Below are 50,943 nucleotides of genomic sequence, written 5' to 3' on the forward strand. Positions count from 1 at the left end.
GTCGGTGAAACTAATAATATTGACTATAAGGAACAGTGGCCAGAAAAAGCCAAGTTGGCCAAGCATGTTCTAGCACTGGCAAACTCAGGAGGCGGAATACTCATTATAGGAGTTAAAGATGGTGATGTGATGGAGTCGGTTGGAATCGATAAGGTCAAGGATAAGACTGATGTGGGAAGGCAGCTAAAGCCATATATACCTGATGTTTTAAGATATGAAGTTATGGATTTCAATTTCAGCTCTTCTGAGAATAGCGAGTTGAAAGGGAAGGTGTTTCAAGTTCTTTTTGTTGAGTCAACCCCGGCGCATCTTCCTTACTTGGCCATAAAAGCTGGTGATGATTTAAAAAATAATGCTGTCTACATCAGACGGGATTGTAGCAGTTCGGAAGCGGGGTATGCGGACCTGCAAAGGCTCTTTGACTCTAGAATCAGTACTCAAGAAGCTGTGAAGCGATTACTCGATTTGAATGAGCATTGCGATCAACTCCGTCTTCTGTTTGACCAGGTTCCATATCGATCCACTGATGTTCACTCCTGGACTAATATACTTGGATCGTTTGTCGATCCGCTCGGTATTCGTAAAGCTAGAGATTTAAGCAGTCTCATTTCAGGTGCGCCAAAGCCTGAAACATACCAATCTTTTATCAAGGCATGTATTGAGAAAAAAAAGAAGCGAATTGAACAAGAGTTGGATATTTGATTTGTCTTTAGATTATTGAAGAATAAGCATAAGTGATTTCCAGTTAGGCGCCGCCCTCCGTGATCGGTGGTGGCAATTTGGTTTTGGTTGGGGTATTACGGATGACCGGCATGGAGCCGGATCAAGGAGAGCCAACATGAATGTCGATCAATCAATAGGCCCGGCCCGCAAGCTTCAGCTCGCCAAGAACGCGGCGGCTGATGCGGCTGATGATTTCTTTGAGAACAATTGGCCGCTTGATACTGACGAAAAGTACGCTCAGTACGAAGCGCTTGAATCCGTAGCGGCTTCTGCCCTGGCCGAATTCAAAGAGTTCATCCGACCTAAAGGGCCGAAGGCTGAGTGAAAACTCGGCGCAATAGGTGAGGGTGGATCAGGCAGCCGCTGTCGATTCAGGCGAGTAGTCCATCCACGAAAGCTTGGTCGCCGACTTCCGCTTTGCATCGTTCTGCGGCAACTTAATCTTCGCCCTGATGATCACGTCGCGGCACCGCCCCAGTTTACGAATGCGCTCCGCGTACTCGGCGGCGTACTGGGGCGCATCAAACATGCTGCTGAGTTGGGCGACCCGCTTGCCGTCCATGATCTTGATCACGCGCTCTTCGACAGCCTGGAGCCATTGGCTCATTGAAAGCTCGATCCGCTTACCTTTCTCGATCTTGAAGTCCCGAACCTTGCGCTTCGCCTCTTCGCGGGCGAAGTGCTCATTCATTCCAAATACGGCAAATGTGCTCATGGAATCACTCCAGGCGGTCGAGCGCTTTCTTCAGCAACTCGGTTACTGAAAGTTGTTTTTCCTCCGGGCTCATTGCGCGCCGGATGAACTCGCAGGATTCCGCCATATAGGTGCGAAGTAGATTCGCCTCGTCCTCGGCATCATCCGCCTGACTTTCGAGCATTCGAATATCCTCGCGAAGGTCTTCCAGACCTGCGTTCGGGTCTATGTCTCCAGCGGCGATCCGGCGTGCCAGCTCGTCGGCAGCACCCGGCTCTAGGGATGCGTAATGGAAAAGCTCATCTTCCTTTAATGCGTTCGCAGGGATTCCCATTAGGTATCTCCAGGCAGACGCCTGCCTCGTCGGCTGGCGTGATTCGTTGAAGTGGGGTATTTGTGTGCGTTGTATCTGAAAATAATCGAGGGGAGTCGGTTTATGCCTGCTAGGGACTTTGATGAAAAGGGATTTCTATCTGACTATGTTTACGAACATAAGGAAGAGGTCAGAAAAAAATACGCCGGCGAATTTGCAGATTGTGAATGCATATCTACTCAAGCCCAGAAGCTACTCTTGAACGTAGACGTAAGTGATAACGATGCGCCTATGCTTTGCTCGTTCTTGTTTTTTGAAAGAACGATTCGAACAGCTCAAGCTGCAGTACGCTTATGCGAGATTGGAATGGTTCAAGAGGCTCAGATACTCGTTAGAACCGCTTATGAAACAGCTTTTCACGCATCTGCGCTTATCGCCGATCCAGCCATTTTCAAAAAGCTCGACGCTCATAATAATAGTGAAGACGTCAAACAGGCGAGGGCTATGCTCGCAGATGTTCCGTCAGATCAGCTGTCTGAAATAAATAAACAGTATCTGAAGGAAATTGTTGATACGCGAGCGGGCGAAAATTTTTCAGTATATAGCTCAGCCAAAGCTGCAGGGATGTTGAATTTATACAGTGTGGTTTATCGAGGGCTTTCATCACTAGCTGGGCACGCTACATTTCGCTCTCTTGATAGGTCATTCATCGAAGATGACAGCGGATATGCGTTGTATATGGGGCCGACTGAAAGTCAGTTAATTTTTACTTTAAGTTTGATTGCGCAATGTTTAACTATTTCGATAAAAGGTCTTGATGAAATTAAGAGCAAGGCTCAATGATTTCATCCCCCGGATCTCGCGCTAGTTCTGCCATGCTCTGATCATAAAAGGCTCTCGACACCTTTTCATCGATAACAAAAGGTGTCGTGACACACTTGAGCATCTGTGCCGCAGTTTCGAAGTCCGCGGCGATCACGTTCCGCAACAGGTTCTGATACACCTCCTGCTGGTTGTTGAAGCCATGCTCCTTCATCAGGCGCTTGAGATCCGGCATGAACACGCCAGCAATTTCAACAGTAAACCGTCCGATTCCCTTCTTCGTATCGTCGGCGGCCTTCTTCTCGCGCTTCTTGCGTTGCTTTATGGCTTCCGCCGTTGGCTCCTGCTGTTCCTCGGCCGTGGCCTGCCTCTTCAATTCCGTGGGCCGGTAGATCCAGCCATGTCTGTCGTCGGCGCTTGCGCACCCGGTTGCTGATGAGTCTCATGCTGCCCTCTGCTGATTCCAGACACCCACGGCGTCGAACACCCGGGCGGCCTGCTCTTCAGTCAGCGATATTTCGGTGGGAATGGCGATCCAGCCCGAAGCGACCCGATGATTCGGATTACTCTCTGCAACCAAGTCTTTGTAGGTTTCCTCGATCACGTCTTCGAGGTGCGCGGCCAGATAGTTGCCTTGGGGAGCAACCTCTACTGATTTAGTGTAGCGGTGCCCTCGTTGATCGCGACACTGGACGCTGAGATAGATCGTCCAGCGGTGGGCAAAGTCGCAGACCGCGTCGGCGAGGCGTTGGCCGGGCGGGATGTTCTTGCAGCTCTTCCAGTTGATCATGCCCTGGCGGCCGCTGGGATCGATGTTCACCACCGCGACATGGTTGGTGCTGAGTAGTGCCCGGCAGGACCGCTCGATCCGGGCGCGCATATTGTTGGGCTTACGCTTGCTCATAACGAGTCCGCCATTTTACGAAGCGCCTGGCGCTCTGCCCAATTCAAGCCCTTGGGTTTGCGCTTGAGGACCGTTTCAGGGTCTATTTTCTGAGAGCGGGGCGGCGGTAGTGGATTGCGCGGCGGGCTTTTCAGTTGGGCGATGTGCCCACCGGCTGCCAGGTACTGGGCGACCCGGTCGTTGATTGATTCGGCGCTCTGCCGCTGCTGTTCGATGAGGTTGAGGTGGTTGCTAATCATGCTGACTCCCTCGTTGTGTTCACATCCTTCCGGATTTTCTTTGCGGCGACCAAGCCAGACTTGAGATTGTCGAATCCGTGCATGATCAGCCTCCTAACCGATAGGCTTGCGCTCGAGCTTTGTCCGCGACCTCATCAACCATGCGATTCAGTTCCAGGTTGAACTGGACCAGCTCTTTGTGAAGGTTGGCGATGTAGTCTTCGTCGCGGTAAATCGTCTCGATGTAGAGCTGACACTCCTCATCTTGACGAGAATCGAACGACAGAAAGTCCCACCATTTCCGCCCCGTAACGAACATGCAGCCTTGGACCTGCGGCATGTGTTCCTCGGGCATGCCTTCGAGCCAAGTCTTGACGTGTATCGCCTCATTGAAGGGGCACTTTGACTCGGTTCCACCGTCATCGTTGATCAGGCCGTCTGGCGAGCAGCCGAGCCAGTCGTACTTCGGGTGGACAATGAACTCTGACGGTATGACGATGTTGCCGGTCAACATCTCGTAGGCGTCCTGAGCCTTCTGTTCTTCGGTGTGGCCCCACTTCATGGAAGCGCTGCTGACGTTGTGCTTGGACTTCTTTGCCAATCGCTCGAAGCACAGTTCGCGCATGTATGAGGTACGCGCGCCCATAGGCTCGCGCTTTCCATTTTTGTCAGGCTTCCCCCAAGCAATCACATCTTTAAACCGGCTGGCTGTCACTCGGCCAGATCGGTCTGCATGCCACTTTTCAGTGCCCTGAAGTTCCGCTCTCATTACGCCGCTTCCTCGGCCTGAGACAGGTCGTCGTTGGTGCCAGTCATATCGGTAAAGTCGCCATCAACGGTTGCCGCCATGTTCTTGAGTGCTTCGTGGCACTCCAGGCCGATCGCTGCGCGCTGCTTAGGCTTGAGACCTGCCCAGGCTGTTGCATAGGCTTCGATGTCCTGCCGCTTTGCGACGACCAAAAGGTCTGCGAATACTCCGTCGATTTCCGGCGACGGGGATTTCGGGCCGAATGACACACCAGCAGCGGCAGCGGTGTTTGAAGCCTGCTTCGCAGGGGTGATATCGATTTCGCCACCGTACGAGTCTTCGAATTCATCGGGTGTATAGACGCCAAGGATGACGTCAGGGCAGAAGAGTCGCGCCCATTTTTTAGTCACCAAGTAGGCAATCTGCTGCTTGGGATCTTCTGCCCAAAGCGTCGAGTTCCGCGTGCGGACCTGGGTGAGCAGAAGTTCCAGAATGCGTGGCTCGTCTTCGCCCTTGAAGGTCGCCCAGACCCTGATCCCGAGACCTCTCTCATCGTCAAAGCTCCAGGCCGGAACGCGGTACTTCTTGAACTCGCCAGTGTCCTCGTCCTTCTTCGTCTTGCTGGTGACTTCGCGCATCTTGCCGATGACGTTTTCCCAAGTTCCGAACCACTCGAAGTTCAAGCGGCCTTTGACTGGCGCCTTGGCGGTGATCACTGCGTTGACGAGCTGCGCCTCATAGCTCAATGCACCGCCGTTGACGATGAACGTCTTCTGCGCAACCGCGAATGGGTTCATCTGCCACTGCATTGCTTGTAGCACCACCGCCATGCAGTCAGCTTGATTGCCCTTCAGATGCTTGGGGACTGTTGTCACGCCCTTCGACATCATCAGCGCGAGGTCGCTCATCGACTTCATGGTGCCTGGATCGAGAATGAGCGCTGCCGCGTTATGCGATGGATCGTGGTACGTGGCGAGGCCGGTTGGTGTTTGGGTGTCTGAATCGGTCATTGCGCTCTCCGTGGTCGACAAGGAGTGGGTCGACCTTTAGATGGAAAGGGTGGTTAGAAGCGGATGGCACGAAGCCAAGCGCGAGCAGTGTCGAGGTCCACGTCGAAGCCCAGGGCTACAACCTCGACAATGTCGTCAACCGATGGCGCGGTCGTAGTCACATCGTCGGATTCAGCGGCGATCGCATGTGCGCTGACATGTGCGACCTCGACCTTCTCTGTAACCACGGGCACAGCTACTGAAGTGGTTGGAGCGGGTGCGGAAGCCTGGGCGCGCAGGCGGGCCAGTTCCTCCTGGTCACGCCGATACTGGGCGTCGCGCTCACGCTGTTGGCGCTGCTGTGCCTCCATGTCGCGACGCTGCTGGTCCAGCTCGTCCTGCTGTTGCTTCAAGCGCTTGCGGTCCTCCTCGGCGCGCTGCTTGCGCAACTCCTCTGCTTCCGCGTCGGCGATGCGCTGCTTTTCGCGCAGCTCGTCGAGTTCTTTCTGCTGAGCCAGCAGTTTGGCGGCGGCCTCTTCTCGTTCAACGGCAGACTTGTGTAGCGTTTCAAGCTGATCAATGGCGTTGTCGCGAGCGATGGTGCCTTCAGCTTCGAACTCGGCATATTCTTCGGGTAGGATCACCGATTCCTTCACGCCTTGCAGAATGTTTGCGACATCAGCAGCGCTACGGCTTGCATACGCGGCCGCGACAGAGCTGAAGCGGGTAATCTTTGCCCGGATCGCTTCGACACGTTCAGCCTCGACGCGCTCGCGCTCGGCCTTGGCGTCAGCTACGCGCTTTTCTTCGGCCTTGATTGCTTCGTCGATAGGCGTTTCAATCGCCAGCACACGATCCTTCAGTGCCTCGCCAAACTCCTTTACTTGGTTGACGCGAGCTTGGGCATCTTTGACTTTCTGCTGATAGGGTACGAGTGCCGTCTTGGTGGTGTTTGCCAGGGCATAGCGCACGTCGCGGATATCGACGCGAACTTCCTTCGCATTCGCCAAGCCTTCGCTGGTCGAGCAATCAACGACCAGCTTCGCGTAAGTGGTCTCCAGACGAACGATCTGTTCTTCGTGCGGCCGATATTCGGCAATGTCGGTGACGGCAACCGCAGGGACGACAGTTATTTGTGCGTCGTCGGTTTCGCTCATTTCGAGCGATTCTTGTGCGAGTGCTTGTTTAGTATTTGCGGACATGACAATTCCTTGCCGCGCGGTGCGCAGCGTTTGAAGGTGTGGGTTATTGGGTGAGCTGGCCGGAATAGGCGCTTGCCAGCATCCAGGCAGTGAAGAGCAGCAGGGCAATGGCTGAGCCGCGCCAGGTGTGGAGGCGCTTGGCACGTTGGTATGAGGTCACGGCCGAACCCTCACCGCGATACGTCCGCCCTTCATGGTCGCAGCCAGGCGCTGCGGCAAGCTGGCTACCAACTCTTCGCGCTTGCGGCCGATCACCTCATTGAAAGGCAGGCCGAAGCCGAGCAGGGCGATCTTGCGCTCGATGTCGTCAAGCTGTTCATCGATCAGGCTTTTCACGATAGGCGTACTCATGCTGCAACTCCTTGCCCGAACTGGGCGTTATACGTTGCGTAAATCTGGTCAATGTGCGCCCTGTAGTGCCGGTGCTCGTCCTCGCTGATGGCGTGGAGCATGAAGGCCAGGGTGATCGATGAGGTGGCAGCGGCGCTGGCGTTCGGCTTGCCGAGGTCCGTGATCAAGTTGCCGATCTCGGTTTCGATCCAGCCGACGGCCATGTCGTGCCTTCTTTCCTGGCTGCTCATGGCTTCACCCCGTTCAGGCCGAAGAAGTCGCCAATCTGCTCGACGGCGGCCTTGATGCGGATGGCCGAGGCCTTGCGTTCTTCAGCTTGCAGTCGCCTTCTTTCGTCCAGGCGCTGCGAGCGCTCCAGCTCGGCCGCCTCGTAGTCGTGGAACTGGTCGAGCTGCGCCTTCTTGGGCCGCCCGTAATCGTCATAGCGCCGGTCCCACTCTCGGGCCTGCGAACTGTCTGCGTAGCTGGTTGCCATGGTCGCCTCCAAGAGTGGCGGGGTGTTGATCCAACAAAACTCGGCTGCACTCATCCATTCCGCTGATTGCCGTTGGGCGCGGAGGGGAGTGCATGCGGGTGGCGTCGGAGCGGGTGTGCTGGGGGAATTACTGCGACTACACTCGCTTTGCGTGCTTCATAAATTCGGAGACTTCAATGGATTTGATCTTTCGTTTCGCTATTTGCGTCTCGTTACTGACTTTTGGAACGTGCGCACTGGCGGCAGAGAAGGACGGAGAAAGTGCTTTGACATTGATCGTCACTGCCAAATTCGCCGGAGGTTGCGGAATCATCTCGCAGATGGCTACCTTCCAACAGTCAACGAAAATGACTGGAGGGGAGGCGTTTCTTGAGCGATTTCTCAGCACTGAATCCGCTAGACTTGGCATGACGCCGAAGCAGTACCTTGAGCAATGTCGCCACTCAAATGAGATTTACCAGTCCTATTACGACGAGCTTGAAAAAACGCCAGCGCCGTAACGCAACATTCTTCAATTCAGCTAGCCCAGGCCCGCTACTGGCGACGGCCTGGGTGTGCAGCATCAAGTTGTCTTCTGCGCGAGGGTGGCCTACCGGAATCCCGGCCGATGCGCGGTGACATCGACGACCTACTGTCCGCTGCCTGCCAGGTGTTGGACGCAGCCTTCAGGCTTGCCGCGCCACGCGGGTGAATCGCTTACTGGTACATGGCTGCCAATCCTCCGTGTTGGGTGAGCTGAACAATGCAGGTGGCCGGTATAAGCCGGAGATTCGTCCGCACTGGCTGTAGGGATGTGAGGTTCATCAGCCGTGAGTAATCGATAGGTCGCTGATGATGCAGATCGAGGCGTCTTCAGGGTCGGTCGTTTCGGAGTAATCGATCTGGTTGTAAACGCCACCGTGGAAGGCGAGCGTTTTCGTGTCCCAGGTACTGTCGAGACGCATGATTGCGGAAGTGGATTTGACGCCGTTGCAACTCGCCGACACCGAAACGGCGCCGTTTGCATTCGCGTGAATATTGATATTGAACAGTGCACCCAGCGGCACGTTTTCCAGCACCGTCAAGTTAACTGGGTCGTCTTGCAGGTAGCTCGACCGGAACCCCATGGTGATTTTGCCCTTGTTCCAAAACACCTTCACCGGAGGGCGTTCGGAACCCTGTACATGAATCTGGCCAATCACCACTTTCTGCAGCGAGTTGACTTTCGTTAGTCGCATTTCTTGCCGGCTCCAGTGATCTGCGGCGCTGGAGAACAGCCAATAACCGGGTTCCTTCCACTCGCAGCGCGTGCGTTTTGTGCTCTTGCTTGAGGCGCCAAGGGTTGGCGCGGTCATCTGAAGCGAACCGTCGGGAAGCATCGATACGACGTCAGGGCATTCGATCAGTGCGCGCCACCCGATCAGTTCCAGGGCGATCGGGTTGGTCTCGGAAATAGGAAGCGGGGTGGCGATGGTGTAGTTGCTGATGTCTACAGTCATGGGTCGATCCCTTAGTTCATTTGATGTCACCTTGCTCTGTTGAGCCTTTCGTTTGATGCAGGCCTACATCCCGCTGCCCACTCAGTGAATGGGTAGAGGTGATGCATTCAGCCTTCACAAGACCATTGATGGTGGTTTGCATGCTCTTCGCTGCAGAACGGCAGGTTCTGCTGACGAACGTATTTCTTGTTGCGCACTTGGTCGTATGCCTGATCGATGATGTTGCGGTAGATCACGAGTTCGGTTGGCTTTCCGCAGCGAGTGCATTTGATTGGTGCGGCTGGCGTTTCATTCATGGCTGTAGCTCCGGTTGTTTTCCCAATGCACCCGGGTAACCAGGTGCATCAGTGAAATGTTCCGTTCGTACTGGCTCTGCTTATCGGGTCATTCACACGGTTCGAGCCTTTCGCTCTAGTCAGCCGTCGAGGTGGTCCTCGCGTTGGTAGCCTTTCGGGGCTATCTGATCTCCGGTCGCCGTAGAGGCAGTGCCGTCTTTGTTCGTATTGCGCTGATTGTTAAAGAGCGGTCAGGCCCTTTGAGGCCCTTCGCAGTGGCTTTGTGTCGCTGCGATGGGTGAAATATGAACTATTGGTTCACATATGGTCAAGTACCAAAAGTACATATTTTTTGAGAAAGTACAGATCTATAGGATTTAGCGTGATTGCCTGCCGGGGGATTTACCGCGAACCAATGGTTCGCTATCCTTCGTAATAACTGGATGTATATACAGTAATGGGGGATGTTGTGAGCATGGCGCAGAGCAAAGCGAAACCAGCAGCACGAATTGAAATGTCCGGTGTAGAGCGCTTGGGTCTGCGGGTGTCGTCAATGATCAATCACCCGGTCGCACAGATTCAGCGCTGGGTAACGATTCACCGCTTGGATACGGACGGGGAGAGGGAATGGGAGGAGGTGATGGGGCTGCTATCCGAGACGGATGGCATAGACATGACGTTCAACGACGACGAGTCGGTGACGCTGAGATGGGAAGCAAGTACGGATGAAGACCGTGTGATGGAGGTCGACAGCATGGAAGAGGTGGAGGAGGTGGCTCCTTTCTAACGGACAACAAAAAGCCCGCGCTAGGCGGGCCCTGGTTGGAGATTGGCTGTTTTTAAGTGCTGGGCTCTATCAGGTGCAGCTCTCCTGGCAGGTCGCATATAGATCTCAGGCTTTGCTGGGCACTGATGGCGTCTGATTCAGATTGAAAGGGGCCAGCGATTACGAGTTTTGGACTGCCTTTTGTTACAGGCAGGCCAAGACGCTTTACGGAGTTGGTGGTTTCCGCGTACTCCCAAGGTTCGCATTCAATTTGAACAGTCCAGCCGTGAGTCAACGGTGTATGAGCGGCATGGGACGGTTGCACATCAGCGCCGCAATGCTTGCACTTGATGGCGGCGTTTTTGATTGTCTCTGCACACATAGGGCAGAGGCGGGAGTTGCTCTCGATTGCCAATGGAATTGCCGCTGACTTTCCAGTGAGTAGGATCATCAGTAGACCAGCCAGCGCTATGATACCGCCGAGGATTGTATGGATCTGTCGATCAGCCATGAGCCCCAGGTTGTTCACTCTGCTTCCAGAGCCGGTCGATACCGAGACGTCCATGTTGAGCGCGAACACTGCCCAGCAAACCCCAACGAATAAAATGAGCCTTCCCAAACCTTTCATTGGATCCCTCCCGAAATGGATCCGAACTTTATCACTCATAGCGCACAGCCACCATCGGTGAGGTCGGCTCAGTCCTCGGGATCGATCTCTTCTTCAGGCTCACACCTGGCAATCAACTCGGCGATGGTTTCAGTGATGAAATCCGCATTTCCGGTGAGCACGGCCAAGTGGTCCTCAATACGGTTGGACACTTCCGTAGAGCCGCGCTGATCGATCCAAATACCGATTTCTTCAACGGCACAACCCAGGGCCATGATGTTCTGGTTAAGGCGGTGGAGCAGGGTGGGGGTAAGGTCGTTTGACATGGCCGGTCCTCCAGTTAAAAAGGAAGCATAGCGAGCAGGGAAGGGCCCAACAGGGCTATCGATCATTCAACAACGAGGCGACCCCACGCGTGATGAATTCTAAGTTTTCATCCAGCTTGGTCAGTGAGTTGCGGATTCTGGTCCCGTCTTCCGCAGGACCATGCAGCTGTTCAATCCAAATGGACAGATCTTCCACAGCCGCCGCTATGGCGAGTTGGTTCTCGTTCAGCTTGTAGATCAGGGAGGGGATGAGGTCGTTGGTCGGCATGGCTTGATCCTCCATTGTGTGAGGAAAAGCGTAGCAGGCAGCAAAAAGCCCGCTCAGTGGCGGGCTCTCTGTAGATGGGCCAAATCCCTTTGGCTGACTGCATTATGCTTGGCAGGTGTGACGAAGGCGTGACACGGGTAGATACGAAAAGCCCGGCGCTGGGTCGGGCTTTATTTATTTGGATCAGGCTAGTGAAAACTCAATAGATCCCGACCTACCAGAGATGACATCAGATTAAAGTATTCGGCATGCTCTGCTTTAGATTCTAGATTGAATATTTTATCACTATACTCTTCGGCCAGGTTCAAGTGAGGGAAGACTTCTTTCTCTTTGCTCGCGCTAGCTGAATAGACAAAATATCTCCCCGAATCTTCGCCAAGGAACTTCCTACCCTCCATGAAAGTCATTACTTTCATCGTGGTCTCCTTGAATTTTGCATTCGGGTCGTTAACATTGAAGTCAATTGCTTCGGTTATATGGAATTTTCCGTTTTTCAAAAGGAAGTCAGCAGTAAAGCCTGTTTTGTCGCTTAACGGGTAGTTGTATATGACTTTATGCCTGCTTAGGTCATCGGAGTCTTTCCCAAGCATATCCATGCCGCTAAATATATTCTTAACGTATGTGTGGATTCTGGAATTTCTAACCGATCTCTCTTTCGAGGCGAAAGGCTTAACAAGCTCGTTAAAGAGATTGTTAACTCTCTGTTCGTATTGGTTGATATCATCCAGAACAAATAACGCTGTCTCGCTTAAATATGTGCTAGAAGAGTCAAATGTTTTCAGGAATTGAATTGCTTGTTCAGAGTCTTTTGCCCACGCAACAATCGACTCCAGCCCTTTTTTGAGCGAGTCTAGATCCGTTACGCTTGAGCAACCATCAAGCACGCGAACTTTTGCCGACGCATGCAATACTCTGACGTCCACCTTTGCGTCGGTGAAAATAACAAGGCCGACGTTAACGACTTCGCCTCGCTTAGCGTCTGGCATATACTTAACTATCGAGTATTTAAAGGTAATCATCTATTACCTCCATTACAAAAATTTATGAAGCATTTCTATGCGATCAAGCCTTTCCTGCGAGTCCCACCAAGCAATGTACTCGTTCTTGTCGGCATTGGACATCCAGCGGGCAGGAAAAGCGGCAAAAATTGCGCGTATTTCATCGGTTTCAATGTTTCTGATGGCTTCCAGGCATGCGACAGCCTCAGAGCGGTCATAATTTTTTGACACGTTGATCATGGTGAACACGCTTTGAGTGTTTGAAAGCTTTGCAGTGGCCTGAACTCCTTTGTGTCCAGTCTCGAAGCACGCACGACTGAAATCAAAAGCCAGAGCTATTACCGAATCCCCAAAGCTTGATCGCCACAAATAGTTGCGCCAGCTTCGATCAACGTTGTTGACGAATAGGTCAAATGCATATAGTCGACTGAAAAATTTTTTCAGATTTACTACTTTTACTTCGCCGCTCAATATCTGGCTAATAAACAACTGGAAATCCAGTTTTGACTTTTTATCAATGACGCCACCCTGCCATAAAGAGCCAAATGCCAGCTCGCCTGAAGGCATCTTAATTACAGCGTGTCCAGGCGTAGGTATGAGGACCTTGCTGGCGAGTTCATGACAAAAAAGCTCGGAGGCGGGAACCTTTACCTCTCCCTCAACCGACATTTTCACACCGTAATGCTGGCCATCTCTCGCCTCTACGATATGCCGAAGATGGGCTGTATCTCCCGTTGAAGGAAATGTATTAATTACTTCAAGAGGCATGAGCGAGCGCTGGAAAGCCGATTCTATTGGCATTTTCGCCCCCCCATCCGCCGGAAGGCTGCTTGCATCGACGCCTATTTCACTGCTCTTATCCATGAGTGCCTCTGTTAACCTAGAAGTCATTATTTAATATTAGAAAATTATAGCTGTGCTGCTAATCCCCGCCGCCTCACCTACTCAACCTTACCCCGCACAATCGTTCCCGCCTTCACCTCATCAGAGTAAGCAGTCAGTCGATCAGCTTGCTCATGGAGCTTTTCGATCGTCTCCATTGCCTCCAGAAGCTCTGTATCCCCGCGCTGTTTTGCCAGCCTGAACATTTCCAGGGCAGCTTCTTCGAGGCTGAAGGCCGCGGCTTTCAGGTCTCGGCGCAGTTCTTGGTTGGGTTTGTTGAGGGCCATGTATTCACACCAGGTGAGCGTTCCACACCAGCAGCACCCGAGCCTGGATGTAGGTCTCATCCGCTCTGATCGTTTGCGGTGGGTGCATCGTATTATCAGAAATCATTTTAATCTGATCATCGCCAACCCATTGGAGCCGCTTGATGTAGAGGTGACCTTCCCAAGAGAACATGTAAATCCCGTCCCCAACGAATTCCCGAATACTGATGTCTACGAGCAGCGGGTCTCGATGCTTGATCGTGGGCGCCATCGACTGACCCCAGCCGGTCACCATCTTGAGATGGAAGTGCTCCTTGAACTCGACGCCCATCTCGCGCAGATGTTGAGGGCTTACCCTCACGTCCTGGAGCAACTCCGGGTAGTCGTGCGGTATTTGCCCGCCACCCATGGCAGCGCGGACGTCGTAATGCGCGATCCACACCTCGTCACCAACTACGCCGGGGCGGTAGTAGTCCACCTCTAAAGCGCCGCCGCCATCGTCAAATTCTGCCGCAGCCAGCAACCGTGTACGCGCGTCCTCAGAAAGCCCTTTACCTTGCTTGGTGAGCATCTCACGCACGATATCGGCGGCTGACTTCACCTCGGAACCAGTCGGATCGTCGACTATCGGCATGCGCGAGAGCGCCGGATCAATTCCCGATCCGTACTGAAGCCACTCAATCTTCACACCGAGCGCATCCGCGATTGCTTGCATCTTCGCAGGACCCGGCATCGATTCGCCGTTCAGCCATTTGCTCGAAGCCTTCGGGGTGACCTTGGCGATTTCAGCTAGGCGAGCGCCTGCGCCCCACTGGTCAATACCGTGAGCAGCCAAGGATTTCTTTAAACGAGCCACGAAGGCCGTGCGGATTTCTTCTATCTGAACCATAGGTTCAATATCGCATGCGCTTGCATGTACTTTCAGTTCCGACATAATATGTACCGTAAGTTCATATTTGGCTTGGAGGCCTTATGCGGCCACTCAAAAAATCGATCGATGACGCCGGTGGCGTTCCAGCAGTGGCTTTGGCCTGCGGAAAGACACCTCGTGCCATCTACAAATGGCTCGTCGCCGATGCGCTGCCGCGCACCGAGTACACCGGGGAAACCCAGTACGCCAAGAAGATTGCAGAGCTTGCCAGCACCAACGGTAAGCCGTTTGAGCCTGCTTGGCTGCTTGCCGAGGCTCATCCAAAAAAGTCAGCTGCTTAACCAATTTCAACAGCCAGGAGCACCCGTATGTACATGGACCCCAATCAAAAGCGCGCCATTCCGGTGAAGGTTCGATTCGAACCAGTTCTTGATCGGATTCTGCGTCGAGCCGCAACGAAAACCCGCATGCAGCATGCGACTTATCTCTACGAAATCATCGAGTGGGCCGTTGCGAACGGCGTGATTGAGGAACTCATGCAGGACAAACAAGAAGATATCGCGGGCTGAAGCCCCTTTGGAGGGCCACATGACCGTAGAGCTAGAAAGGCTGCCTCCGCAGACGCGGAAGAGGGTGGAAGCGCTGATGCATACCAACGGCTGGTGTTTTAACCAAGCCATCAACGAAATGACAGAACTCGCCATTGCTGGCGGAGCGCTTTCGGAAGTAGGGCGCAAGAAGGCCAAGGTCCTTCAACTAGTGACCCCAATGAGGGCCTCTTGCAGGGACTCTTCGGGGTAACCCAGAGGGCCTCTACCAAATCACAGACACAAAAAAGCCGGGATTGCAGCCCGGCTAATTCATTACCACTTGATGAGGCCAATTATGCAGAGCCAACCCAATTCAAGCAATACCCCTTCCAATGTCGCGACACGTTTTGATAATTCGAAAAGCGTGTCGTGTACTTCTGCGCTTTCTCACTTGGTCAGGAATACCTGACATGCAATACACCGTCACGATCAACCAGGTGAAGGCGCTAGAGTGGGGGCTGAACTCTCAGCAGGCCCTGCTGTTCGCTTTCGTCTATGAGAGTCCGAGCTGGGCCAATCCAATCAAGACGGACACCGGGATCTACTTCGCGCTTAGCAAGAGCAAGATAGTTGAAGAATTGCCGCTGCTCACTGACAAACCGGACACAGCTTACCGTCTGTTGAAAGCCCTGCGCGATGCCGACCTTATTGAGCTTTCAAGTACTTCCAGCATCACCCTGATCCGCCTGACCGAGAAGGCAAAAGAGTGGAACCGAAAATTGGATGGGTCGGAAAAATATCCGACCTCTGATGCACTCGATGGTCGGAAAAAAATCCGATCTACCTCGGATAAATCTCCGAGCAAGGTCGGAAAAAAATCCGAGCCAGGGTCGGAAAATTTTCCGACAAATCAGGGTACCAATAATCAGGGTACCAATCAGGGAACCAGTAATCAGGATTTGCAGGACGGCTCGGACAAGCCGAACCTGTCCGGCGGATTGGTTCTGGTCATTGGTCGCACCGAATCGCCACGGGTTGAGATTCCCGCCGACATGCCCGGTCCCAAAGATCAGACCTGCAAGACGTTCAAGGTCTGGGCGAATTACGCCATGGCCTACCGCAAGCGTTACAACACCTGGCCGGTGTGGAACGCCAAGGTCGGTGGCCAGCTCGGTCAACTGGTCGACCGCCTCGGCACCGATGTCGCCCACCACGTCGCCGCCCACTTCCTGAAGACCAGTGATGCCGCCGTGCTGCGCAAGTGCCATAGCCTCAACGAACTGCTGGCAAATGCTGAGAGCTACCACACCCAGTGGGTGACCGGTCAGCGCATCAATGGGGCCACGGCCCGCCAGATGGAGCGTACCGAGGCGAACGTCTCCGCTGCGGAACAGGCCGCGCAAATGGTCTTGTCCAAGCGCCAGGCAGGAGAACGCAATGAATACCTCTGAAATGAACGACGCCCAGGTAGCAGGGTTGGCGGCGGCCATCATTGCCACGGCGGAAGCCATGGGCCAGGAAATGAGCCCCGGTACCGCGGCAATCATGGCTGAGGATCTCTGCGTCTATCCCGTATCGGACATCCGCGCTGCCTTGAAAGCCTGCCGCTTCGAAGTAAAAGGCAAGCTGACCATGGCGGACATCCTGCAGCGTGTTCAGGCTGCCGATGGTCGCCCGGGCAAGGATGAAGCTTGGGCAATCGCGATGACCACAAACGATGAATTCGAGACCGTGGTGCTGACCGACGAAATCCAGCTGGCTTTCGCCGCAGCAAAACCGGTTCTCGATGCCGGCGACAAGGTCGGTGCTCGCATGGCATTCATCAGCACTTATGAGCGGTTCGTAGGCCAGGCCCGAGAGGATGCGAGACAGGTCAACTGGCACGTCTCTGTCGGGTTCGACGCCAACCGTCGTATCCAAGCCGTCACCAAGGCGGTGCAAATGCAACGTATCCCGCGGGAACACGGGCAGAAGTACTTGGCCGATCTGAGCGTTGAGCCGGTCACCGAGGACGGTCGCGCCCTGGCTGGCTTGCTCACCAGCGCAGTCACCCGGCCGGCCCCGGCGATTCGCGAAAAGCTCCAGCTGGTGAAGACGTCGATGCTGGAAATGCGGAAGGTCAGTGCCGAGAGGAAAACTGAAATGAGGATTGAAGCGGCGAACGAGTTGGCGGATCGCCGGGCACTGCTGATTCAGCAGGCTCAGGAGCTGGAAGCGAAGAGGGCGACGCAATGACTGACAAGATCAGCGTCAACAGCCAGGCCAAGCTCACCGAGGCCATCACGAAGCTGAACACCATGTTCCGGGACAAGAAGTTTGTGGTGGTGTCTTTGCGCCCGGGCAAGGATCGCACACTCGATCAGAACGCCTTGTGGTTTGCCATGTACAAGCGCATCGCAGAGATGACCCCGATCGGCGATGCAGTCGACGCCCGGCGTTACTGCAAGCTGCACTTCGGCGTCCAGATCCTGCTGAACGAGGATGCCGGGTTTCAGGCGGAGTGGTACCGGGTTATGCGCCATCTGCCGTACGAGATGAAGCTGTCGATGATGGGCGGCTGCAAGCTGTTCGGCCCTGATGGGTTTCCGGTGACCAGCCTGTTCAATCGCGCCCAAGGCATCCAATACACCGACCGAATCGCTGCCTGCTTCTCCGGGCTCGGCGTGGTTTTCACTGACCTGCTGAGCAAGGAGGCTGCATGAGGACTGCGATCAAGGACGTGAAGCAGAAGACGTGCAAAGCCTGTGGCGAGAAGTTTGCCCCGATGTTCAATACCACACAGGTGGTGTGCAGCCAGAAGTGCGCCTTGGCTCACGCTCCCGCCAATAGCGAGAAAGCCCGCAAGGCCATCGACCAGCGCGAGCGCCGCGAGATCAGAGTCCGCAAAGAGAAGCTGAAGAGCAGGGCGGAGCACATACGCGAAGCCCAGGCGGCGGTGAACGAGTACGTGCGCCTGCGTGACGCGCACCTGCCATGCATCAGCTGCGACTCGATGCCGAGCGATCACGACCTGATCACGGGTAGCCGCTGGGACGCCGGTCACTATCGGTCGGTCGGTGCCTGTCCTGAGCTTCGGTTCGAACCTATGAACATCCACCGGCAGTGCGTGAAGTGCAATCGCAATCTGTCCGGTAATGCGGTCGAGTACCGCATCCGCCTGGTGAAGCGCATCGGCGCCGACAAGGTGGATTGGCTGGAAGGGCCTCATTCGGCTCGCAAGTACACCATCGACGACCTCAAGGCCATCAAGGCCGAATACCGGGCAAAGACAAGAGAGCTCAAAAAGGAAGCAGCATGAAACTGATCAGCGCAAGGCAGGTATGGACAGAGTCGCAGCACGAATCGAACGCATCGATCAGTGCCGTAGCAATCGACAAGGCAGAGTCGGCCCCGGTGAAATCAGGTTCTCGCATGCGCCGCCATGAAGCGGTATTTGCGGCCCTGGGCGAGGACAAGGAAGAGCGCATTCAGGTTGTACGCCAGCGGATCAGCATCAGCGAGACGCGCCGCACGCCAGTCGGTCGTTCCACGGCGCGCGCTGCTCACCTGGCGACCATCGGGAAAGTGCTCCGCGCCATCGATACGTTGCCATTCCAGGTGCAGCAGTTCGGCCACTTCCTTTATCACCCGGCGATGACCATGCAGCACGTCATGAACGCAGTGCTGTTGGTGGCAGCGAAAGCGGAGCTGCCCGACCTGACATCGGCCAAGCGCGTGAAGGCCCAGTACCTGATCACCCTAGCGCTGCAGTCGTACAAGGCCCAAGTGAGCGGGGCGGCAGAGTGGGGGCCAGCGCGGGTAGCGTCCGAGATGAAAGAGTTCTTCGGTGTGACGATTGATCCGAAGAACTGGACGCGCGACTGGCTCGACCTGTGGGAATACCTGAAGAAAGTGATCACGGAAGTTGATATCCAGGCTCAGCAACCGGTATGGCAGGTAATTCACGCGGAAAAAGATGAAGAAGCGGCATAAATATATTGACATGACGGGAGTTTGTGCGTACTTTTCCCATAGTGCACAAGTAACGCGAAACGCACACGAATACCTGAACCCGGCCACCGTGCCGGGTTTTTTATTGTGCGCATGCGACATCGCGTGATAGCGTTTTGACTCTACCGAAAATCAGGAGTCATTAATGTCTGTCACCATCTCGCATAAAGTAGGCCTCGAAGTTCCTGAGGAATGGCGCACCCTCCAAATTCTAGAAATTTGGATCGTCGCTATTGATGGGGAGCCTATGGGGGTCTTCTTCAGTGGGGAAGAGGCCAATGCTTATGCACACTGGACGGAGTGGCGCATTTCTGAAGAGTTAAAGCGGAGTTCTGAACCAAGCTCAGGACCTCGATTGGGATAATGCCATCAACAAGGGGAAACTTTATTTCCCTTGGGATGAGAGAAGCCTCGCCATCATGCGGGGCTTTTTTACGCCTCGAATTCACCTGTAGCCAGGGCAGCCCTCGGGAAAGCCTGGACGTCGATAGCCGGATAGTGCGACGTACGGAATCAACACCGGCAGCCCGCGCACCCCGACCTCAGATGCTTTCGGGGTGGCGCGAGTCGGGATCAGTGAGATCGATGCTATTGGGTGTCGACGCTGGGAAGGACTTCGGCGGACAGCGCGGAAAGACGCGTGCACCTATTCGATCAATGCGATGCTTTCTACCGGTTTGCCCGTTACCGGATCCTTCATTGAAGATCGACGGAAGCGACCAGTCGCGACAATCTGGTCAAGGACCGCATCCACTGCCTGCATCGTGCTTGGTTGGCGGGCGTATCGCGTGCGCAGGATGAAGTCCAGTGAGTAGCGCTTGACCTTCGCCAAGCCTTCGCGAGTTTTTCCAATTGGCATTTCAGTCACTCCAGTCTCTTGGAACGCGTCTACTAACCGCTCGATGTACAGGCCGCCCTGGGCACCGCCATACGGAAGATCAATCCAGCCTGGCTCGGAAGGGCTCACGCGAATTGATGTTTTAAGCGCGCCGAGTGCGGCTTCCAACTGTTCCATCTTTGACGTATGTAGGAAGTCTACAAGGCGGTCGCCCTGAGCCTGGTGAACGCCAAGTGCACGGCACAGATCTGCTTTGCGCATGCCTTGCTTCATCATCTCGTTCCATAGAGCAATCTTCGCAACGGTAACAGCTGGCAAAGCAACAACGTGCTCTCCATCCTCCGGTGGGGTCGCTTCTGGAATGGCGCGACGCTCGTCGACATAGAGTGAAAGAGTAGATTCGATCGCGTCCAGGGCTTCGCTGATAGCGTGCTCTCGGTCATCGCCATAGCTGTTCAGTTGCGGCAGGTCTCGGCAGAAGACGGCAACACCTGGTCCATCATCTTCTTCAAAGCGGATTGCATAGTCGTACATGGTCACTCCTCGGAGGTGATGGTCCAGCATTCAGATGTGGTGAAGGGGCTCTCAGAGCCCCAGTTGTTTAATGATCACCTTGCGGGTCGGCTCCGGCATTTCCTTGCTGCCGTGATCCGCGAAGGTGGTCTTGTTGCCGTTTGGGGCGGTGACTTTGAAGTGGCTTCCTTTGCCTGCTTCGAAGGTCACCCCTTGGGCCTTCAACCATCGTCTGAACTCGCTGAACTTCATCACCTCGCCTCGTTGTTTGGATGAGTCCAGTCTACAACACTTTTGTTTTAATACAACATTTATGTGTTATTTGTTTTTGCCCTCTTGAGTCTTTTATCAGCTCGCCCGAAGAGGGCCTCATTCAGGCCTCTGCATTCGCGGGGCCTTTTCGTATCTGGCACCCATGCCCCCGTCTTTGCTCCGAGCGGATGAGGAAGGCGTGGATTGCCGGACCAACTCTCGCTCCCCGCAAGGGAGGAATCCGGATGCCAAACATGCCCGACAAACCAGACACCTGGCTCATCGTCATGGCCTGGCTCAGCCAACACTCCCCAATGCTCTATGCCGCGACACTGTCGTGCTGGATCGCCTTCTTGCGCGTCATCTACGGCGGAGGGGGGCGGCGACAGGCCCTGCTGGAATCCTGCCTGTGTGGCGCGATCACGGCCGGGGCATTCCCGTTGCTCGAATACTTCAACCTCCCATCGAGCCTTGCAGCCGCCGTCGGCGCCATCATTGGCACCCTCGGCGTGAAGAAGGTTGCCGCCTTGGCCGACCGATTCACCGACTTCAAATTGCCCAAGCGTCAGGAGTGACCCATGCAACTGATCGACAACTGGAAACAAGCGCTGAGCATGACCAGCGTTCAGGCGGGTGGCGCTATTGCTGTCTTGGGTATCGCTGAGCAGCTGATGCCGCAACTGCAGGCAGTGCTGCCACCGGTGGCCTATGGCGTGCTGGGCCTCCTGGTGATGGTTGCTCGGGTGATCCTGCAGCCGAAGTTGGCCAAATGAGCAGCGTCACCCGGCTACATCACGCATTGCCATTGAGCCCAGCCATCTACAAGGCCATCACTGATCTGGATAGCGCCATTGTCAAAGCGATCGATGCTGCAAAGGCTGCTGGTCTGCCTCAGGGCCTGGTCGTATCTCTCTTGCACGGGCACGCCCAGGTACAGACCAGCATCATGGTGAGCTGAACTGTTCAATGCTATGGATTGATCTGTCAGTACCAGCTACTTTGAGATTTCACGCAAGGAGTTCGGACATGGCAGATAAATATGTTGGAAAAATAGTTGGGGTTGGCACGGATAACTTGCACTACGTGATTAACATCTATCAGGACGAGACCATTGAGCGCTCGCCAAACGGCATGGTTCGACATGAAGGCCTGAAGCATTTCGAAATGCAATCTGGTGGTGACGTGAAAAAGATTTCTGAGACTGAGTACGAGATTGTGGCTACGGGAGTGAGGGTGACCGTGCATGGTGCTCAAAGCTAAGAAAGTCGGTCTGTCATGTGAGTACTTGAATGAGAGTGCCGCATGGTAGGTCGAAGCAATCTCCCGTTCGCCACCATATGAAAACAAGTGTGGCCAAGGGGGATCGGCTCTGAGGATTCGCCTAAACCTTTGCCTCAAACCACTGCGTTAATCCTTAACCTGCGGGGAGTGAATCAGTTTTCCGGCATAGCTCCGACTCCTTCCTTGAATTAATCCCCGCCAGTATCCGTAGCCACGCCGCCATTTCAAACATCTGAGTACACCCATGACAATCAAGCAACCCGACTGGGAGGCGATCGAGCGATCCCCGCCGGGTAGCGTGTCGTTACAGCCAGTCGAATAGATCTAGCGTTACCATCCCGAATAACACAATCACTCGTGTTGTGACTGAAAAAATCTTATCCCAATACCTGTAGGCGAAGATTGTCGTGCAAGCCAGAGCGAAGGTGATAACAACGTCTTCCATGGTGCAGCTCCATTTTTTAGGAGCTATCTATTATCCAGATCGGTTCCGCCTAGGTTGCAAGTTGATGACGAAAACTTGCAACTTTCAGAGTTTTTTCCAAAAAAAATCTACAGCCAGGTATCGCATGGAAAAGCCGACGCCACCGAAAGAACTGCTGGAGTCAGCGGTAGTCGTCCTGCGCCCAGCTCCAGAGGTGTGGGATTGGATCACTGAGCAGGTCCTTCGCGACACCGGCAGCATTCACAATGAAGACCACGCCCACCTGCTCGACGCTGACATCCGCGTGATGTGGGCATCGGCTGCATTCAGAAAGAAGGGACGCACGGTGGTTGGTCAGGCCGAGCAAGTGGCGTTCCGTGCGGGTGGCTGGCAGAAGGCTCGGATGGAGCAGCAGATGATGGATTGGTTCGGCGATGTGCCGACCTACATCATCACGCTGGCCGCTGACTACTGCGCCCAGTGCTCCGATGCTGACTTCTGCGCCCTGGTTGAGCACGAGCTGTATCACATCGCCCAGGCGAAGGATCAGTACGGCGCTCCCAAGTTCACCCAGGAAGGCTTGCCCAAGCTTGAGATGCGCGGCCACGACGTTGAAGAGTTCGTCGGTGTCGTTCGTCGCTACGGGGCGAGCCGTGAAGTGCAAGAGCTGGTGGACGCTGCGAACAAACCTGCCGAGGTGGGGAAACTGAACATTTCGAGGGCCTGCGGAACCTGTCTGCTCAAGTCGGCCTGAATTTCTGACAGGTTTTGACGGATGACAACCATATGGCAGTACTACGAAGCGAGGTCAAAGCCTTCATCGTTCAGGCTCTAGCCTGTTTTGATACGCCATCTCAGGTGGTCGAGTCGGTCAAGAAAGAATTCGGCATTGAAGTCAGTCGGCAGCAGTGCGAATCACACGACCCGACAAAGTTCGCCGGTCGAGCCCTGGGCGCAAAGTGGGCCGAGCTATTTCACGCTGCCCGCAAGCGATTCCGCGAAGAGACGGAAGACATCCCGATCGCCAATAGGGCGTATCGCCTCCGGGCACTTGGTCGCATGGCTGAGAAAGCCGAGAACATGAAGAACATGTCGCTGACTGCTCAGTTATTGGAGCAGGCAGCGAAGGAAGTCGGCGACATCTACGTCAATCGCAACCGGAAGGACGAGCCTGATGAGGAGCCAGCGATTCCGACCCGCATTCAAGTAGATGTGGTGGATGCGAGGAAGCCGAATGCCGAGCCTTAACGTTCCGCAGTCGCAGTTCCTCCTGTTGCCCCACAAATTTCGTGCATTCGTCGCTGGCTTCGGCTCCGGGAAGACCTGGGTGGGATGCTCGGCACTGAGCAAGCACTTCATGGAATGGCCGGGTGTAAACGCTGGCTACTTCGCGCCGACTTACCCGCAGATCCGGGACATCTTCTATCCAACGATGGAGGAGGTAGCCTACGACTGGGGGCTGAAGACCAAGATCAATCAGGCAAACCATGAGGTTCACATCTACAGCGGCCGGCAGTATCGCGGCACTGTGATCTGCCGTTCGATGGAGAAGCCGCAGACAATCGTCGGCTTCAAAATCGGCCATGCCCTGGTGGATGAGTTGGACGTGCTGACGTCGCTAAAGGCTCAGCAGGCGTGGCGCAAGATCATTGCCCGGATGCGCTACAACCTGCCCGGGTTGAAGAACGGCGTGGATGTGACCACGACGCCGGAAGGCTTCAAATTCGTCTTCCTCCAGTTCGTAAAGCAACTGCGTGACAAGCCGGCGCTGAAGGAAATGTACGGCCTGATTCAGGCCAGCACCTTCGACAACGAGCTGAACCTGCCGGACGATTACATCCCATCGCTGATGGAATCGTATCCCGAGCAACTGATCCGCGCTTACCTCAATGGCCAGTTCGTCAACCTAACCTCCGGCTCGATCTACCACGCGTACGATCGCAAGCTGAACCAGTGCTTCGACACTGTGCAGACGGGCGAGCCTCTGTTCATCGGCATGGATTTCAACGTCGGCAAGATGGCGGCGATCACCCACGTCAAACGGGACCAGGGTCTGCCGCGTGCCGTGGATGAGTTGATGGATGGCTACGACACGCCGGACATGATCCGCCGCATCAAGGAGCGCTACTGGCGCCACAACGGCAACGACTTCGAGAAGACCTGTGAAATCCGGATCTACCCGGACGCATCTGGTGATTCGCGCAAGTCGGTCAATGCCAGCGTCACGGACCTAGCCATGCTTAAGCAGGCGGGCTTCGCGGTCATAGCGCCAGCGGCCAACCCGCCGGTGAAGGATCGAATCAACGCCATGAACGCCATGTTCTGCAATGCGCAGGGCGAGCGGCGTTACTTGGTCAACCCGTTCACATGCCCGACTTACGCCGATGGTCTCGAACAGCAGATCTGGGCGCCCAACGGCGAGCCCGATAAGAGCCAGGGCAACGACCACGCCAACGACGGCGGCGGTTACTTCATCCACCGCGAGTACCCGATCGTGAAGCCGGTCACCTCAATGAAAATGGGAGTCGCCCGATGACGGACGTCACTTTTACCCGTCCCGAGTACGACGCGGCACAGTACCGCTGGCGCTTGGTGCGCGACGTCTGCAAAGGTTCGGAAACCATCAAAGCTGCTGGCGACCGATATCTGCCGCGACCGAACGCATCGGACACCAGCCGGGACAACAAGGACCGCTACGACGCGTACAAGAAGCGCGCCGTTTTCTACAACGCCACGGGTCGAACGAAGCACAGTTTGGTGGGCGCGGTGTTCCGCACCTGGCCAACGCTTACTATCCCTGGCGCACTCGACTACGTGTCGAAGGATATCGACGGGCAGGGCGTGAGCATCTATCAGCAGTCGCAATCGGTCATCGGGCATCTGCTTGAAGTTGGCCGTCACGGGCTGCTGGTGGATTACGCGGCTGTCCAGGCTGGCACCGTGAGTAAGGCGGACGAACAAGCGGGTCGAGCTCGGGCGAACGTCGGCAGCTACCCGGCCGAGGCAATCATCAACTGGAAGACGCGCCAGGTCGGCGGCCAGCACCTGCTGTGCCTCGTCGTGCTGCGCGAGACAGTCGACGTCGACACAGATGATGGCTTTGGTAGCGAGCAGGTTGTCCAATACCGCGTGTTACGTTTGGATGCCGCCGGCGTATACACGCAAGAAGTGTGGGAAGAGGGTTCTAGCCAGACAGCAATGATCATCGCACCCTTCACCCCGCTGAATGGTCTCGGCCAGCCTTGGCGCGTGATTCCGTTCCAGTTTCTGGGCAGCGAGAACAATGACACGACCATCGATGATTCGCCGCTGTACGACATGGCCGAAGTCAATATCGGCCACTACCGCAACAGTGCTGACTACGAAGAGGCGGCATATCTGGTGGGCCAGCCTCAGCCGTGGATGGCTGGGCTCGATGAGCAGTGGCGCGACCATATGGAGAAGAACGGCATCTTCCTCGGCTCCCGTGCGCCCTGGCTACTGCCGGTCAGTGGCACATGCGGCGTATGGCAAGCCCAGCCGAACACGGTAGCCAAAGAGGCCATGGACGCCAAGAAAGAGGACATGGTGTCGCTGGGCGCCCGGCTGATCGAGCGGGGTAGTGCGGTGAAGACAGCGACCCAGGCCGACAACGACAGCGCTGCTGAACACAGCGTTTTGTCATTGGTGGTGAGCAACGTCAGTGAGGCCTACAGCCAGTGCCTGATTTGGATGGCTGAGTTTGTGAATGCCGCGGGCGAAACGCTCTACAAACTCAATCAGGACTTCAGCCAGATCACTCTGGACGCGACGATCCTTTCTGCACTGTTCAATGCGGTGCAGGGCGGCAAGTTGCCGGCGGGCGACTTCTGGCAGTACCTGCGTGATCGCGGCGTGATTGATCCGGAGAAGACCGACGATCAGATCCGCGACGAACTGGAAACCGAGAACCCCGGGCCTGACCTGGATGACGACGAGGTAATCCCGGATGGCCGCAAACCAAGCGATCCTTGATGCCACGATTCGGCACGCCGTCTTCCTCGAGCAACTGAAATCGGGGGAGGTCGCTAAGTTCGGGCCTTTCCTCAAGGAAATTGACCGCTCGATCCGCGAGCGGCTGACCCGGGCCGACCTGACGGATTACAGCGTTGCGCGGCTGGAGCGCCTGCTGAGCGAAGTCGACAGCCTGCTGCTGGGCATCTTCGATCGGTACAGCGAGAAGCTGAACCTCGATCTGATCGACATCGCGAATTACGAGGCCGAGTTCGAGGCAGCCAGCCTGACCCGGGCGGCGCCGGTGGGCGTGTCATTCGACGCGGCGGTGCCGGGTGCTGCTGCGGTGCGTGCGGCGATCCTCACCAATCCGCTCAGCGTGCGCGGTGCGGATGGCGGCAAGCTGCTCAAGTCGTTCATTGATGGCTTCACCACCACCGAACGACAACGCCTCACTGGTGCAATTCGGCAGGGCTTCTTCGAAGGCCAGACGAACTTCCAGATCATCAAGAACATCCGCGGGACCAAGGCGCTCCAGTACAACGATGGCATCCTGGCCACGACTAACCGGAACGCCGGCGCCGTGGTGCGGACGGCGGTGCAGCACGTCGCCACCCAGTCGCGCATGGAGACGCTGAAAGCGAACTCCGATGTCGTGCAATCAGTGGAGTGGGTCAGCACCCTGGATTCGAAGACGACCAGCCAGTGCCGGACGCTCGACAAGCGCCGGTTCAAGTTGACTGAGGGGCCGCGTCCGCCGATCCACATCAACTGCCGCTCGACGGTGGTGGCGGTGACACGCTTCAGTGCGCTGTTCGCCAAGGACGCCACCCGGGCATCCATCGGCAATGGCGGCGCCCAGCAGGTGAGGGCGGATCTCAGCTACTACGACTGGCTCAAGCACCAGCCGGCAGCGTTTCAGGACCAGGCCATCGGCCTAGTACGCGCCAAGCTTTTTCGCGAAGGTGGCCTGAGCATCGAGCGATTCTCCGAACTGCAGCTTGACCGCAATTTCGCACCTCTGACTCTCGTTGAAATGAAAAAGTTGGAACCTTTGGCGTTCGAAAAAGCAGGAGTATAGGTGTAACTATCTGTTTTCCATAGATTTAAAATAAGTTGAATAGCCTATCTCCAGTTGCAACCATAGCGGTTCTTAATGACCCAGCTGGAGAGCGGTATGACCTATCGGATTTTCCCCCTACAGACCAATAAAAAGCGCACGTACATCAGGCTTACCAAGGTTTTAGACTGGTTGGAACCCGAGATATTTGGCGGTGATACTGATCGTGAACTGGCTACTAAGCTTGCTTTAGTGCAGTACGGCAGCCTCCCACCAATCAGTGACGATATAGCTGGTAAACACAAATTTTTCCGGCGTAGGTCACAATTTGTTGTTACGAGGTTTCTTGACGATCACGGACTTCAGCCAGGTGACATGATCAAGCTGGAGCGACTCGGCCCATACAGCTATCGCTTCACACCTGGTTAAACAGGCAATTATCAGATACCCGCTTCGGCGGGTTTTTTATGCCCGCAGGCAGGGCCTGCATCCTCGTCTCTGGGAGACAGCGCCAAGCTGTTCCGTGAGTGCGTCGTTGTTTCGTGATCGTTGACGGAGGGAGCGGATCTGCATATACAGTCCGTTCTTTCAATTTTTGTTTCGGTACGTCATGAGCGAAGAACGAGATATTCCAGAGCCCGAGCACGACCACCTGCTCGATCATGAATTCCATGATGACGAGTCATGGGTTGAAGAAGACGCTCAGGCAATTGTTGATGAAGAAGATGATGACGTTGATCTTCTTGATCAGATAGATCAAGACGACTGACACGGAAAAATTCAACACCCAAAAGGCCCGCCCATTCGCACGGACCTACATGCTTTCAATCAAGCCCTGGCAGCCGCCGGGGTTTTTTATGCCAACGATTTACACAGGCCTCGTCAATGACGGGGCCTTTTCATATCTGCGGGCTGGGTCCGCAAATCGTCTCTGGGAGACAAACAAATGGGCTTGAAGTATCAGCTGGACACTCTGGATGGTCTCGACGACTCCGTTAAATCGCTCTACACCGAGAAGGACGGCAAGTACGTCCTCGGCATTGAAGGACTGCCGCAACCCGAAGACGTTTCGGGCCTGAAGTCGAAGGTTGAAGAACTGCTCGGCGAGAAGAAAGCCGCTGAGAAAGCCCGCAAGGATGCCGAAGATCAGGCTCGCCTGGAGCGCGAAGAAGCAGCCCGCAAGTCCGGCAACGTCGAAGAGCTCGAAAAGTCCTGGTCCGAAAAGTACAACCGCCGCGAAGCCGAGCTGAACGGCATGTTGGAACAGGAGCGAGGCAGCCTGAGCGGGCAGATCCGGGATCTGACTGTTGGCCGTACCGCTACTGATATCGCGTCGGCGCTGGCAATCCCCGGCAGTGCAGAAGCACTTTTGCCCCACATTGAGCGCCGGCTGAGTGTTGAGCAGCGCGATGGAAAGCCCGTCGTGGTCGTTCTCGACAAGCAGGGCAAGCTCTCAGCATCAACGCTTGACGAGCTGAAAGCAGAATTCGCAAACAACACGGCGTTTGCGCCGTTGATCGCGGGTAGCAAAGCATCTGGCGGCGGGGCCGGGGGTGCTGGTCATGGCGGTGGGGCCGCATTGAAACGTTCTGAAATGACGCCAGTGGCCAAGCGTGAATACCTCACAGCTCATGGCCAAGACGCGTACCTGAAATTGCCCAAATAATGGAGTAACCCATGGCGACTACCGTCAACTCGGACATGATCGTTTACAACGACCTTGCCCAAACCGCCTATCTGGAGCGTATCCAGGATGTGATCGATGTCTTCAACGCATCCTCCAATGGCGCGCTGATCCTGGACAACGAACTGATCGAAGGCGATCTGCGCAAGCGTGCTTTCTACAAGCTCGGTGGCGCCATCGCTCACCGTGATGTCAACTCGGTCGCAGCTGTTACCGGCCAGAAGATTGGCTCCGGTGAAATGGTCGGCGTGAAAGTGCCGTTCAAATACGGCCCATACGAAACCACCGAGGAAGCTTTCAAGCGTCGCGCACGCTCTCCGGAAGAGTTTTCCGAGTTGGTCGGCATGGACTACGCCGACGCGGTGTTGGAAGGCTACATCCAGTACGCCATGGCAGCGTTGAAGGCGGCCATCGGCGCCAACGCAAATATGGTGGCTACGGCCAGCTTTGCCACCGACGGCAAGAAGGCGCTGACCAAGGGCATGCGCAAGTTCGGTGACCGCTTCGGTCGCATCGCGCTCTGGACCATGGACTCGGCGACCTACTTCGACATGGTCGATCAAGCCATCACCGAGAAGGTGTACGAAGAGGCTGGCGTGGTCATCTACGGCGGCCAGCCCGGCACCATGGGCAAGCCGGTCCTGGTATCGGACACCATCCCAGCGGAAACCATCTTCGGCCTGCAAGCGGGCGCGATCAAAATCACCGAGTCTCAGGCTCCGGGGTTCCGTTCGTACAACATCGACACCCAGGAAAACTTGGCGATGGGCTTCCGTGCCGAGGGCACCTTTAACCTGGACTTGCTGGGCTACAGCTGGAAGGACTCCACTGGTGGCGTGAACCCGAACCTGGCTGCAATCGGTGCTGGTGCCAACTGGACCAAATACGCAACTAGCGACAAGGTCACTGCCGGCGTCCTGATCGACCTGTCCGCGCCTTAATAGGCTTACTCGCAGCGGGCGGCCTTCAATGGTCGCCCTGGAGATATTCATGGAACTCATCTATTCCGTTCAGAAGTCGGATTTTGATCCGCAAAAGCGCTACCGCAACCCGGAGCACTTCGAACGGCCAGAAGCCGGCGTGACCAGCGTGCTGGTGGTCGGCGAGTGGCCAAACGTGGTTGATGCCTACGAGAATGTCGGCGTCGAAGTGGCGGTGAAGGACGTTGCGCGGGTTCTGTTCGTTGGTGCTGGTGATAACAAGGCTGAACTCGAAGAGCTGATCGGCAAGCTGCGCATCGAAAGCGATACGGTCCGCGCCGTCATCGACGGGCTCGACGCCGGTGAGATTGAAAAGCCGGAAGCCGGTGAGCTCGCAATCCGCCTGTTTCATGCGCTCGACGGCATCCGCCTTCAGATGATAGATCTGGCTGGTGCGCGTGATGAGCTTGCAGCGGAAAACGAGACGCTGCGCAATGAGCTCGCCGAGCTGAAGGCGGGCGAAGGCGTAGAGGTCGAAGCTCTGAAGGCTAAGCTCGATGCTGCTGGCGTGACGTACCGAGCGAACGCGTCGAAAGAATCCTTGGAAAAGCTCGTCGCTGATCTGTCCAAGGCGTGATACTGCGGGTGTCAGCATCACTGACGCCCAATCATTCAAAGCTCATTCCAGCGAGTTGATCCATGACACTCATCATCGAGGACGGCACCGGCAAGCTTGACGCCGAAAGCTACGCATCCACCGAGGATCTGGCCATGTACGCCGTGAAGTTCGGCGTGACCATTCCCGCGGAAGTGCCAACACAGGAAGCGCTGCTGCGTCGTGCCGCACTGGCGATGGATGGCATGACGTGGAAGGGGCGTAAGACCAGCAGCGAGCAGGCGCTGTCCTGGCCGCGCCGGGGTATTGAGTTGGATTACGAGTTCAAGCCCGACAACTACCTGCCAGCGCGCATCCCGTACGGCCAAATGGCCTTGGCCGCTGAGATTCATGCCGACGACATTGATCCGCCTGAGAAACGCAGGGGGGCTGTGACGCTGGAGCGTGTTGAAGGGGCGGTGACTCGCGAGTACGCGACAATTTCCAACGCCAGCGGCCGACTGTTGCCGGCGGCGCCGGATCGGCCTAGCGCCACGCAATTCGCTGACTACCTTCAGCGCAGAGGGTTGTTCGCTGTAAGGGCTTAGTCGGGATATTGCTCCTCCAGCTGAGAAAGTAGATGCCCAATGTCGGTATTGATGCCGTAGACGCAGGAGAACCATTCTTGCGTTGCTGGGTCGGCGTTAATACTCACCAGGATGTTGGCTGACGCTGTGCTTACGGCTGGCTCGAAGTAAAACTCCTCGCATTCGCTGCGGGCTCGTTTTTCGCCATCGACAGTGCCGGTTTTGGCGTACCGCTTGATTTCTTCCTTGAGCAATCTGAAACGCTGCTGCAATTCATCTTTCTCTAGGCGATTGAGTCTGGGCTTGTGCAGTTCCATTAACTCGTTGGCCTGGCTGCAGAAACTGCGCATCTTGCCTATCACTTCGCGAGCATGCTGCTCTTCTTTCGTCATTGTGACTTCCTGTTCCATTAACCGCGTTCTTGGGGTGACGATACTAACCGCCCCACTTGACCCATGCATACGGAGCCACCATGGCCTTTTACGACGAAATGGCCGTGATGGCTCTGGAGATGATCACAGAGTTCGGCCAGCCCGTGACCATCCGGGTGATCACCGTCGGCGAGTACGACCCGGACACCGGGACGGCACCGCCCGATACCATCACCGAGCAGACCGCCCAAGGCATCCTGCTCGACTTCACCGGCCAAGAATTCCAGAGCAACAGTCTCATCAAGCAGGGCGACAAGAAGCTGAAGATCGCCGCGCAGGGGCTTGAGTGGGCGCCTAATCTGCTGAACAAAATCATCGTTCAAGGCCGCACCTGGTCAATCGTCCCGCCGTTGAAAGAGATCAACCCAGCCGGTACGCCGATTCTGTATGAGCTGCAGGTGAGGTCATGAGCCGCGCGGGTTCCGGGCAGTCGGGCAGCTTTGCCTTGAGTCTGGCTGAATTCGCGGCTCAGGCCACGGAAGCTATCGACGCCAGTCTGCGCGAGATCATCATCGAGGTCGGCAGCAGCGTGATCCGCATGTCACCCGTGGGCAATCCCGAGATATGGGCGCAGAACACTGTGGCCCGTCAGTACAACAAGGCCGTAGACGATCACAACAGTGACCTGCGCAATGATCCAGCCAACCTGACGAAAGCGGGCCGCCTCAAGCCAGGCCGTAAGCTGAACGACGGCATGGATATCGTTGCTCCTGAAGGCTACGTTGGCGGGCGGTTCCGGGCGAACTGGCACCTCTCAATCGATGTCGTCGAAAACGTCACCTTCGACGAGGTGGACCCGAGTGGAAGCGAAACCATCGCCGCGCTGGTCTCGGCAGTCAGCGACTTCAACGCCGGCCAGACTGCCTACCTCATAAACAACCTGCCGTACGCGATCCCTCTCGAGTTCGGGCATTCGACCCAGGCACCCAGCGGCATGGTCCGCATAACAGTGGCCCGCTTCCAGCAGATCGTGCAGGAGGCCATTAGGAACAACCAGGTATGAGCCACAACATCATCGCCTCGATCTACGAGGCCAAGCTGATCGCCTGGGCAAAGGCGTTACCGACACCGCTGAAGGTGGTAGTCGAGAACGAGACCTACACGCCCATTGATGGTGCCATCTACCTGAAAGCGTTCACGCTACCCGCCGACACCGCAAGCAACACGCTCGGCGGCGACCACAAACTGTACACCGGCGTGTTTCAGGTCAGCATCGTAACGCCGTCCGGTACGTATCGCGGCGCGGCCGGTGCATTGGCTGACCAGATCGCCGCGCTGTTCCCGCTGTACGAGCGAAACACGAAGGGGGCATTAACGGTGGTGACAATGACGCCGGTAGACCCCGGCCCGGGCGTTTCAGATGACACGACCTTCAGTGTGCCTGTCTCATTTCTGTACCGTGCAGATGCGACTCAGTGAAAAGTTTTATTCATTGACTATCGAGACGCTCCTGTTGCTCAACATGCAAAACCTCTATCGCGTTTTCGATTAGATCTGCATCGGCTATATGGCCATTTTCTCCCCGACCATAATTATCCGCTAAGTTTCTGATGGCTGAGATAGTGAGGCGAGTTAATTGCCAATGATAGGTTTTCAGGAAAGACAGTGCCTCATCAAAAGCCTGCTCTTGGAACTCTACTGAATGCCCGGTTTGAAGCTGGAGAGCTCGGAAAATCGTCTGAGCATGTTCGTAAAGATCTTTCCCAATCAGCCCTTGTGCGTACATGGCGGACGCCGCTGCACGGCGCGCATAACCGTATGCCATTCGCAGCGATAGCTCGTTTTTCATGATCTCTTCAGCGGCATCACCGAGATCGTTATTAATGTCTACGAAAATGTAACCCGTTTTGTGGCGGCGGGGCACCAGATCGACGAGATGTACACGAGGTGTTTTTGGCGTTTTTTTCTTAAAAAACATTGTCCCATGTCCCTTATAGATTTGTTGCCGGCATTGTGCCATCCGCCATGTAGGTATGGATATCTGCGGATCCGAAGTCTAGTTGCTTTGTGCGACAACCACTGTTTTAAACATTTTTTGGTAATCCGCCCGCCATTGAGCGGGTTTTGTCATTTCTGAAAAGAGGAAACCCCATGAGCGTCAAGATTCCCAACGGCACCACCTTCGAGATCGCGGCCACCCTGAGCACTCCGAAAGCGTTCACCGCCATCAGCAATGCTAACCCCGCAGTGTTCACCGCTGCTGCCCATGGCTTGGCCAACGGCGACATGATCGTGATCGATTCCGCCTGGGCTAAGCTGAACGGTCGGCCGGCTCGAGTTATCGATTCGGATATTGGCGATTTCGCCGCGGAAGGGATCGACACCACTAGCGTGAAGAACTATCCGGCCGGATCCGGAGCGGGCACCGTCCGAGCTGCCTCCGCCTGGACGCAGATCGCGCAAATTACTGAACCGACCGCGAACGGTGGTGAGCAACAGTTTCTCACCTACGGGTTCCTCGAAGACGACGATGACCGTCAACTGCCAACCAACAAATCGGCCAGCAGCATGACGCTGCCGGTCGCGGATGACCCAGCCAAGGCGTATGTCGCGCTGGTTGAGGCTGCGGACGAAGACAAAGAGCCACGCCTGGTGCGCGCGAACCTCCCGGGTGGTGCGACCATTTACTACTTCGCGTATGTGTCGATCACTGCCACTCCAACGCTGAGCCGCAACAACATCATGACGCGGACTATCACTCTGTCGTTTGCCTCCCGCCCAACTCGCTACAACGCCTAAGGGGTTTGCATGGCAAAGTTTTCCATCGCGCCAAAGCCGACATTCACAGTCGACGTGGCCATCCCTCAAGTGGGCGGCAAGCCAGCCTTGGTGCCGTTTACTTTCAAGTATCGAGACCGCACTGCCCTGGCGGAACTGTTCGATTCCTGGAAGGAAAAAGCAGAAGCCATCAGGGAACGCTTCAAGGGCGCTGAACCGACACTCACGGAAATTACCGCGGCGGAGATTGAGCAAGGCGTCGACCAGATCAAGGACCTGGTGGTGTCCTGGGGTTTCAACGACAAGCTCAATGATGAGTCGATCACCGCGCTAGTGAAGAGTTGTATCGGCGTTTCTGATGCTGTCGTGAAGGCCTACAGCGAAGCCTTTGGCAAGGCTCGCTTGGGAAACTGATCGCCGCTGCCCGTGCGCTATATGAGTCCGAAGGATCTGCCGAACAAATGGCTATGTTCGGCTTCTCGCCAGAGGACTACGACGAAACCGTTGAGGTCTGGCCTGACAACTGGCCGTCATTCCTCGTCATGGACTCGATGGGAACTCAGTGGCGCACAGGCACATGCGGCGCAACCGGCCTCGACTACGGCGTTTTACCTGGTGTGATGAAACTCGTCGGCATCCCGGCGAAGGATCGCCCCGGTGTGTTCCAGGACATCCGCGTTATGGAGTCGGAAGCCATCGTGGTTATGGCTGAAGCGCGCGACAACAGCCCGTGAGAGCGGGCAATTATTCAAGGTGAGTCGATGAACATTGCAGAGCTCGGAATTCGCGTCGATTCGGCTGATGCCGCCAACGCTGCGACCGATCTCGACAAGCTGACCAAGGCTGGTGATCGCGCTGAGCAGTCCGCCGTCGGCCTGATGAAAGAGATGGAGGCGCTGGAGAAATCGCTGTCGAAAGGTGCGACCTCCACGCAGGAACTGGCCAAACAACGTGACAGCCTGGCGAAGCTGACCAAGACCGGCGCCTATGGCGAGACCGAGTTCACCAAGATCACCGCGCAGCTCGACAAGCAGCAGGCGGCGCTGGCGAAGTCGACGCTGGATGAACAGAAGGCCCTGAACAGCCTACTGGGAGCAATAGATCCGGCCCGGGCGGCCATGGCCAAGCTGGACACCCAGGTCGAGCAACTGGGTAAGCATCTGGATGCTGGTCGCATCAGCCAGGACCAGTACAACTCGGCCCTGAGCAAGATCGATAAGGATTACGCCAAGCTCGAAAAGACTGCCACCGGTTTCGACAAACTTCGCCTCGGTACCCGCCAGGCACAAGAGAACGTCGTGCAGTTGGGGAATGCGCTGTCCTCGGGTGATTGGGGTAGCGGTGTTCGTGCGGTCGCTCAGTTGGGTGCCGGTGCAGGCGAGGGGGCTGCTGGGCTGCTCGCCATCCTTGGGCCGCTCGCGCTGGCCACCGCGGCAGTGGGCGGGCTCGCCTACGCCTTTTACAAAGGCAACGAAGAGCAGAACAGCTACAACAAATCGCTGATCCTGACCGGCAATTACGCCGGTGTAAGTGCTGGGCAACTGGGGGAGATGGCGCGGCAAGTGAGCGCCACTGTCGGCACGACCGGGCAGGCTGCTGAGGTTCTGGCTCTTCTGGCTGGCAACGGCAAGATCGCCGGCGAGAGCTTCACCAGTATCACCCAGGCTGCTGTGTCGATGCAGGAAGCGACCGGTAAGGCTGTCAGCGAAACCGTCGCCGAGTTTTCGAAGCTCGCGGACGATCCCGTCAAGGCATCTGCTGCCCTCAACGAGCAGTACCATTATCTCACTGCATCTGTTTACTCGCAGATCGCAGCACTGGAAGAGCAGGGCGATCATGCGGGCGCGGTGAGACTGGCGACAGAGCAATATGCCGATGCCATCAACGAGCGCACGCCACGAATTCTCGAAAACCTGAGCTTCTGGGAGAAAGGCTACAACGCTGTGGCGCGTGCGGCGGATAGCCTGAAGAACATCGGTCGCCCCGATGTCGACGCGGATATCGAGCAGGCCAGGCGCAACCTTGCGTCCGCCCAGTCAGGCAATGTCGGGCTGTTTCAAAATCAGAAGGAGATGATTGAGCTCTACTCCAATCAACTCAATATGTTAGAGGACAAGAAGGCTGCGGATGCCGATATTGCCAAGTGGGAAGGTGAGCAGGCGAAAGCCCAGGGTGATGCAGTTATCGCCATGGGTAAGATCGACGCACTGACCAAATCCGCGCTGACCAATGAGCAGAAGCGCGCCGAAGCGCTCAAGGACTACAAAAAGCAGCTCGACGACATTCGCAAGGTCGACCCGAAAGACTCCCGGCTTGACCCGGCAGCGGTCGCCAAGAACATCGCGAACATCAACGACAAGTTCAAGGACCCGAAGGTCGCCACCGGTAGTGTCGACACCACCGGTTTCAACAACGCAAAGAACGCCTTGGCCGAAACGCTGGCCTACTACAAGAACGCCGACAAGGAACTGGAGGCATCCCAGCGCGCCGGCGTGATCAGCCAGGCCAGTTACACCGAGCAGCGGGTCAGCTTGCTGAAGCAGCAGGCCGGCGAAGTTGCCCAGGGTTATCAGGCGGAAATCGATGCGCTCGAGGCTGCGAAGGCCAAGAAGGGCACCACCGGCGCCCAGATCATCCAGATTGACCAGAAGATCGCCGATGCCCGCACCGCCATGGTCAAGGCCCAGCAGGACAGCGACAGCGAACTGGCGATCATCGCTACCAACGAGGAAGGACGTCTGCGCAAGCAGGCCCTCGCGGTCGACACGTACACCAATGCCCTGCAGCAACAGGTCGACACGCTTCGGCAGCAGGGATGGCGGGCGGCATCTGGCCTTGGCCAGGGTGACCGGCAGCGCGGGCTGACGGATCAGCAAAACGGAATCGACGACCGCTTCAATCAGCAGCGTCTGGAACTAGCCAACCAGTATGGAGATGGCTCGCGCGGCATGAGCCTCGACGAGTACACCCAAAAGCTGGCGGCGTTGAAAGCCACGCAGCAGGACCTGCACGACACCGTGCAATCGAACTATGACGATATGACCGCCGCCCAGGGGGATTGGAGCGCCGGCGCATCGTCGGCGTGGCAGAACTACCTGGAATCGGCGCGTGACGTGGCCGGGCAGACGAAAAGCTTGTTCACCAACGCTTTCAGCGGAATGGAGGACGCAGTCGCGAACTTCGCCATATCAGGCAAGTTCGCGTTTTCCGACTTCACCAAGTCGATCTTGGCCGATATGGCGCGGATCGCAACTCGGCAGGCGGCCTCCGGGTTGCTGTCGAGCGTTGCCAGCACTGCCGCCAGTGCGTACTTCAGCAGTGGCAGCAGCGCAGCAGCGTCGGCCGGTTCGACCCAAGCCGGCTATACGGGGAGCGATTTCTCGAGTTGGGTTTCTGGGCAAAGAGCCACTGGTGGACCGGTAGCGGCCAACTCGTTGTATGAGGTCAACGAGCTGGGGCCTGAGCTTTACAACGAGGGTGGCCGGTCGTTCCTCATGACCGGGGCGAACGGCGGCAGCGTTACTCCGCTTACATCAGGGGCCAACGTTGCCGCGATAAACAGCGGGGGTGGTCAGGGGGGAATCACCATCAATGCGCCGGTCAGCGTCGTCACCCAGGATCGAACTTCTGAAGGGATGCAACTCGATCAGCAGGCGCTGACGCAGAACCTTCAAACGCAGATGAAGGCCGCAGCCGAAAAAGCCGTAGCCGAATCGTGGCGCGCGGGCGGTATCAGCTTTCGTAACGCAAATGGGAGGGCCTGATGGCAATCGAAACATTTACCTGGCCAACAGAGCGCGGTAGTTCGCCCGAGATTACGTATCGGGTACGGACCTCAAAGTTTGGCAACGGCTACATGCAGATTTCTGGCGATGGGCCAAACAACAAAGAGGACTCCTACCCGATTGCCTTCACCGGGCAGAAAGCCAAAGCGCTGGAGATCATGGACTTCCTCGACCGGCATGCGGGTGCGAAAGCATTTCTCTGGACAACCCCACTCGGCCAACTCGGCCTGTTCACCTGCAAAAATCCCGCCCCCACACCGATGGGGGGCGGCGTCTTCAAACTCACCGCCACGTTTGAACGGGCTTTCCAACCTTAAGGGGTAATCATGCCGCTAATCAGTGACATCCAGGTGCTTGAGCCTGGCAGCGAAGTGCTGCTCTTCGAATTGGATGGCAGCGACTTCGGCGCTGACGTTCTGCGCTTTCACGGGCATTCGATTCCACACACGCCAGTCGAGCTGATCGCCGCCGGCACCGATGCCGACCAGCTTCCCGCGAAAGCAATCTGGTGGCAGGGCAACGAATACGGTGCATGGCCGATGCAAATCGACGGTATCGAGTCGAATGGCGACGGCACAGCAGTGCGGCCGACGTTGTCCGTCGGCAACGTTAATGGGCGAATCACCGCGCTCTGTCTGGCGTTCGCCGACCTGCTGGAGTTCAAGCTGACGATACGCCACACGCTGGGCACGTACCTGGATGCCCAGAACTTCCCAGCCGGCAATCCGACCGCAGATCCAACCCAAGAAACGATCGAGGTCTGGTATATCGACCAGAAGACGAACGAGGACGGTGAGACGGTCAGTTGGGAGTTGGCGAGCCCAGGTGATGTCGGCGGCGAGTCCATAGGTAGGCAGGCCACGACGCTGTGCCACTGGTGTCTCACCGGCGGCTACCGGGGGCCGAATTGCGGATACACCGGACCATATCGTGACAAGGACGGAAACCTCACGGACAACCCTGAACTCGATGCTTGTGGCGCCACGCTGGGCCGGGGTTGTATCCCGCGCTTCGGCGAAGGCAATCCGCTGCCATTCGGTGGCTTCCCCGCCGTTTCCCTGATCGCCCGGAGTTAACCATGCGCAAGCACATCTTGAGCGCGATTCAAGCCCATGCCGCTGCCGAGTACCCGAAAGAGTGCTGCGGGCTGCTGCTAGCGGTCGGACGCAAACAGCAGTACTACCCGTGCCGCAATATCGCCACGGAGCCGAACGAGGAGTTCCGGATTGATTCGGAGCAATACGCCGCGGGCGAGGATATCGGCGAGGTGATCGGCGTGGTTCATTCACACCCAGACGCAACCAGTCGGCCATCACCGCGCGACCTGGCTATGTGCGAGGCGACTGCGCTGCCATGGCACATCCTGAGCTGGCCGGAAGGTGATCTGCGCACCATCACGCCGAGCGGCGAGGTGCCGCTGCTCAAACGCCCTTTCGTGCATGGCGCCTGGGACTGTTGGCAGGTCTGCGCCGACTGGTACAAGCGCAAGTGGGGGGTGGAGTTCGAGGCCTTCAAGCGCGCCGATGGCTGGTGGGAGAGCAAGGACAACGCCAGCCTGTACGAAGCCAACTATGAGGCCGCCGGCTTCTACAAGGTCGACCAACCACAGCACGGCGACATGATCGTGATGGAAGTGGGGCGGACGGTTCACCCGAACCATGCCGGGATTTTCCTCGGCAGCAATCCGGTACTACTCGACGAGGACGCAGCGACCTTCGGCCCAGGGCCGTTCCTGCTACACCATCTATACGGCAGGCCGTCGGAGGTCATCGTATTCGGCGGGCCGTGGCTTGACCGTACACGCCTGATTCTCAGGCACAAAGATGCAGTTTCGAATGCAGCTTAAGCCGGTTCAGGAGCTCGCTCTACCTGTCTCAAAATGTCCGCGCCATGATCAATCTCGGCTCGACGCAAATCATAGGCAGCTTGAAGATTTGTCCAGAACTGCGCGCTGGTATTGAAGCAGGCAGCCAAGCGAAGTGCGACATCAGCGGTGATGCCGCGCTTTTCACGAACAATTTCATTCACCGTGGGCGGGGATACATGCAGCATCCTGGCGAGAGCCGTCGGCGTTAAATCCATTGGGAGAAGGAATTCTTCCCTGAGAATTTCGCCCGGATGTACAGGGCGCATGCCGTTATTAAACACAAGTCACCTCAGTGGTAGTCTACAATTTCAACGTTCTCTGGCCCCTGAGCATCCCAGGTGAAGCAGACTCGGTACTTCTCATTAATTCGGATGCTGTATTGGCCTTGCCGGTTCCCTTGTAGTGCTTCCAGCCGATTGCCGGGCGGTGACAGCAAATCCTGTAATGCTATCGCCTGGTCAAGCATGGTCAGTTTTCGTTGTGCCACGGACAGGATGGCCGCCCATTTTCGGGAGGATCCAGTGGTGAACAGGGTTTCGGTATCGCCACAGCGAAAACTGATAATCATCATTAACGCTTAACGTTATTCGTTAATGAGGATTGTAGGTCTACCAAAAATCATAATTTATCTTTTCGACGAACGGCTTTGTTTGAGTTTTTTGGCTGCGCAAGGGTACATTCCGCACATTTCAGGACGAGGAATAACCATGCGGATTTTTGCAGGAGCAATGGCAGTAGCACTATTGGCCGGGTGTTCTACTTCATCAACGCCGTCTGGTGAGGCTCAGCAGGCACCACCAAGCCAGCTATCGGCCTATCAAAGCAAGCCAGCCGGAGCTTATGGCACTCTTCAGGTAATCCGCGACTCTGGGCACACCGGCAGCCTTTGTTCGATGGCAGTTTTCATTGATGGCAAGCAGGCGGCGAAGCTTGATCCTGGTCAAAAAGTATCGTTCTATCTACCACCTGATTCCCTGTCAGTGGGAGCGGCTTATACCGGTTCTGGCATCTGCTCTATGGGGGCGGATCGCGTAGAGCGCGAGGCGATAGTAAAGGACGGCGCAGTAAAAAAATATCGAGTGTTTACCGGCGGTGATGGACAGATAGACATACTCCCCACAACGCTTTGAAACTGACCGCCTATGGGCGGTTTTTTATTGGCCGGAGGAAATCATGGCTTCAGCTGCTCACTACACTCCCTCGACGAAAGTCATGCTGTCCGGATCGTTGGCCAAGAAGTTTTTCCGCAGTAAGCCATTTTTACTTGATGGTGGATCGGGAGCAGAGGTCCTTCGCGCGCTGAATGCCACAGTTGAAGGTTTTGCTGAAGAAATAAAAAGGCTTGAGCGGCTCGGGATGACCTTCGCGATTTTTCGAAATCGTAAAAATATTGGGGCGAATGGTCTGGACCTAGGCGGGACACGAGAGGTCCGAATCGTACCCGTGGTTTCAGGTGGCAAGCGCGCAGGCGGTCTGCAAACAATCATCGGATCAGTTCTTATTGCAGCAGCTTTCGTGCTTTCCTTCACGCCATTCGCAGCAGCTTCGCCCTACCTTTACCAGGTCGGGGCTGCGATGGTGATAGGCGGCGTTATCCAGATGCTCAGCCCTCAGGCCTCCGGTTTGAAGCAAAGCTCATCTCCCGAAAACGCCCCGTCCTATGCCTTCGGCAGCGCCAAGAACACCACGGCCAGCGGCAACCCGGTGCCGATCTGCATCGGCGAGCGCCGGTGGGGCGGCATGATCATTTCCGCGTCGATCTACGCAGAAGACAAAACGTAATCAGCACGCAGTAAGCAGGCCGCCCGAGAGGCGGTTTTTTTATGTCTGGAGGAAAATATGGGCGCAGCACGGAAGATCGAGATTCACGGCGAGAAAGGCGGCAGCAGTAAGCCGAAGTCGCCGACCGAAGCCAATGACAGTCTGCGCTCGACCAACCTGGCCAAACTGTTGATCGCCGTGGGCGAGGGCGAGTTCGACGGCATTCCGACCGATTACGACATCTACCTCGACAACACGCCGATCCGCGATGCCAGCGGCAACTACAACTTCCCCAACGTGAAGTGGGATTGGCGCCCGGGCTCCGTGGATCAGTCCTACATCCCGGGGATTCCGGCAGTCGAGAACGAAACCTCGCTGAACGTCGAGCTGCGCAGCGACACCCCATGGGTACGCTCGATCACCAACACCCAACTGTCGGCCGTGCGCATGCGCTTCGCCTGGCCGGCACTGCAGCGTCAGGACGATTCTGGCAACGTTGTCGGCTACCGCATAGACTACGCGATCGACGTGGCCACCGACGGCGGCGCCTATCAGCAGGTGCTGATGGATGCTGTGGACGGCAAGACCACCACTCGATACGAGCGCTCGCGCCGTATCGACTTGCCCGCGGCCGCCGCGGGCTGGCAGATCCGCGTGCGCCGCCTGACGCAGAATCAGAACAGCAACAAGATTGCCGACACCATGCTGGTGGCCGGTTACACCGAGGTGATCGACGCGAAGCTGCGTTACCCGAACACCGCGCTGCTCTATATCGAGTTCGACGCCGAGCAGTTCACCAACATTCCGGCGGTGACGGTGCGGTGCAAGGCTCGGCGCTGGATGGTGCCGAGCAACTACGACCCGGTGGCTCGTACCTACGCCGGCACTTGGGACGGCAGCATGAAGTCGGCCTGGACCAACAACCCGGCTTGGATCACCTACGGCATATGCACCGAGGACCGCTTCGGCTTGGGCAAACGCGTCAAGCCGTGGATGGTCGACAAGTGGGAGCTGTACCGGATTTCACAATACTGCGATCAGCTGGTGCCGAACGGCCTAGGCGGCGAAGAGCCGCGCTTTCTGTGCGACATGAACTTGCAGGGCAAGGCCGATGCCTGGTCACTGCTGCGCGATATCTCGGCGATTTATCGCGGCATGACGTATTGGGCGCAGGGCCAACTGGTGATGCAGGCCGATATGCCGCGCGCTCAGGACTTCGACTACGTGTTCACCCGGGCCAACGTCATCGACGGCAAGTTTTCCTATGGCAGCGCGTCGGCGAAGACCCGCTACACCCGGGCGCTGGTCAGCTACGACAACCCGGCGAACAACTACGACACCGACGTCATTCCATTCGCCGACCTGGATTTGCAGCGTCGGTATGGCGACCGGCCGACTGAACTGAGCGCCATCGGTTGCACCCGAGCCTCTGAAGCCCAGCGCCGCGGCAAGTGGGCCATCCTCAGCAACAACCAGGACCGCACCGTGTCGTTCAAGACCGGCATGGAGGGCGTGATCCCACTGCCTGGCCACATCATCCCGGTGGCTGACTCGCTGCTCGCCGGTCGCGAAGTGGGCGGGCGTATTTCTGCTGCTGCCGGTCGCGTGGTGACGTTGGACCGTGACACCCAAGTCAAGGCCGGTGATCGGCTGATCATTAACCTGCCAGGCGGGCGCGCCGAAGGTCGGACCGTTCAGAGCGTTAGTGGCAGGGCTGTGACCGTGACCCTGACCTACAGCGAAACGCCGCTGTCGCAACTGCAATGGGCGCTCGACGCCGATGATCTGGCAATTCCGCTCTATCGTGTGCTGCGGACCAAGCGCACGGCCGAGGGCGACTACGAAATCAGCGCGCTACAGTACGATCCGAGCAAGTTCGCCTTCATCGACACCGGTGCCCGACTGGAAGAACGGCCGATCAGCGTGATTCCGATCACCGTGGTACCGGTGCCGGCCAGCGTCACCCTGTCGGCAAGTTCAGTTGTCTCCCAGGGCATCGCCGTCGCTACCATGACGATCACCTGGCCAGCGGTAAATGGCGCGGTCGGGTATGACGTGGAGTGGCGCAAGGACAGCGGCAACTGGATCAAAGTGCAGCGCACCGGGATGACCAGCGTCGACGTTACTGGCATCTACGCTGGCGCCTATGTGGCCCGCGTCCGTGCGGTGAGTGCCTTCGACATCTCGTCGATCTGGCGCAACTCGATCCTGACCAATTTCAAGGGCAAGGAAGGCTTGCCGCCGGCGGTGTCATCCCTGACAGCCACACCACTGCTGTTTGGCATCTACCTCAAGTGGGGATTCCCGGCCGGCGCCGAGGACAGCCAGCGGACGGAAATCTGGTACGGGCCGACAACCAGTCTGGAGGCTGCGACCAAGCTGGCGGATCTGGCTTACCCGCAAAACGATTATTCGCTGCAGCACCTGCAGGCGGGGGCGCGCCTGTTCTTTTGGGTACGCCTGATCGACCGTACCGGCAACGTGGGGCCTTTTTATCCGACAGGCCTTGGCGTCATGGGGCAGGCCAGTTCCGACGCGGGACCGATTCTTGATCAGATCGCGGGTCAGATCTCTGAGTCTGAGTTGGGCGGTAGCTTGCTCGGCAGGATCGATTTGATTGATGGCCCGGCAACCCTGCCAGGGTCGGTGAGCAATCGCTTGAATGAGCTGGATGAGCGGGTGGGCGAAGGGCAGACCGCGCTGCAACAGCAAATCGATCAGGTCAACACCATTGCCAAGTCGGGGGAGTATCAGAAAGAAAAAGCCTACGATGTTGGCGCCTCGACTCGTCTGGATGACCGCCTGTACCAAGCCAAAATCGCGGTGCCGGCGGATGTCAGCGGAGCGAAGTCGCCCCCGAATGCGACCTATTGGATGGACGTTGGCCAAGTGGTATCGGATTCGAACGGCCTGGCCGCACGGGTCAATGTCACTGAAAGCAAAATCACCAGCATCGAGGGGGTTAATACCAGCCAAGGCACGGCGATCACCGGCCTAAACAACAGCCTGACCACCACCAACACCAACGTGACCGCCGCGCAAAACGCGGCGAACGCGGCGAACACCTTGGCCGGCGGCAAGGGCAAGGTGCTGGTGCAGACGGCGGCGCCGGCGGCGGCCGATCAGCTGGCGCAGAACCTGTGGATCGACATCACCGGAGGAGCGAACACCCCGAAGCGCTGGACTGGCTCGGCGTGGGCGGCGGTCACTGACAAGGTGGCCACCGATGCGGCGGCAGCGGCGGCCAATGCGCTGACCCAAGTGGCGACCAAGGCCGAGGCGGCGACCGTTACAGCCCTGAGCAACACCGTGACGCAGCAGGGTGATGCCATCACGGCACAAGGGCAGTCGCTGACCGGTATCCAAGCCAGCATTGGTGGACTTGGGGCCGCCGGCACCAACCTGCTGGTGGACAAATACAGCTGGCTCACGTCTCCGACTTTGCCGGCCACCGTCAGCGGCTCAAGTCTGGCGCGTATCGGCGTGGCCGTGGCCGAGGCGTCATCGGGGTTCGGCATCAAATTGACCACGGTTAGCACGTCCACCAGTCAGTTCCTGATGCTTTCGCCGACCAACAACCTGGCCGGCTGGAACATCGATATGGAAGCCGGGACGTATCTGGTATCGATGTACGTGCAATCCTCGGCCGTGGGCGCGATGCGCGTTTCGATGTACAACGGCAGTCACCGTTATTCGGTGAACGCCACGTACAACACGACGCGTCAGCGGCTGGTGTTTGCCTGCACCGCTACCGCCTTCGCGCGGGCCGCGATCACGATCTACCCGAACATGTCTGCCCTGGCAGCCGGTACGGAAATCACGATTGACAGCGTGATGATCGAGAAAATGGCCGGGGCGAATACCAGCGTCACGCCTTCGCCCTTTGTCGCCGGCAATTCCGCCGCGTCCGTTTCTGGGCAGGCGGCGGCGACGTCGGCGCTGGATGCCCGGGTAAGCCAGACCGAAACCGGCCTGACCAGTCAAGGCAGTCAGCTGACGTCGCTGAGCAACACAGTGGCGGGCAAGGCGGACAACAGCGCGCTGCAGTTGCTGGCGTCCACCGTCTCGCAACAAGGTGACACGCTGACCAGCCAAGGCTCGGCAGTCACTCAGCTGCAGAGTACGGTGGGGGCTATTGGCGGCAACGGGGTCAACCTGCTGCCGGGTGAGTACACGGCGTTTTCGGCCGCACCGCCGACCATGCAAAAGGTATCCACCACTGTCGTCACGACCGAGGCGGACGCCACGGCCTACACCGGGTATCTGCTGAAAGTCTCGGCCACCGCCGCCACGGTGGGCTATGTGTACTTGGCCGGCGCGTCGACCGATTACAACCTCAAGCTCAAGCCCGGCAAGAAATACATTTTCTCGCTCAAGGCCAAAGGCAGCGTTACGCATAACGTCGGTGTGCGTATTCGTTATCTGAACGCCGCCGGTGGCGTGGTTGAAACCAGCGTGGGGACCATCGCTGTCGGGACGGATCTGGCCAGTTACAGCGCCGTGATCACCGCGCCGGCGGCCCTGGTCGAGCGGGCGCAGGTGGTGTTGTTCACGCAGAACACGGCGGCAATCGGCGATACCTGGCTGGACGCGGTCATGTTGGAAGCCCAGGTGGGCACGGCCACCACGCCGAGCGAGTTCACCCCGGGCGCCTCGGTTCGCCAAGCCTATGGCCAAGCCACCGCGATCAGCTCGCTGGATACCCGCGTAACCGACACCGAAGGCCAGATTACCGCCCAGGCGACCAAGCTGGACGGCATTTTTGCTCAGGTCAATCCGCCGCTGGCGGGTGACAGCAGCGACTTTGCCGGTTCGACCGCCAGTTTTGTCGGCGTTTGGTCAGAACAATCGGCGCGGATTGAGGACGGTGTTGCGCTGGGTCAGCGGATTGATGTCGTCACCGCTTCTGTCGGTGCTAACAGCGCTGCGATTCAGACCGAAACCACCACGCGAGCAACAGCCGATAGCGCTCTGGCAAGCCAGATCACTACGGTGCAGGCCGTGGCTAATAGCGCGTCGGCTGCCGTTCAGACGGTGTCTCAGGCTCAGGCCTCCACGGATGGCAAGCTGGGCACCATGTGGTCGGTGAAGATGCAAGTCAACGCTCAAGGCCAATATGTGGCGGCGGGCATTGGGCTCGGTATCGAGAATACGGGTGCCGGACTGCAAAGCACTTTCCTGGTCAGTGCGGACACGTTCGCCGTGGTCAACGGCATCAATGGCACGCTGTCTTCGCCGTTTGCCGTTACCGGGGGGCAGGTGTTCATCCGGGATGCATTCATTGCAAACGGCAGTATCACGATGTTGAAGATCGGTGACAGCTTGCAGTCTGACGATTACGTCGCTGGCACATCGGGATGGAAGCTCACAAAAGCGGGCATCTTTGAAATCAATGGGACTATTGCTGGACAAGGAAAAATGACGATGACTAACAGAGCACTCAAGGTTTATGACGGAAGTAACGTACTGCGAGTGCAACTTGGAGATTTAACAGCGTGAGTTATGGGTTAAAGACATGGAGTGTCAACGGCACTCCAGAGCTTGATACAGACAAGTTTACGTATCAGGTGATTCACAATCAGGTGTATCAGTTGACTGGTGCTAATACTATCAGCGTGCCAATCACTGGCTTTAGCCCATCAAACTGTGCTGCTGTAATTCTACCAATACAACCACCTGCTAGTGGTGCATACAGTACGAATGCAATGCCGTATGAATCAGTTGCTGAAGGGGTTGTAACCATTAGATCAAAAAACCCCTCAGAACCGGGCACTATCGGTTCGTCTATCCAATTTAGACTATTAGTAATGAGGTACGGCTAATTGAGCTACGGACTTAAAGTAATAAACAATTCTAACTACGTACAGATTGACTCTGACACGCCAAGATTGTGTGCATTGTATAACGGAGCGTATGCGGCAACCAGCAGCTACATTGTCAGCACGAGTTTTCCAGTACCTATCACAACGACGGAACCACCTTGTGTTTTTATCAGAAATGATCCAGCAAGGCCGAACGAAGTGTATTACCGGATGGACATTGACGGAAGTGCTGGTAACTGGACAGGATTTACAATTACTGCCGGTAACAACACCTTCCGTCCTGCTGGTAAGTGGTTCGCTGCTGTATTCGCGTCGTTAGCAAAAGCAACTTACGGCCTTCGAATTTGGGGAGCATCAGGTGCTATCTGTTATGACTCAGGTGCAACGCCCGTAATTGTAACTAGAGCCAATCACTCTTGGACATATCAGGGAAGCGTCTCACTTGCGACAATTGGTAGCGCTTACTATTTCAGAAACGAACAACAAGCGGCATTAGCAACCGATGAATACTTTATGATCAACCCTTTCTCAAGGGGTGTACTCAAGCCACAAAGTATCAACTGGCAAGATTGCGGTGTCCGTTTCAACTATTCAGAAAACAGATTGCAGTTGTACATAGTTGACACAGGCGCTGGACCTTGGACAGACCAAGGGGCACCCGCCGCTGTATTCGCACGTCTTCCCGGTACTTAATTACGGAAATTCAACATGGCTAAACAAACTATCGCCTTGGGTACAGCACCTACAGGCGTGGGTGGCGATACACCCCGTTCCGCATTTACAAAGTCTCAAGCGAACTTTGATGAACTTTACAATAAGTTTATCAACTATGGATTTGATGCCCCTATTCCACTCAACAACCCATCGTTAAACAGCGTAGAAACCTTCGGATTCTACTATGTCTCGGCTGCTACCAACACACCAGCATCAGACACTTACGGTTTTTTGCTGGTACAACCTTTGACCACTTTGTATTTTACTCAGACCTTCACCGGTGCTAACACGGGCTTCGTCTGGTCCCGTACTAAAATCAACGGTAGCTGGACAGCTTGGGGTAGGGTTGTAACTTCCACAAACATGCTCGGCACTGTATCCACAGCGGGAGGATTGCCGACTGGTTCAATCTTCCAATCAGGTACTAACGCTAATGGTTGGTATATCCGTTACGCAGACGGCACGCAGATGTGTTGGACAGCGACTGCATCACTCGTACCACCTATTGGTGTTGGTTCAATTAGCTGGACATACCCTATCGCATTCATCACACCACCACCTTACCTGTCCCTCACTGCGTCAGTTGGGAACGGTGCCGACCCTCGGAACTACGTTGGGCAACCAATGTATAACAACGTATATGTTGGTTCTGCTTATTTTACGACATATACAATTGGCAGCGTTGGTTGCTATGCACTCGCTATCGGGAGATGGTACTAAATGAAGATCAACCTGAGTCCACAATGCCGAGATGATGAGCTCTCGGTAATTGTATCTGGTGACATTCTTGTCCTCAATGGAGAAGTCCTAGACTTCACCCCGCTCCCAGAGGGTGGCACCCTACCGCGCAATGCTGTAGAGAATCCGTGGCTAATCGGAGATGTAACAAGGAAAGATGGCCAGATTGAGCTTACGTTACTCTTACCTCATGGGTTCGACGCATCTGAAGCAGTCCGATTTCCAAAACCTATTATTGTAACAACTAATGGAAAAGTGGAGCTGCCAACATGAGTATCGACTGGTCCCAGCTGATCACCAAAGCCATGAAGAACGCCACTGCACAGGCTGCGCAACTGGCCGAAGCCAATACAGAGCTGGCCGCAAAGAATTCCAGAGCGGTGCTGCAGATCACCCGCATTCAAGACCGTGTCGAAACGATCGGTTACGGCATCGACGCCGGCGATGCGACCGAAGAAGATGAAGCCGAGCACTCGGCGTTGTTGCTTAATCTGAAAGCCTGGAAGGCCTACAAGTTTTCCCTGGGCAAGGTCACGGTTCAGCCGACGTGGTACGCCGCGCCTGTCTGGCCGAGCGAGCCAGCGGTTCCGGTGATCGTCGCTGATCCCGAAGCGATAGCCATCGGCGTGATGTAACGCGCAGCCACCGAACAACGCACCCGCCATCGAGCGGGATTTTTTTTGCCCGGAGAAAAGTGATGACCGTATCCGAGAGAGACCGCGACATCCTCGCCCGCACGCTATGGGGCGAGGCCCGCGGCGAGTCCTTGGCCGGCCAGATTGCCGTGGCCTGTACCATCCGCAACCGCGTAAACGACGGCAAGGACAAGTCGTGGTGGGGGGAGGGCTATGCCGGTGTGTGCCAGAAGTCGTACCAGTTCAGTTGCTGGAACAGGAACGACCCGAACTTCGCCTACCTGAGTGGCGCCAAGCAGATCCCGTTCCGCGAGCTCGCGCTCGCGCGGATTGCCGCTGACCAGGTAATCGATGGAAAGGTGCCGGACCCCACCGACGGTGCCACCCATTACTACGCGACCACCATCAAGGCGCCGGCCTGGGCGGCGAAAGCGAAACAGACCCTAAAGCTGGGCGGTCACGTTTTCTTCAGGGACGTGCGATGAATCTGATCTGGCTGCGGGTCCTTCCTTGTATCGCTGCACTGACTCTGGTGGACGGGTTGCTGTTTGGTGCCTACCACCACGGTGTGACGGTCACAGATGAAAAGTGGCAGGCGGAATGGAATGCCCGCGACACCCAGGACGCCGAGGCGAGAGCGCTCAATGAGGCTGCTGAGCGCACTAGGGAGCAGGCCTATCAACAGTCAATCAACAAGGCGGTTCAAGATGGCCAACGCATCATCGATCAAGCGACGGCTGATGCTGTTACCGCTCGCGCTTCTGCTGACGGCGTGCAGTTCGCCGCCGACAACCTTGCCCGTCGACTCGCTGCCAGTGAAGCCAGCGGTCATTCCTGTACTGCCGCCGCAAGCCAGGCAGCTGCCCGCGCCGCGGCTGTGCTTGCCGACGTGTTCAAGCGCGCTGATCAGCGAGCGGGCGACCTGGCTGCAGCTGCTGACCAAGCCAGAATCCGGGGACTAACCTGTGAACAAGCGTATGACGGATTGGGTCGGTAGCCTTTCGGAGTCACTTGCCCCATGGTCCGCATCTCTGCTGAGGACGTAGGAGCTACGATGAGTAGAAGGCTTCAGTCATTTGGATGGCGTTTCATTAGTAAGCGCAAGGTGGGGGTATGATCACAATCGTCAGCGTCATCTTCATCATAATTGTTGGATTGCTATTCATTGCGGCAGGCGTAACAGGTATCTGGACCCGCAATAGCGCTCTAGGGAAATGGGGCTTTCTGACGATACCCTTGATGCCGAAATCCTGGCACAAACCTTGGCGAAGGTGGTTCAGTTGGATACATGGCCTTGTGTGTATAGCCATGGGGCTTTTTATTATCGTGCTGACTCTTGCGAAGCTTGGAGGCTTTTGAGCAAAGAAAATACGTCATGCGAATGATTGTGTTCGGTCGGCAGGACGCCTTACGATGAAACCACCTATTTGAATGCTTTGAGGAGGCGTGCGTCACCGCTCCTCAATAATCTTGATTTAGGTTGACTGACTTCCTCAGGGCGAGACGCGACCTGTGAACAGACTCAGGATCGAAATGAATCTGGCGCTATAAAGAAGGCGTAACTCAGAGTAGACAGAAGATTATACGACAGCTGAGATGTAAATTTATCTGCAGAGGCCTTCGAAAGAGGACGTTCTATCCAGGCTAGCC

At 56.4% G+C, this 50,943-nt stretch carries 73 protein-coding genes and 2 pseudogenes (1 of these 75 cut by a window edge); 49 read left to right on the forward strand and 26 right to left on the reverse strand.

The window, feature by feature from the left end; all coding sequences use genetic code 11:
- Both AC1DWG_RS04600 and AC1DWG_RS04605 read left to right on the forward strand, forming a co-directional pair.
- On the forward strand, positions 1-702 hold the 3' portion of the coding sequence (locus tag AC1DWG_RS04600; protein ID WP_477787322.1) for an AlbA family DNA-binding domain-containing protein. Its footprint begins 90 nt before the window's first position; 702 of the gene's 792 nt are visible here — the last part of the coding sequence; the start codon falls outside the window, past its left edge; its stop codon occupies positions 700-702.
- 136 nt (positions 703-838) lie between these two features.
- Complete coding sequence (locus tag AC1DWG_RS04605; RefSeq protein ID WP_477787323.1) at positions 839-1,048, forward strand: hypothetical protein; 210 nt, start codon at positions 839-841, stop codon at positions 1,046-1,048.
- A gap of 27 nt (positions 1,049-1,075) precedes the next feature.
- On the opposite strand, the gene AC1DWG_RS04610 is transcribed toward AC1DWG_RS04605, so the two are convergent.
- Entirely contained in the window at positions 1,076-1,438 is a 363-nt protein-coding gene (locus AC1DWG_RS04610; RefSeq protein WP_477787324.1) for a hypothetical protein, read from the reverse strand.
- 4 nt (positions 1,439-1,442) lie between these two features.
- Positions 1,443-1,751 (reverse strand): hypothetical protein, encoded by a 309-nt coding sequence (locus tag AC1DWG_RS04615; protein WP_477787325.1) that lies wholly within the window; start codon positions 1,749-1,751, stop codon positions 1,443-1,445.
- A gap of 102 nt (positions 1,752-1,853) precedes the next feature.
- Between AC1DWG_RS04615 and AC1DWG_RS04620 the strand changes: the two genes are divergently transcribed.
- Complete coding sequence (locus tag AC1DWG_RS04620; protein ID WP_477787326.1) at positions 1,854-2,573, forward strand: DUF5677 domain-containing protein; 720 nt, start codon at positions 1,854-1,856, stop codon at positions 2,571-2,573.
- On the opposite strand, the gene AC1DWG_RS04625 is transcribed toward AC1DWG_RS04620, so the two are convergent.
- From AC1DWG_RS04625 to AC1DWG_RS04665, 9 genes are all read right to left on the reverse strand, one after another.
- Positions 2,554-2,928 (reverse strand): hypothetical protein, encoded by a 375-nt coding sequence (locus tag AC1DWG_RS04625; RefSeq protein WP_477787327.1) that lies wholly within the window; start codon positions 2,926-2,928, stop codon positions 2,554-2,556. The genes AC1DWG_RS04620 and AC1DWG_RS04625 overlap by 20 nt on opposite strands.
- A gap of 66 nt (positions 2,929-2,994) precedes the next feature.
- On the reverse strand, positions 2,995-3,456 hold the full coding sequence (locus AC1DWG_RS04630) for a hypothetical protein (protein ID WP_477787328.1): 462 nt from the start codon (positions 3,454-3,456) through the stop codon (positions 2,995-2,997).
- Entirely contained in the window at positions 3,453-3,695 is a 243-nt protein-coding gene (locus AC1DWG_RS04635; RefSeq protein WP_477787329.1) for a hypothetical protein, read from the reverse strand. The genes AC1DWG_RS04630 and AC1DWG_RS04635 overlap by 4 nt, the downstream gene beginning before the upstream one ends.
- Positions 3,696-3,780: 85 nt before the next feature.
- Complete coding sequence (locus AC1DWG_RS04640) at positions 3,781-4,443, reverse strand: lambda exonuclease family protein (RefSeq protein WP_477787330.1); 663 nt, start codon at positions 4,441-4,443, stop codon at positions 3,781-3,783.
- Positions 4,443-5,432, reverse strand: a complete 990-nt coding sequence (locus AC1DWG_RS04645; RefSeq protein ID WP_477787331.1) for a RecT family recombinase — start codon at positions 5,430-5,432, stop codon at positions 4,443-4,445. Before AC1DWG_RS04645 ends, AC1DWG_RS04640 begins: the two co-directional genes overlap by 1 nt.
- 53 nt (positions 5,433-5,485) lie before the next feature.
- Complete coding sequence (locus tag AC1DWG_RS04650; RefSeq protein WP_477787332.1) at positions 5,486-6,613, reverse strand: coiled-coil domain-containing protein; 1,128 nt, start codon at positions 6,611-6,613, stop codon at positions 5,486-5,488.
- Positions 6,614-6,769: 156 nt separating this feature from the next.
- Positions 6,770-6,964 (reverse strand): hypothetical protein, encoded by a 195-nt coding sequence (locus tag AC1DWG_RS04655; protein WP_477787333.1) that lies wholly within the window; start codon positions 6,962-6,964, stop codon positions 6,770-6,772.
- Positions 6,961-7,194 (reverse strand): hypothetical protein, encoded by a 234-nt coding sequence (locus tag AC1DWG_RS04660; protein ID WP_477787334.1) that lies wholly within the window; start codon positions 7,192-7,194, stop codon positions 6,961-6,963. The genes AC1DWG_RS04655 and AC1DWG_RS04660 overlap by 4 nt, the downstream gene beginning before the upstream one ends.
- Positions 7,191-7,439 (reverse strand): hypothetical protein, encoded by a 249-nt coding sequence (locus tag AC1DWG_RS04665; protein WP_477787335.1) that lies wholly within the window; start codon positions 7,437-7,439, stop codon positions 7,191-7,193. Before AC1DWG_RS04665 ends, AC1DWG_RS04660 begins: the two co-directional genes overlap by 4 nt.
- Before the next feature lie 176 nt (positions 7,440-7,615).
- Between AC1DWG_RS04665 and AC1DWG_RS04670 the strand changes: the two genes are divergently transcribed.
- Complete coding sequence (locus AC1DWG_RS04670) at positions 7,616-7,939, forward strand: hypothetical protein (RefSeq protein WP_477787336.1); 324 nt, start codon at positions 7,616-7,618, stop codon at positions 7,937-7,939.
- A gap of 303 nt (positions 7,940-8,242) precedes the next feature.
- Here AC1DWG_RS04670 and AC1DWG_RS04675 read toward each other — a convergent pair whose 3' ends face one another.
- Together AC1DWG_RS04675 and AC1DWG_RS04680 are read right to left on the reverse strand one after the other, a co-directional pair.
- The gene (locus AC1DWG_RS04675) at positions 8,243-8,917 is read right to left on the reverse strand and encodes a polysaccharide lyase family 7 protein (protein WP_477787337.1); all 675 of its coding nucleotides are present in this window, start codon (positions 8,915-8,917) and stop codon (positions 8,243-8,245) included.
- 107 nt (positions 8,918-9,024) lie between these two features.
- Positions 9,025-9,213 carry a hypothetical protein gene (locus AC1DWG_RS04680; protein ID WP_477787338.1) on the reverse strand — a complete coding sequence of 63 codons (189 nt, stop codon included), beginning with the start codon at positions 9,211-9,213 and terminating at the stop codon, positions 9,025-9,027.
- A 454-nt stretch (positions 9,214-9,667) separates the two neighbouring features.
- Here AC1DWG_RS04680 and AC1DWG_RS04685 point away from each other — a divergent pair, with 454 nt between their 5' ends.
- Complete coding sequence (locus tag AC1DWG_RS04685) at positions 9,668-9,979, forward strand: DUF1654 domain-containing protein (protein WP_477787339.1); 312 nt, start codon at positions 9,668-9,670, stop codon at positions 9,977-9,979.
- A 52-nt stretch (positions 9,980-10,031) separates the two neighbouring features.
- Here AC1DWG_RS04685 and AC1DWG_RS04690 read toward each other — a convergent pair whose 3' ends face one another.
- The 7 genes from AC1DWG_RS04690 to AC1DWG_RS04720 all read right to left on the reverse strand — a co-directional run bounded on the left by AC1DWG_RS04690 (position 10,032) and on the right by AC1DWG_RS04720 (position 14,194).
- Positions 10,032-10,586: a hypothetical protein gene (locus tag AC1DWG_RS04690; protein WP_477787340.1), complete on the reverse strand. Its 555-nt coding sequence runs from the start codon at positions 10,584-10,586 to the stop codon at positions 10,032-10,034.
- A 68-nt stretch (positions 10,587-10,654) separates the two neighbouring features.
- Positions 10,655-10,891, reverse strand: a complete 237-nt coding sequence (locus tag AC1DWG_RS04695) for a hypothetical protein (RefSeq protein WP_477787341.1) — start codon at positions 10,889-10,891, stop codon at positions 10,655-10,657.
- Between the two features lie 55 nt (positions 10,892-10,946).
- Positions 10,947-11,159: a hypothetical protein gene (locus AC1DWG_RS04700; protein WP_477787342.1), complete on the reverse strand. Its 213-nt coding sequence runs from the start codon at positions 11,157-11,159 to the stop codon at positions 10,947-10,949.
- A gap of 188 nt (positions 11,160-11,347) precedes the next feature.
- Complete coding sequence (locus AC1DWG_RS04705) at positions 11,348-12,178, reverse strand: DUF3037 domain-containing protein (protein WP_477787343.1); 831 nt, start codon at positions 12,176-12,178, stop codon at positions 11,348-11,350.
- Between the two features lie 12 nt (positions 12,179-12,190).
- Complete coding sequence (locus tag AC1DWG_RS04710; protein WP_477787344.1) at positions 12,191-13,021, reverse strand: HipA family kinase; 831 nt, start codon at positions 13,019-13,021, stop codon at positions 12,191-12,193.
- Between the two features lie 77 nt (positions 13,022-13,098).
- On the reverse strand, positions 13,099-13,326 hold the full coding sequence (locus AC1DWG_RS04715) for a hypothetical protein (RefSeq protein WP_477787345.1): 228 nt from the start codon (positions 13,324-13,326) through the stop codon (positions 13,099-13,101).
- A 4-nt stretch (positions 13,327-13,330) separates the two neighbouring features.
- Positions 13,331-14,194 carry a LexA family transcriptional regulator gene (locus AC1DWG_RS04720; protein ID WP_477787440.1) on the reverse strand — a complete coding sequence of 288 codons (864 nt, stop codon included), beginning with the start codon at positions 14,192-14,194 and terminating at the stop codon, positions 13,331-13,333.
- A gap of 83 nt (positions 14,195-14,277) precedes the next feature.
- Here AC1DWG_RS04720 and AC1DWG_RS04725 point away from each other — a divergent pair, with 83 nt between their 5' ends.
- The 8 genes from AC1DWG_RS04725 to AC1DWG_RS04760 all read left to right on the forward strand — a co-directional run bounded on the left by AC1DWG_RS04725 (position 14,278) and on the right by AC1DWG_RS04760 (position 19,060).
- Positions 14,278-14,517 (forward strand): helix-turn-helix domain-containing protein, encoded by a 240-nt coding sequence (locus AC1DWG_RS04725; protein ID WP_477787346.1) that lies wholly within the window; start codon positions 14,278-14,280, stop codon positions 14,515-14,517.
- Positions 14,518-14,544: 27 nt separating this feature from the next.
- Positions 14,545-14,745 (forward strand): hypothetical protein, encoded by a 201-nt coding sequence (locus AC1DWG_RS04730; protein WP_009048020.1) that lies wholly within the window; start codon positions 14,545-14,547, stop codon positions 14,743-14,745.
- A gap of 431 nt (positions 14,746-15,176) precedes the next feature.
- Entirely contained in the window at positions 15,177-16,157 is a 981-nt protein-coding gene (locus AC1DWG_RS04735; protein WP_477787347.1) for a phage replication protein, read from the forward strand.
- Positions 16,144-16,941, forward strand: a complete 798-nt coding sequence (locus AC1DWG_RS04740; RefSeq protein ID WP_477787348.1) for a hypothetical protein — start codon at positions 16,144-16,146, stop codon at positions 16,939-16,941. Before AC1DWG_RS04735 ends, AC1DWG_RS04740 begins: the two co-directional genes overlap by 14 nt.
- The gene (locus AC1DWG_RS04745; RefSeq protein ID WP_477787349.1) at positions 16,938-17,408 is read left to right on the forward strand and encodes a hypothetical protein; all 471 of its coding nucleotides are present in this window, start codon (positions 16,938-16,940) and stop codon (positions 17,406-17,408) included. Before AC1DWG_RS04740 ends, AC1DWG_RS04745 begins: the two co-directional genes overlap by 4 nt.
- Positions 17,405-18,004, forward strand: a complete 600-nt coding sequence (locus AC1DWG_RS04750) for a recombination protein NinG (RefSeq protein WP_477787350.1) — start codon at positions 17,405-17,407, stop codon at positions 18,002-18,004. The genes AC1DWG_RS04745 and AC1DWG_RS04750 overlap by 4 nt, the downstream gene beginning before the upstream one ends.
- A complete protein-coding gene (locus tag AC1DWG_RS04755; protein WP_477787351.1) occupies positions 18,001-18,678 on the forward strand; it encodes a hypothetical protein in 678 nt (225 codons plus the stop codon). The genes AC1DWG_RS04750 and AC1DWG_RS04755 overlap by 4 nt, the downstream gene beginning before the upstream one ends.
- Positions 18,679-18,841: 163 nt before the next feature.
- Positions 18,842-19,060: a hypothetical protein gene (locus AC1DWG_RS04760; RefSeq protein ID WP_457265769.1), complete on the forward strand. Its 219-nt coding sequence runs from the start codon at positions 18,842-18,844 to the stop codon at positions 19,058-19,060.
- A 282-nt stretch (positions 19,061-19,342) separates the two neighbouring features.
- Here AC1DWG_RS04760 and AC1DWG_RS04765 read toward each other — a convergent pair whose 3' ends face one another.
- Positions 19,343-20,068, reverse strand: coding sequence for a type II toxin-antitoxin system HicB family antitoxin (locus AC1DWG_RS04765; protein ID WP_477787352.1), 726 nt, complete (start codon positions 20,066-20,068; stop codon positions 19,343-19,345).
- A 51-nt stretch (positions 20,069-20,119) separates the two neighbouring features.
- Positions 20,120-20,299: a type II toxin-antitoxin system HicA family toxin gene (locus AC1DWG_RS04770; RefSeq protein WP_477787353.1), complete on the reverse strand. Its 180-nt coding sequence runs from the start codon at positions 20,297-20,299 to the stop codon at positions 20,120-20,122.
- A gap of 245 nt (positions 20,300-20,544) precedes the next feature.
- On the opposite strand from AC1DWG_RS04770, the gene AC1DWG_RS04775 reads away from it, so the two are divergent.
- The 15 genes from AC1DWG_RS04775 (at position 20,545) to AC1DWG_RS04845 (ending at position 30,843) form a co-directional block, all read left to right on the forward strand.
- Positions 20,545-20,874 (forward strand): phage holin, lambda family, encoded by a 330-nt coding sequence (locus tag AC1DWG_RS04775; protein WP_477787354.1) that lies wholly within the window; start codon positions 20,545-20,547, stop codon positions 20,872-20,874.
- A gap of 3 nt (positions 20,875-20,877) precedes the next feature.
- Entirely contained in the window at positions 20,878-21,072 is a 195-nt protein-coding gene (locus AC1DWG_RS04780) for a DUF7940 domain-containing protein (protein WP_477787355.1), read from the forward strand.
- A complete protein-coding gene (locus AC1DWG_RS04785) occupies positions 21,069-21,257 on the forward strand; it encodes a hypothetical protein (protein ID WP_477787356.1) in 189 nt (62 codons plus the stop codon). Before AC1DWG_RS04780 ends, AC1DWG_RS04785 begins: the two co-directional genes overlap by 4 nt.
- Before the next feature lie 68 nt (positions 21,258-21,325).
- Positions 21,326-21,559 (forward strand): hypothetical protein, encoded by a 234-nt coding sequence (locus tag AC1DWG_RS04790; RefSeq protein ID WP_477787357.1) that lies wholly within the window; start codon positions 21,326-21,328, stop codon positions 21,557-21,559.
- Between the two features lie 590 nt (positions 21,560-22,149).
- The gene (locus AC1DWG_RS04795) at positions 22,150-22,758 is read left to right on the forward strand and encodes a putative metallopeptidase (RefSeq protein WP_477787358.1); all 609 of its coding nucleotides are present in this window, start codon (positions 22,150-22,152) and stop codon (positions 22,756-22,758) included.
- Positions 22,759-22,790: 32 nt separating this feature from the next.
- Positions 22,791-23,252, forward strand: coding sequence for a DUF2280 domain-containing protein (locus AC1DWG_RS04800; RefSeq protein ID WP_477787359.1), 462 nt, complete (start codon positions 22,791-22,793; stop codon positions 23,250-23,252).
- Positions 23,239-24,540, forward strand: coding sequence for a terminase large subunit domain-containing protein (locus AC1DWG_RS04805; RefSeq protein WP_477787360.1), 1,302 nt, complete (start codon positions 23,239-23,241; stop codon positions 24,538-24,540). Before AC1DWG_RS04800 ends, AC1DWG_RS04805 begins: the two co-directional genes overlap by 14 nt.
- The gene (locus AC1DWG_RS04810) at positions 24,537-25,997 is read left to right on the forward strand and encodes a DUF4055 domain-containing protein (protein ID WP_477787361.1); all 1,461 of its coding nucleotides are present in this window, start codon (positions 24,537-24,539) and stop codon (positions 25,995-25,997) included. Before AC1DWG_RS04805 ends, AC1DWG_RS04810 begins: the two co-directional genes overlap by 4 nt.
- Entirely contained in the window at positions 25,972-27,057 is a 1,086-nt protein-coding gene (locus tag AC1DWG_RS04815; RefSeq protein WP_477787362.1) for a minor capsid protein, read from the forward strand. The genes AC1DWG_RS04810 and AC1DWG_RS04815 overlap by 26 nt, the downstream gene beginning before the upstream one ends.
- Before the next feature lie 96 nt (positions 27,058-27,153).
- Complete coding sequence (locus tag AC1DWG_RS04820; protein ID WP_477787363.1) at positions 27,154-27,465, forward strand: hypothetical protein; 312 nt, start codon at positions 27,154-27,156, stop codon at positions 27,463-27,465.
- 181 nt (positions 27,466-27,646) lie between these two features.
- The gene (locus AC1DWG_RS04825; RefSeq protein WP_477787364.1) at positions 27,647-27,805 is read left to right on the forward strand and encodes a hypothetical protein; all 159 of its coding nucleotides are present in this window, start codon (positions 27,647-27,649) and stop codon (positions 27,803-27,805) included.
- 177 nt (positions 27,806-27,982) lie between these two features.
- Positions 27,983-28,702, forward strand: coding sequence for a hypothetical protein (locus AC1DWG_RS04830; protein WP_477787365.1), 720 nt, complete (start codon positions 27,983-27,985; stop codon positions 28,700-28,702).
- An 11-nt stretch (positions 28,703-28,713) separates the two neighbouring features.
- Entirely contained in the window at positions 28,714-29,661 is a 948-nt protein-coding gene (locus AC1DWG_RS04835) for a major capsid protein (protein ID WP_477787366.1), read from the forward strand.
- A gap of 49 nt (positions 29,662-29,710) precedes the next feature.
- Entirely contained in the window at positions 29,711-30,277 is a 567-nt protein-coding gene (locus tag AC1DWG_RS04840; RefSeq protein ID WP_477787367.1) for a hypothetical protein, read from the forward strand.
- Between the two features lie 62 nt (positions 30,278-30,339).
- Positions 30,340-30,843, forward strand: a complete 504-nt coding sequence (locus AC1DWG_RS04845) for a DnaT-like ssDNA-binding protein (protein WP_477787368.1) — start codon at positions 30,340-30,342, stop codon at positions 30,841-30,843.
- On the opposite strand, the gene AC1DWG_RS04850 is transcribed toward AC1DWG_RS04845, so the two are convergent.
- Positions 30,840-31,214, reverse strand: a complete 375-nt coding sequence (locus AC1DWG_RS04850; protein WP_223507824.1) for a hypothetical protein — start codon at positions 31,212-31,214, stop codon at positions 30,840-30,842. The genes AC1DWG_RS04845 and AC1DWG_RS04850 overlap by 4 nt on opposite strands.
- Before the next feature lie 80 nt (positions 31,215-31,294).
- On the opposite strand from AC1DWG_RS04850, the gene AC1DWG_RS04855 reads away from it, so the two are divergent.
- From AC1DWG_RS04855 to AC1DWG_RS04865, 3 genes are read left to right on the forward strand one after another with little or no spacing between them, the layout of a single operon-like run.
- The gene (locus tag AC1DWG_RS04855; protein ID WP_477787369.1) at positions 31,295-31,663 is read left to right on the forward strand and encodes a hypothetical protein; all 369 of its coding nucleotides are present in this window, start codon (positions 31,295-31,297) and stop codon (positions 31,661-31,663) included.
- Positions 31,660-32,256, forward strand: coding sequence for a hypothetical protein (locus AC1DWG_RS04860; RefSeq protein ID WP_477787370.1), 597 nt, complete (start codon positions 31,660-31,662; stop codon positions 32,254-32,256). Before AC1DWG_RS04855 ends, AC1DWG_RS04860 begins: the two co-directional genes overlap by 4 nt.
- Positions 32,253-32,672 carry a phage tail terminator-like protein gene (locus tag AC1DWG_RS04865; protein WP_477787371.1) on the forward strand — a complete coding sequence of 140 codons (420 nt, stop codon included), beginning with the start codon at positions 32,253-32,255 and terminating at the stop codon, positions 32,670-32,672. The genes AC1DWG_RS04860 and AC1DWG_RS04865 overlap by 4 nt, the downstream gene beginning before the upstream one ends.
- Positions 32,673-32,682: 10 nt before the next feature.
- On the opposite strand, the gene AC1DWG_RS04870 is transcribed toward AC1DWG_RS04865, so the two are convergent.
- Entirely contained in the window at positions 32,683-33,171 is a 489-nt protein-coding gene (locus tag AC1DWG_RS04870) for a hypothetical protein (protein WP_477787372.1), read from the reverse strand.
- 173 nt (positions 33,172-33,344) lie between these two features.
- On the opposite strand from AC1DWG_RS04870, the gene AC1DWG_RS04875 reads away from it, so the two are divergent.
- The 7 genes from AC1DWG_RS04875 to AC1DWG_RS04905 are packed head-to-tail and all read left to right on the forward strand — an operon-like array spanning position 33,345 to position 39,602.
- The gene (locus tag AC1DWG_RS04875) at positions 33,345-33,992 is read left to right on the forward strand and encodes a phage tail protein (protein WP_477787373.1); all 648 of its coding nucleotides are present in this window, start codon (positions 33,345-33,347) and stop codon (positions 33,990-33,992) included.
- 9 nt (positions 33,993-34,001) lie between these two features.
- Positions 34,002-34,385, forward strand: a complete 384-nt coding sequence (locus AC1DWG_RS04880; RefSeq protein ID WP_477787374.1) for a phage tail assembly chaperone — start codon at positions 34,002-34,004, stop codon at positions 34,383-34,385.
- A gap of 47 nt (positions 34,386-34,432) precedes the next feature.
- Entirely contained in the window at positions 34,433-34,705 is a 273-nt protein-coding gene (locus AC1DWG_RS04885) for a DUF1799 domain-containing protein (protein WP_477787375.1), read from the forward strand.
- Positions 34,706-34,732: 27 nt separating this feature from the next.
- Entirely contained in the window at positions 34,733-37,735 is a 3,003-nt protein-coding gene (locus AC1DWG_RS04890; RefSeq protein WP_477787376.1) for a phage tail tape measure protein, read from the forward strand.
- Positions 37,735-38,073 carry a phage tail protein gene (locus AC1DWG_RS04895; RefSeq protein ID WP_477787377.1) on the forward strand — a complete coding sequence of 113 codons (339 nt, stop codon included), beginning with the start codon at positions 37,735-37,737 and terminating at the stop codon, positions 38,071-38,073. The genes AC1DWG_RS04890 and AC1DWG_RS04895 overlap by 1 nt, the downstream gene beginning before the upstream one ends.
- 9 nt (positions 38,074-38,082) lie before the next feature.
- On the forward strand, positions 38,083-38,832 hold the full coding sequence (locus AC1DWG_RS04900; RefSeq protein WP_477787378.1) for a phage minor tail protein L: 750 nt from the start codon (positions 38,083-38,085) through the stop codon (positions 38,830-38,832).
- Positions 38,833-38,834: 2 nt separating this feature from the next.
- On the forward strand, positions 38,835-39,602 hold the full coding sequence (locus tag AC1DWG_RS04905) for a C40 family peptidase (protein WP_477787379.1): 768 nt from the start codon (positions 38,835-38,837) through the stop codon (positions 39,600-39,602).
- Here the strand turns inward: AC1DWG_RS04905 and AC1DWG_RS04910 are convergent.
- Positions 39,599-39,889: a HigA family addiction module antitoxin gene (locus AC1DWG_RS04910; protein ID WP_477787441.1), complete on the reverse strand. Its 291-nt coding sequence runs from the start codon at positions 39,887-39,889 to the stop codon at positions 39,599-39,601. The genes AC1DWG_RS04905 and AC1DWG_RS04910 overlap by 4 nt on opposite strands.
- 23 nt (positions 39,890-39,912) lie before the next feature.
- Positions 39,913-40,191 carry a type II toxin-antitoxin system RelE/ParE family toxin gene (locus AC1DWG_RS04915; protein WP_477787442.1) on the reverse strand — a complete coding sequence of 93 codons (279 nt, stop codon included), beginning with the start codon at positions 40,189-40,191 and terminating at the stop codon, positions 39,913-39,915.
- A gap of 25 nt (positions 40,192-40,216) precedes the next feature.
- Between AC1DWG_RS04915 and AC1DWG_RS04920 the strand changes: the two genes are divergently transcribed.
- The 11 genes and pseudogenes from AC1DWG_RS04920 (at position 40,217) to AC1DWG_RS04970 (ending at position 50,652) form a co-directional block, all read left to right on the forward strand.
- Positions 40,217-40,753, forward strand: coding sequence for a hypothetical protein (locus AC1DWG_RS04920; protein WP_477787380.1), 537 nt, complete (start codon positions 40,217-40,219; stop codon positions 40,751-40,753).
- A gap of 43 nt (positions 40,754-40,796) precedes the next feature.
- The gene (locus AC1DWG_RS04925; protein WP_477787381.1) at positions 40,797-41,405 is read left to right on the forward strand and encodes a tail assembly protein; all 609 of its coding nucleotides are present in this window, start codon (positions 40,797-40,799) and stop codon (positions 41,403-41,405) included.
- A 57-nt stretch (positions 41,406-41,462) separates the two neighbouring features.
- A pseudogene (locus AC1DWG_RS04930) lies at positions 41,463-44,009 on the forward strand (TipJ family phage tail tip protein); the annotation flags it as partial.
- Positions 44,010-46,418: 2,409 nt separating this feature from the next.
- Positions 46,419-46,883 (forward strand): annotated as a pseudogene (locus AC1DWG_RS04935) (DUF1983 domain-containing protein); the annotation flags it as partial.
- A gap of 323 nt (positions 46,884-47,206) precedes the next feature.
- Positions 47,207-47,899 carry a hypothetical protein gene (locus AC1DWG_RS04940; RefSeq protein WP_477787382.1) on the forward strand — a complete coding sequence of 231 codons (693 nt, stop codon included), beginning with the start codon at positions 47,207-47,209 and terminating at the stop codon, positions 47,897-47,899.
- A gap of 15 nt (positions 47,900-47,914) precedes the next feature.
- Positions 47,915-48,640, forward strand: coding sequence for a pyocin knob domain-containing protein (locus tag AC1DWG_RS04945; RefSeq protein ID WP_477787383.1), 726 nt, complete (start codon positions 47,915-47,917; stop codon positions 48,638-48,640).
- Positions 48,641-48,931 (forward strand): hypothetical protein, encoded by a 291-nt coding sequence (locus tag AC1DWG_RS04950; RefSeq protein ID WP_477787384.1) that lies wholly within the window; start codon positions 48,641-48,643, stop codon positions 48,929-48,931. It abuts the gene before it with no gap.
- Positions 48,928-49,293 (forward strand): phage tail protein, encoded by a 366-nt coding sequence (locus AC1DWG_RS04955; protein WP_477787385.1) that lies wholly within the window; start codon positions 48,928-48,930, stop codon positions 49,291-49,293. Before AC1DWG_RS04950 ends, AC1DWG_RS04955 begins: the two co-directional genes overlap by 4 nt.
- A gap of 62 nt (positions 49,294-49,355) precedes the next feature.
- The gene (locus tag AC1DWG_RS04960; RefSeq protein ID WP_477787386.1) at positions 49,356-49,778 is read left to right on the forward strand and encodes a cell wall hydrolase; all 423 of its coding nucleotides are present in this window, start codon (positions 49,356-49,358) and stop codon (positions 49,776-49,778) included.
- Positions 49,775-50,290, forward strand: a complete 516-nt coding sequence (locus AC1DWG_RS04965) for a DUF2514 family protein (RefSeq protein WP_477787387.1) — start codon at positions 49,775-49,777, stop codon at positions 50,288-50,290. Before AC1DWG_RS04960 ends, AC1DWG_RS04965 begins: the two co-directional genes overlap by 4 nt.
- Positions 50,291-50,406: 116 nt before the next feature.
- The gene (locus tag AC1DWG_RS04970) at positions 50,407-50,652 is read left to right on the forward strand and encodes a hypothetical protein (protein WP_477787388.1); all 246 of its coding nucleotides are present in this window, start codon (positions 50,407-50,409) and stop codon (positions 50,650-50,652) included.
- Positions 50,653-50,943 lie beyond the last annotated feature (291 nt).

The sequence above is a fragment of the Pseudomonas sp. P4_B3 genome (assembly GCF_056402295.1).

Excerpts from the sequence above, each read along its gene's own strand:
- AC1DWG_RS04660 (WP_477787334.1), bottom strand. The coding sequence starts at position 7,194 with ATGAGCAGCCAGGAAAGAAGGCACGACATGGCCGTCGGCTGGATCGAA.
- AC1DWG_RS04950 (WP_477787384.1), top strand. The coding sequence starts at position 48,641 with ATGAAGATCAACCTGAGTCCACAATGCCGAGATGATGAGCTCTCGGTA.
- AC1DWG_RS04795 (WP_477787358.1), top strand. The coding sequence starts at position 22,150 with ATGGAAAAGCCGACGCCACCGAAAGAACTGCTGGAGTCAGCGGTAGTC.
- AC1DWG_RS04780 (WP_477787355.1), top strand. The coding sequence starts at position 20,878 with ATGCAACTGATCGACAACTGGAAACAAGCGCTGAGCATGACCAGCGTT.
- AC1DWG_RS04615 (WP_477787325.1), bottom strand. The coding sequence starts at position 1,751 with ATGGGAATCCCTGCGAACGCATTAAAGGAAGATGAGCTTTTCCATTAC.
- AC1DWG_RS04830 (WP_477787365.1), top strand. The coding sequence starts at position 27,983 with ATGGGCTTGAAGTATCAGCTGGACACTCTGGATGGTCTCGACGACTCC.
- AC1DWG_RS04655 (WP_477787333.1), bottom strand. The coding sequence starts at position 6,964 with ATGAGTACGCCTATCGTGAAAAGCCTGATCGATGAACAGCTTGACGAC.
- AC1DWG_RS04665 (WP_477787335.1), bottom strand. The coding sequence starts at position 7,439 with ATGGCAACCAGCTACGCAGACAGTTCGCAGGCCCGAGAGTGGGACCGG.
- AC1DWG_RS04845 (WP_477787368.1), top strand. The coding sequence starts at position 30,340 with ATGACACTCATCATCGAGGACGGCACCGGCAAGCTTGACGCCGAAAGC.
- AC1DWG_RS04750 (WP_477787350.1), top strand. The coding sequence starts at position 17,405 with ATGAGGACTGCGATCAAGGACGTGAAGCAGAAGACGTGCAAAGCCTGT.
- AC1DWG_RS04760 (WP_457265769.1), top strand. The coding sequence starts at position 18,842 with ATGTCTGTCACCATCTCGCATAAAGTAGGCCTCGAAGTTCCTGAGGAA.
- AC1DWG_RS04740 (WP_477787348.1), top strand. The coding sequence starts at position 16,144 with ATGAATACCTCTGAAATGAACGACGCCCAGGTAGCAGGGTTGGCGGCG.
- AC1DWG_RS04945 (WP_477787383.1), top strand. The coding sequence starts at position 47,915 with ATGGCTAAACAAACTATCGCCTTGGGTACAGCACCTACAGGCGTGGGT.
- AC1DWG_RS04710 (WP_477787344.1), bottom strand. The coding sequence starts at position 13,021 with ATGGATAAGAGCAGTGAAATAGGCGTCGATGCAAGCAGCCTTCCGGCG.
- AC1DWG_RS04820 (WP_477787363.1), top strand. The coding sequence starts at position 27,154 with ATGACCTATCGGATTTTCCCCCTACAGACCAATAAAAAGCGCACGTAC.
- AC1DWG_RS04715 (WP_477787345.1), bottom strand. The coding sequence starts at position 13,326 with ATGGCCCTCAACAAACCCAACCAAGAACTGCGCCGAGACCTGAAAGCC.
- AC1DWG_RS04635 (WP_477787329.1), bottom strand. The coding sequence starts at position 3,695 with ATGATTAGCAACCACCTCAACCTCATCGAACAGCAGCGGCAGAGCGCC.
- AC1DWG_RS04860 (WP_477787370.1), top strand. The coding sequence starts at position 31,660 with ATGAGCCGCGCGGGTTCCGGGCAGTCGGGCAGCTTTGCCTTGAGTCTG.
- AC1DWG_RS04720 (WP_477787440.1), bottom strand. The coding sequence starts at position 14,194 with ATGGTTCAGATAGAAGAAATCCGCACGGCCTTCGTGGCTCGTTTAAAG.
- AC1DWG_RS04730 (WP_009048020.1), top strand. The coding sequence starts at position 14,545 with ATGTACATGGACCCCAATCAAAAGCGCGCCATTCCGGTGAAGGTTCGA.
- AC1DWG_RS04645 (WP_477787331.1), bottom strand. The coding sequence starts at position 5,432 with ATGACCGATTCAGACACCCAAACACCAACCGGCCTCGCCACGTACCAC.
- AC1DWG_RS04850 (WP_223507824.1), bottom strand. The coding sequence starts at position 31,214 with ATGACGAAAGAAGAGCAGCATGCTCGCGAAGTGATAGGCAAGATGCGC.
- AC1DWG_RS04735 (WP_477787347.1), top strand. The coding sequence starts at position 15,177 with ATGCAATACACCGTCACGATCAACCAGGTGAAGGCGCTAGAGTGGGGG.
- AC1DWG_RS04815 (WP_477787362.1), top strand. The coding sequence starts at position 25,972 with ATGGCCGCAAACCAAGCGATCCTTGATGCCACGATTCGGCACGCCGTC.
- AC1DWG_RS04745 (WP_477787349.1), top strand. The coding sequence starts at position 16,938 with ATGACTGACAAGATCAGCGTCAACAGCCAGGCCAAGCTCACCGAGGCC.
- AC1DWG_RS04965 (WP_477787387.1), top strand. The coding sequence starts at position 49,775 with ATGAATCTGATCTGGCTGCGGGTCCTTCCTTGTATCGCTGCACTGACT.
- AC1DWG_RS04685 (WP_477787339.1), top strand. The coding sequence starts at position 9,668 with ATGGCGCAGAGCAAAGCGAAACCAGCAGCACGAATTGAAATGTCCGGT.
- AC1DWG_RS04695 (WP_477787341.1), bottom strand. The coding sequence starts at position 10,891 with ATGTCAAACGACCTTACCCCCACCCTGCTCCACCGCCTTAACCAGAAC.
- AC1DWG_RS04775 (WP_477787354.1), top strand. The coding sequence starts at position 20,545 with ATGCCAAACATGCCCGACAAACCAGACACCTGGCTCATCGTCATGGCC.
- AC1DWG_RS04725 (WP_477787346.1), top strand. The coding sequence starts at position 14,278 with ATGCGGCCACTCAAAAAATCGATCGATGACGCCGGTGGCGTTCCAGCA.
- AC1DWG_RS04955 (WP_477787385.1), top strand. The coding sequence starts at position 48,928 with ATGAGTATCGACTGGTCCCAGCTGATCACCAAAGCCATGAAGAACGCC.
- AC1DWG_RS04610 (WP_477787324.1), bottom strand. The coding sequence starts at position 1,438 with ATGAGCACATTTGCCGTATTTGGAATGAATGAGCACTTCGCCCGCGAA.
- AC1DWG_RS04620 (WP_477787326.1), top strand. The coding sequence starts at position 1,854 with ATGCCTGCTAGGGACTTTGATGAAAAGGGATTTCTATCTGACTATGTT.
- AC1DWG_RS04705 (WP_477787343.1), bottom strand. The coding sequence starts at position 12,178 with ATGATTACCTTTAAATACTCGATAGTTAAGTATATGCCAGACGCTAAG.
- AC1DWG_RS04840 (WP_477787367.1), top strand. The coding sequence starts at position 29,711 with ATGGAACTCATCTATTCCGTTCAGAAGTCGGATTTTGATCCGCAAAAG.
- AC1DWG_RS04855 (WP_477787369.1), top strand. The coding sequence starts at position 31,295 with ATGGCCTTTTACGACGAAATGGCCGTGATGGCTCTGGAGATGATCACA.
- AC1DWG_RS04790 (WP_477787357.1), top strand. The coding sequence starts at position 21,326 with ATGGCAGATAAATATGTTGGAAAAATAGTTGGGGTTGGCACGGATAAC.
- AC1DWG_RS04630 (WP_477787328.1), bottom strand. The coding sequence starts at position 3,456 with ATGAGCAAGCGTAAGCCCAACAATATGCGCGCCCGGATCGAGCGGTCC.
- AC1DWG_RS04870 (WP_477787372.1), bottom strand. The coding sequence starts at position 33,171 with ATGTTTTTTAAGAAAAAAACGCCAAAAACACCTCGTGTACATCTCGTC.
- AC1DWG_RS04835 (WP_477787366.1), top strand. The coding sequence starts at position 28,714 with ATGGCGACTACCGTCAACTCGGACATGATCGTTTACAACGACCTTGCC.
- AC1DWG_RS04970 (WP_477787388.1), top strand. The coding sequence starts at position 50,407 with ATGATCACAATCGTCAGCGTCATCTTCATCATAATTGTTGGATTGCTA.
- AC1DWG_RS04640 (WP_477787330.1), bottom strand. The coding sequence starts at position 4,443 with ATGAGAGCGGAACTTCAGGGCACTGAAAAGTGGCATGCAGACCGATCT.
- AC1DWG_RS04865 (WP_477787371.1), top strand. The coding sequence starts at position 32,253 with ATGAGCCACAACATCATCGCCTCGATCTACGAGGCCAAGCTGATCGCC.
- AC1DWG_RS04650 (WP_477787332.1), bottom strand. The coding sequence starts at position 6,613 with ATGTCCGCAAATACTAAACAAGCACTCGCACAAGAATCGCTCGAAATG.
- AC1DWG_RS04800 (WP_477787359.1), top strand. The coding sequence starts at position 22,791 with ATGGCAGTACTACGAAGCGAGGTCAAAGCCTTCATCGTTCAGGCTCTA.
- AC1DWG_RS04895 (WP_477787377.1), top strand. The coding sequence starts at position 37,735 with ATGGCAATCGAAACATTTACCTGGCCAACAGAGCGCGGTAGTTCGCCC.
- AC1DWG_RS04690 (WP_477787340.1), bottom strand. The coding sequence starts at position 10,586 with ATGAAAGGTTTGGGAAGGCTCATTTTATTCGTTGGGGTTTGCTGGGCA.
- AC1DWG_RS04915 (WP_477787442.1), bottom strand. The coding sequence starts at position 40,191 with ATGATTATCAGTTTTCGCTGTGGCGATACCGAAACCCTGTTCACCACT.
- AC1DWG_RS04880 (WP_477787374.1), top strand. The coding sequence starts at position 34,002 with ATGGCAAAGTTTTCCATCGCGCCAAAGCCGACATTCACAGTCGACGTG.
- AC1DWG_RS04885 (WP_477787375.1), top strand. The coding sequence starts at position 34,433 with ATGGCTATGTTCGGCTTCTCGCCAGAGGACTACGACGAAACCGTTGAG.
- AC1DWG_RS04960 (WP_477787386.1), top strand. The coding sequence starts at position 49,356 with ATGACCGTATCCGAGAGAGACCGCGACATCCTCGCCCGCACGCTATGG.
- AC1DWG_RS04755 (WP_477787351.1), top strand. The coding sequence starts at position 18,001 with ATGAAACTGATCAGCGCAAGGCAGGTATGGACAGAGTCGCAGCACGAA.
- AC1DWG_RS04805 (WP_477787360.1), top strand. The coding sequence starts at position 23,239 with ATGCCGAGCCTTAACGTTCCGCAGTCGCAGTTCCTCCTGTTGCCCCAC.
- AC1DWG_RS04890 (WP_477787376.1), top strand. The coding sequence starts at position 34,733 with ATGAACATTGCAGAGCTCGGAATTCGCGTCGATTCGGCTGATGCCGCC.
- AC1DWG_RS04765 (WP_477787352.1), bottom strand. The coding sequence starts at position 20,068 with ATGTACGACTATGCAATCCGCTTTGAAGAAGATGATGGACCAGGTGTT.
- AC1DWG_RS04680 (WP_477787338.1), bottom strand. The coding sequence starts at position 9,213 with ATGAATGAAACGCCAGCCGCACCAATCAAATGCACTCGCTGCGGAAAG.
- AC1DWG_RS04810 (WP_477787361.1), top strand. The coding sequence starts at position 24,537 with ATGACGGACGTCACTTTTACCCGTCCCGAGTACGACGCGGCACAGTAC.
- AC1DWG_RS04920 (WP_477787380.1), top strand. The coding sequence starts at position 40,217 with ATGAGGATTGTAGGTCTACCAAAAATCATAATTTATCTTTTCGACGAA.
- AC1DWG_RS04875 (WP_477787373.1), top strand. The coding sequence starts at position 33,345 with ATGAGCGTCAAGATTCCCAACGGCACCACCTTCGAGATCGCGGCCACC.
- AC1DWG_RS04675 (WP_477787337.1), bottom strand. The coding sequence starts at position 8,917 with ATGACTGTAGACATCAGCAACTACACCATCGCCACCCCGCTTCCTATT.
- AC1DWG_RS04770 (WP_477787353.1), bottom strand. The coding sequence starts at position 20,299 with ATGAAGTTCAGCGAGTTCAGACGATGGTTGAAGGCCCAAGGGGTGACC.
- AC1DWG_RS04900 (WP_477787378.1), top strand. The coding sequence starts at position 38,083 with ATGCCGCTAATCAGTGACATCCAGGTGCTTGAGCCTGGCAGCGAAGTG.
- AC1DWG_RS04785 (WP_477787356.1), top strand. The coding sequence starts at position 21,069 with ATGAGCAGCGTCACCCGGCTACATCACGCATTGCCATTGAGCCCAGCC.
- AC1DWG_RS04905 (WP_477787379.1), top strand. The coding sequence starts at position 38,835 with ATGCGCAAGCACATCTTGAGCGCGATTCAAGCCCATGCCGCTGCCGAG.
- AC1DWG_RS04605 (WP_477787323.1), top strand. The coding sequence starts at position 839 with ATGAATGTCGATCAATCAATAGGCCCGGCCCGCAAGCTTCAGCTCGCC.
- AC1DWG_RS04925 (WP_477787381.1), top strand. The coding sequence starts at position 40,797 with ATGGCTTCAGCTGCTCACTACACTCCCTCGACGAAAGTCATGCTGTCC.
- AC1DWG_RS04700 (WP_477787342.1), bottom strand. The coding sequence starts at position 11,159 with ATGCCGACCAACGACCTCATCCCCTCCCTGATCTACAAGCTGAACGAG.
- AC1DWG_RS04910 (WP_477787441.1), bottom strand. The coding sequence starts at position 39,889 with ATGCGCCCTGTACATCCGGGCGAAATTCTCAGGGAAGAATTCCTTCTC.
- AC1DWG_RS04825 (WP_477787364.1), top strand. The coding sequence starts at position 27,647 with ATGAGCGAAGAACGAGATATTCCAGAGCCCGAGCACGACCACCTGCTC.
- AC1DWG_RS04670 (WP_477787336.1), top strand. The coding sequence starts at position 7,616 with ATGGATTTGATCTTTCGTTTCGCTATTTGCGTCTCGTTACTGACTTTT.